Genomic DNA, 57,671 nt, shown 5'->3' with positions numbered 1-57,671 from the left:
CGTATTCCCTGGAAAAATCCCGACCTTCTTTAAATTGCCAGCCTACTGTTTTACCATAATCATGGGTAACCGCAATAGTACCAAACAAGGCTAGCATGTTTGGGTCTTTGCCTTCCCAGTCAAAACCAATCTGGTTAGACCATACCCCTGTTGTAGGACTGGAAGATTCACTCATGTTTTCTACAGCACCTGTTTTAATCAAGTCACTGCGAAGAACATCATAGTGTCCATACAACTCTGGCGTATTCATCATAACCGTGATGAGCCCTTCCCGATCATAACCAATCGGACGGTTTTTCGCATACTGGATCTGACGAAAGACAATAATAGTTCCAATAATGAGACTGACAGACACTGTAAATTGTACCACTACCAATACTTTACGTGGTAAGGATGCCAATCGACCAGCTTTGAAGGTACCTTTCAATACTTTAACAGGTTGGAAAGAAGATAAATAAAAGGCTGGGTAGCTGCCTGAGATCAGACCTGTAAAAGCTGTAAAGGTAAGACAGGCTATCCAGAAAACAGGATTTGTCCAGAGGATACTCATCTCTTTATCTGCTAGTGTATTAAACCAGGGTAGTGTACAAAGTACCAGAAATACCCCAACCAGAAATGCAATTCCTGCAATAACAAGTGATTCGCTGAGAAATTGTCCAATCAATTGTTGTCTGACTGACCCAATTGCTTTTCGAATACCTACTTCTTTAGCTCGTTTTTCACTACGGGCGGTACTTAAGTTCATAAAGTTGATACAGGCCAGTAATAATACAAATGTTCCGATAATACCAAACAACCATACAAACTGAATGCGTCCGCCTATATTTATGCCATTTTTAAACTCAGAATACAAATGCCATTGACTCATAGGATGCAGGAATGCAACAGGCTTGTCATCTTCACCTTTGGCACGATGTGACTGAACAACATTTTTAATTTTTGAATTGATCTTTCCAAAATCTGCTTTATCAGCAATCTGGACAAATAGCTGGAAAGAATTGTTGTTCCATTGGGTTTGTGACTCTTTTACCCAGTTTTGCAGAGTAAGGTATTTTTCCCAGGGAATTAAAAATGAGGTACTGTGTAAGGTTGAGTTATAAGGAAGATCTTCATAGACACCTGTTACTTTTAAAGTCGTTTTATTATCTAGTTTTATGATCTTATTGATAGGGTCAGTATCTCCAAAAAGTGTTTCAGCCAGCGATTGGGTAATAAGGATAGAGGAGGGATCTTTCAATCCATCTAATGTGCCTTGTATCATTTTCAGAGAAAGCATTTTTGGAAGTTCGGGCTCTGTGAACATTCCTTCTTTGGTGAACTTCTTGTCCTCAAAAGCTAGAATATGTTCAAAGTTCCAGGAAGCTAAAGCCAGTGATTTGAAATCATCCCCATACTTAGTGCGTAGCTCTCCTGCTAGCGGAACAGGAATTGCAGCGCTGGTACCTGTAGTGCCACTAAAGGTTTGATTCTGATAGACCTGTGCTAAACGATCATAGTTCGTATGGTACTTGTCATAAGAAAGTTCATCATAAATCCATAACCCTATCAGAATGGCTACTGCCATACCTACAGATAATCCCAGAATATTGATGGATGAATACGCTTTGTTCTTCAAAAGATTTCGAAAGGCAATTTTGATGTAGTTTCGAATCATAGTTTTAATTCGGGTAGTGATAGTGTATACAGAAAGCAGTTTGGTTTTCTGAACACAAACAATGCACCAAATCTTAGGAAGAGCGTTTTTGAGTTAATTTTGCGGTTTTTCAGGAGTGTGTCCTTCTAAAACTGTCCGTTTGTGAACAGATACTGTTCGACCGTGAACAGATTCAAAACTGGAATTAATATGGGAAATAGACGTTGTTTAGGCTGAACTATATATCAGTTTTTCATCTGTCTTTTGGGTTGGTGCAAAAGACAGATGAAAAAATTATCAAAGAGGGTTAAATAAAGAAATCCTTCGTAAGTTCTTCTGGTTTCAAACCTGGAGTAACATTGTAGGATGACAGATCTGTAATTCCTTCAGAAGCCAGAATTTCATCATCAATAAAGAAATTACCTGTGGTTGTTTTATGATCTCTCCTTAGTATATAATACGCTGCATCTGCTAGTATTTCTGGCGTACGACTATGTTTAATCATCTCATCTCCTCCCAGAATGTTGGCTACAGCTGCAGTGGCAATGGCTGTTCGTGGCCATAATGCATTGAAGGCGACTTTGCCTTTAAATTCGCCCGCCATACCCAGTACGCACATACTCATTCCAAATTTAGCCATCGTATAGGCTACATGAGGTGCAAACCATCGGGTTTCCATACTCAGAGGAGGTGAAAGATTCAGCACATGTGGGTTTTCTGCCTTAAGAAGATGAGGCAGACATGTTTGAGAGCATAAGAATGTGCCTCGCGTATTAATCTGATGCATCAGGTCATATCGCTTCATATCTGTTTGCAGAGTACCTGTCAGATTAATGGCACTGGCATTATTAATTAGTATATCAATACCTCCAAATGTTTCCACTGCTTTTTCTACTGCCGTACGCACCTGATCTTCATAACGAATGTCTACTACAAGTGGCAATGCTTTCCCACCTGCTTTTTCCATATCTTCAGCGGCTGTATAAATGGTGCCTGGAAGTTTGGGATGAGGCTCTGTTGTTTTGGCTGCTATTACAATATTAGCACCTTCCTTTGCCAAACGTATTCCAATCGCGTGGCCAATACCCCTGCTGGCACCAGTAATGAAAACGGTTTTTCCTTGAAAAGACATAAGCTTTCTCAATAAGTTAGATCAATGAAGTATATCGTTATGTAGTAATAATGGTCATAGTATATATGCCATCTGTATACACAAGAAGAGAAGAAAAATTAATATAAGGAAGAATATATTGGATTTTTATACGATTGAATCTAACTAAAAACTAGTGGCGAAATTCATAGACAACTAACTTATTGCTATAAAGGTGTGTTGTACTCAGAGAAGGGAAACTTAAATAAAAGAAAAAGATCTATATACAGAAATAAAAAAGTGGAACCTGTAGCGTTCCACTTTTTTATTTTAAGGATTTAATTCCTCACTTTGTATAGATGGCAATAAGCCAAGTGACTGATAGGTAGTAGATAGTCTGTTTAACGTTTGTTCAAAAGAACTGAAATACAAACGTGAACTGTGTGAATATCCGGTATGGCAAATTAGTTGCCAGGTACTTTCGTCTGTCTCAGATTGTGGTGTACAAATTATCCAGAATGGATGTTGAAATAGGGTTAATGAACCTATCTTCTCACAACTGCTTCCCCCCCGGATCGCCCAGGAGCCCTGTGCTTCCGGATCACGCTGAGCGACCAGACCTGCATTGGCAATAAGCTGAAGACAATAGTTTATCTCTAAGATTTGCTCATTCTCTGTATCCATAAATATAAGCTTGTTATTATATATTGATGCCGGTCAAGCCCAATAGGTAAACGATTTTTATGAAGATAAAAAAAGAGAATGACAGTTACAAATGACTTTCACAAATTTGTGTCATGTAATTATCATACTGCGTTTTGAAATTATCCATTTATGCCTGCTGGATACTATAGAGGCCTGTCTGAGTATTTTCTGAATAAAATTGTGTTGAAAAATATTTTTAATTCAGATATCGAGTGCTGGGTTGAGGGACAGGCGGAGGTACCGGAGGAGGCATAGGCGGTGTAACAGGTGGGACTACAGGTGGCGGAATTTCCTGTGGCGGAGTAGTTACAGGAGGTTGGGGCGGCTCTATAGGTTTAGGCGTTTCTGGTTCAGTTGACATTAGGTCCCTTGAGTTAGTTTCCGATGTAAATATTGGACGTGAAAGAATATGTAGCATAAAAAAATAAAGTAATGAGATGAATTTTACTTTTACAGCTAAATAAACATGCCACATTGGCAGAGATCTTTTGAAAGGTATATGAAACCAAAAGAATAAAGAAAAAGTTGGTAATGTCCTCTTTTAGGATGTATTTTCATACACCAATATCTGTTTATCTGTGTCTTACATTTTTGCACAGATGTTCTATTCTGAAAATGGATCAAGTGAGAAATCTTATTTATTGTTACTATGTCAGAAAACAGGATTTCATCCAAGCAATTACAGATCATTATCATTATTGGACTGATGTATCTTTGTGGTCTATGCTTTTACGATTACATTGAGGAAAAACTTCAATGGTTTTCACCATCGGTAAATGCCAGTTATGAAGAAACTATAAATGATCACATCTCTAAGGTTATTGCCCGGAAAATTCCTGAACGCATTGATTTACCTTCTACAAAAGGAACATTTGTCTATAGTGATCTTTTAATCCAGCAAGAAACTCCAAACAAATACAGGATTGTTGTACCTGTTAAGTTTTATAAAGAGAATGATACTCTACAAAGAGAGTGTGTAGTTCAACTGGCGTATAAAGGAGGTGAGTTTGATGAAGATGATTCCTGGGATATAGTTGCTTTTACACTTTTGCGGGATAAGTAGTTTTTACATATTTTTTCTCTCTTAAACGCAAAAGAGAGTATATCCTTTGTTATAAGTTATATACAATATAGTGTATTTTTTGTCTCTCTATACCATTCTACTATAGGTCTAATCCATTTGAAAGCTACTGATTGTATAATGAAGGAAATATGAATGTTTGTAGTTTGTACAGGATTTACAGGAGACTACAGGAAAGTGAGCTTTATAAAAAATGTTACTTTTAATTCAGGCATTTGTTTATATTACTGGTAAGTAGTGTATACACCTTTATTTTTCGCCTAAATAGATACTGAATCCTGTTTTTCATACAGCGGATTGATGATTTACTGCCTTAAACAAGATTTGTTATAGGTACATACTATATCTGTTCTTTAGCCTGAAGTTTCGCTTGTTACAAAATCAATTATAAAGTCAGTACTCATATGTCTTTTTTGATTTTGGATTATTTGAATGTATTTATGGATTTAATAATTATATAAAGACTGTAAAATGATGTGGAAAACTACCAGTGCAGAATGCGGACATGTTTCTGAAATGAGCGAAATGGAACGCGCCAGATATTATTGGACAGCATTTAAGCAGGGCGATCAGAATGCCTATGCTATGCTATATAATATACATGCTGCCTTGCTATTACGCTATGGACGAAAAATCATTCATGACCGGGAAGTTGTAAAAGATTGTTTACACGATTTATTTGTTGAATTGTGGCGCAATAGACAGACAATAGGAAATCCTGAATCTGTTAAAAATTATCTGCTTAAATCCTTACGAACGAAACTATACAAAAAGCTGAAGGGCGATAAGTGGGTTGTGTCAGATGAATGGGAGGAGAATGATGATAGATTGCATGAAATTTCTCCGGAATATGCTATTATCCAGAGTCAATGGGCACTTGAACAAAAGCACTCCATTGATAATGCATTGAAGAAGCTTTCGAAAAGGCAAAGAGAGATCATCTTTCTGTTATTCTATGAAGATATGAGTCCTACTGAAGTCGCAACAGTGATGTCATTAACTATACGTACGATTTATAATACCACCTATAATGCTATTCAGGTTTTAAAGAAAAACATTTCAGTAGTAGAAGTAGCCTATATAGCCATTCTTACCCTGTTTATATAGTCTGTAAAATGAAATTAGACATGAAATAAAATTTTTTTAATTTTTTTTGGTAAAATATAAAGGCGTAAGGCTAATACCTGAAAACAAAATGTCTTTCTGATGGCTAAGCCTTACTCCAACTATACATTAGAAGATCTGATTGATAATCAATCTTTTCGGAAATGGGTGAAAGACCCGGATTCGGATCAGTCTGATTTTTGGCAGGAGTGGTTGTATCAATATCCGGAAAAGGCAGATCTGGTTGCTCAGGCAAGACAGATTCTGACAAATATGGATGAAGATATAGAGGATGATGATATGATAGATGTATGGGATCGAATTACCAAAACAAATAATGAGTATGAGCAGGGACTACAACATATAAATACACCTGTTTCCAATACATTCCCTATTTATTTTCAGTGGGCTGCTGTCATACTGGGGGTTATACTGACCAGCGCTTTGGTTTGGTATGGCTTGCAGGAAGAACAGATACACTATACAACTCATTATGGTGAGATAAAGACAGTTGTACTGCCTGATGGCTCAACTGTTCAGCTAAATTCAAATTCTTCAATTCGATATACAAAGAGGTGGAATAGTACGCAGATTAGAGAAATATGGCTTGAAGGAGAAGCCTTCTTTTCTGTTAGACATACTTCAATACATCAGCGTTTTCTGGTACATACCCCCCAGGTAACAGTAGAAGTACTAGGAACCCAGTTTGATGTAAATACCCGGCGTTCTACAGCCCGAATTGTGCTAAGCGAAGGAAAAATACAGTTAAATGATATTCAGAGACACAATGGTTCACTAGAGATGGCTCCTGGAGAGTTGGTGGAAGTAAATAAAGCCATTGATACATTGATCCGCAGACGAGTTGACCCTGATAATTACACTTCCTGGAAGCAGAATAAGCTAGTTTTTGAAGATATGGTTCTGAGTGAAGTAGCTACTGTACTGGAAGATAACTATGGATTTGAGTTCTATTTTAAGGATCAGGAGATTGCCAATTTTACATTTACTGGTTCTGTGAGCCGGGATAAAGTACCTCTTCTTTTTACCATTCTGGAAAAGACATTTCGTATTCACATCAATCAAAACGGAAATAAGGTGACGGTCAGTAAATGACCAGTTATATATCAGTAAGACTTTGATACCCTGCAGATAAATAGTCAATTAGTCTCTCATTTAATTAATAAAAAACAGACGCTTATGCAACACCTGTTACGACAATCCAGTGTGTGGCTCCTATTGGTACTGACAAGTGCCTCTTTTCTGGAAGTCACTGCTCAGTCACTTTTATTGGCTAGTAACAGCCAGTACCCAATTGCACTACAACAGAAGGAGGAAATGAGACCTCTTGCCAATGTACTGAAAGAATTAGAAGAGAAATATCACGTAACATTTAACTACAGCAGCCAGATTGTTAAAGATCGGCAGGTTCGTGTAAAACTTAACGATGTCAGTGTTCAGGAACTAGACAAAGTATTGTTCCAATTGCTGAAACCTTTGCATCTGGATTTTGAAAAAGTAAAAGACACCAATTATATTCTTTTTGAGAAAAAAGACGCTGTTGGTGATGGACATAATAGATCTGTAACTAATCTGGATGGGAAGGTATTACTTACCCACTCTCCTACGGAAGTACTACATATCAGAGAATCCTTATCTTCCGCTATTCGACCTGTAAATGTAGAATTTACTATTTCGGGTAGAATTACCTCAGATGAAGGAGAAGCTCTACCAGGAGTAAGTGTATCCTTAAAGGGAACACAAGTAGGTACGACTTCAAATGCAGAAGGCCGTTATTCACTTATTGCTCCGGATGCCAATGGAATACTGGTATTTTCATTTATTGGATATACAACAGAAGAAGTTGCTGTGGGTGGGCGATCAGTTGTAGATGTAAAGCTAATACCAGATATTGAGTCATTGAGTGAAGTAGTTGTAGTAGGATATGGAACTGTGAAAAAAAGTGATGTAACAGGTGCCTTATCTTCTGTTTCTGCAAAACAACTGGAAGCTGTACCGGTTCAGAACCTGTCTCAGGCGTTACAGGGACGTGCTGCAGGTGTAGATGTTGCTGCAGGTAGCTTCCGTCCTGGAGATGCACCTACTATTCGTATTCGGGGTAACAGATCCTTAAAAGCTACCAACAATCCTCTATATGTAGTAGATGGTATACCTCTTGCCGAAGGTTCAGGTATCAACGATTTTAACCCATCTGATATTGAGTCTGTAGAAGTACTGAAAGATGCTTCTGCTACTGCTATTTATGGTTCCCGGGGTGCTAATGGGGTAATTCTGGTGACTACCAAAAAAGGAAAACAAGGAAAAGCTAAAGTTGTATACGATGGCTATATAGGTTTCTCAAAACCTTTGGCTCAAATAGATATGATGACAGGATCTCAGTATGCTGAAATGAAACGGGAAGCATATCGTAATAATAGTACTAAGGGATATATTGCACCGTATGCCGATCCGGCTGGTGACTATACTTTATTTCAGCAAGATCCCAATATGTGGTCATCTATAGCACAGGCATATGACTGGGTGGATGAAGAAAATCGTGTACCGGTAATGCGACCTGTTACAGAGGAGGAACGGGCTACGTTTCAACAATATTATCAACAGGATTTAATTCGGTATGCAGGGAATGCTGCTGTGCTTGGAAAGCTGGTAGATCCTTCAACTATAACAGAAATACCCTCTTACCATCCGGAAAGAGTACGTAATACTGACTGGGCTTCACTGGTTTTACGTACAGGTATTAAACAAAATCATGCGCTCAATATCTCCGGAGGCTCTGAAAATTTAACTGTTAAATTTTCTGGCGGTTATTATAAAGAAGATGGTATCCAAAAAAACCAGGGATACACACGCTATTCTGCGGGGTTAGGTTTGGACTATAAAGCAACAAACTTTCTTCGTATTGGGGGTACTATGATGGCGAACCTGGCTGAACAGCAATATGGAGGAGGTAGTTCTTTATATACAAGAGCCATTGGGCAGGTTCCATTGGCTATACCCTATGATGCTAATGGAAATCTAATCAGACAACCTGGTGCAGATCCTTTGTTGTTTAACCCTTTGTTTGATATCCCAAATGCTATTGATAATCGCCGGATTACCCGTCTTTTTGGAAGCTTCTACGCAGACATTACTCTTGCAAAAGGATTACGATTCAGAATGAACTTTGGACCAGATTTCCGCCATAACAGACGGGGTCGTTATTTTGGCTCTCTTACCACAGAACGTAATCAAGGTACCTCTCAGGCATTTTACGACCAGGATCAACGATTTACCTATGTTTTGGAAAACCTGTTGTTTTATGACAAACAGATTAATGATAAACATTCTATTAGTATAACTTTACTACAAAGTGTTCAGAATGAGCGGTCTGAGGCGTCAGCAATCCAAGTGTCTGATTTGCCTTATGATGCTCAATGGTTCTACAATGTAGGATCATCCAATGCTGCCAGCCCGGATGCATACAGTTCTAACCTTACGTTAAGACGATTAATGTCATGGATGGGACGGATAAACTATACGTTGATGAATAAATACCTGTTGACTGTAACAGGTCGCTATGATGGTGCCTCTACACTTGCTGTTGGAAATAAATGGCACTTGTTCCCTTCTTTTGCTTTTGCATGGAAAGCTCATGAAGAATCCTTCCTGAAAAATATAACCATTCTGGATGAACTGAAACTGCGTATTGGGTATGGACGGACCGGAAACTCAGCAGTAAGTCCTTATAGTACATTGGGAGCTCTTGCCAAAACCAGATATGTATGGGGTAATAGCGCTGCATGGGGATATCGTCCCGATCTGATTGCCAATCCTGCTTTGAAATGGGAAGGTACTGCACAAATAGATGCTGGTATTGATTTTAGTTTATGGAATAGTCGTGTAAGTGGTAGTGTTGATTTCTATCGTGCGAACACATCTGACTTGATCATGGATCGGCAGATTCCTACTGCATCTGGTTTTGCTCTGATTCAGGAAAATGTGGGAGCAACACGAAATACAGGAGTAGAGGTTTCTTTATCTACAGTGAATATACAAACAGCAAGTGGCTTTAAATGGTCTACCGATTACATCTTTACAAAAAATAAAGAAGAGATTGTCTCATTGTATGGAGGCAAAAACGATGATATTGGTAACCGTTGGTTTATTGGGCAGCCTGTTACTGTGTTCTATGACTGGAAACCTATTGGTGTATGGCAGTCTAATGAGGTAGATGCCGCTAAGGAATATGGCAGGATTCCCGGCCAAGGAAAGATTGAAGATACCAATGGAGATAAGAAAATCAACTCTGATGACAGACAAATTATTGGTAATACTGTTCCAAAATGGACAGGTAGTTTAGTAAACCACTTCTCATACAAGGGGTTTGATCTTTCTGTTTTCTTATATGCTCGTTATGGACAAATGGTTGCCAGTGGATACTATCGTCCGGCACTGGCTGGTCGCTATCCTGAACCAGCTTTTATTAACTACTGGACACCTAATAACCCTAGCAATGAGTTTCCAAGGCCTAACCAGGACCAGGAAAGAATTGATTATCCAGAGTCTTATCTATATCGGGATGGATCATTCCTGAAAGTTCGTCAAGCTACTTTGTCTTATAATTTTCCAGCTAATTTAATTTCCCGGTTTAAAATAGAAAATTTGAATGTGTATGTGACTGCCTATAATCCATTCCTGTTTACCAAATACAAAGGCGGTGATCCTGAATTCTCAACTCCTGCTACAGATTCAAATGGAAACAGATTAGGGATCAATGATCAGTTATCAGGCAATACCCTGAGCGAAAAAAGCATAATATTTGGTATTCGACTTGGATTCTGATGCGATCGCTATTCCAATTGTAACTCATTAAATAGATAGTTAATACAACCGATCTGAAAATGAAAAAAATAATTATATCTCTTTTGACACTCAGCTTGTGTACTGTATCCTGTAAGGATTATCTGAATGAAAAGCTGATTTCTCAGGTGTCATACGATTATTATAAGAATGAAGCTGGTATTGAAGACTTGGTAGATGCCGCCTATAGCGAACTCCGTTTCCTATTTAATGGAGAGGTAAGTTTTACAATGACTAATTATGGCGTGGATGAATATCATCAGGCATCTGATGGACAGTTTAAACATTGGGATAACTATGGAGCTCAGTTAAATCCTTCTTCTGCAGGACATATTCATGACATGTGGACTGCTTACTATCGGGCTATTAATGAATGCAACTTGGGTATTGAATGGATTCCGGATATTCAGGGTGCAACAGGTATATTGAAAGATGATGCAGGTAAAGCGCAACGAATAGCAGAATTGAAGTTCCTGCGGGCATTTTATTATTTTATGCTTGTACAGCAGTTTGGACAAATACCTATTACGTTACAAGGATCAACTGAAGTACGCTTGGAGTTTTCAAGAGCTTCTGTAGCAGATGTATATAAAGTAATTCTTAATGATATGCGTGCTGCGGAGGAAATATTGCCTGTCTCCCAAACACAGGTTGGACGTGTTACCAAAGGGGCTGTAAGGCATTTTCTAGCTAAGGTATACCTGACTCGTGGAAGTGCTGTAACCGAAAATAGAGGCCAGTTGGAGACAGACATGGACAGTGCTATTTATTATGCCGAACAAGTGATTACTTCCGGAACTTATCAGTTACAGGATAACTATGCTGATCTTTGGAAAATTGAAAATGAAGCCAATAAAGAAGTAATCTTCGCCGCTCAGTTTAATAATAATGCTTTGCTGCTTAATGGTTCCGGCAATCGTACACACTTATATTATCAGATGGTATATGATACCAAACCGGGTATGCAGCGTGATATTAATTATGGACGTCCATTCAGACGCTTGATGCCTACTGATTATGCAATGGATATTTATGACAGAAAGAATGATTCCCGGTTCTACAAAAGCTTTCGTACTGCCTATTTGAGTAATAATTCCAATAGTATTCCCAAATGGACAGAGGCCAATGCTCCTAGTCCGGACTTGGTTGGAAAAGCTAAATTTAAGCTGGGTGATACTGCCATATTTGTGACAATGAATAAAAATGTATCTGATGCTGCAATTGCCAAAAAGCCATATTTATGGATTCCCCGAAATAAATTTTCCCGCCAGGAGTTTTTAACTCTGGTGAAACATATGGATCCTACCCGTCTGGATATCACTACCGAAACTTCAGGAAGAGATGGTGTTTATGCACGGTTGGGAGAAACTTATCTGATTGCAGCAGAGGCATATGGACGTAAAGAAAATTACAGTAAAGCAGTTGAATATATCAATGTGTTGCGTAAACGGGCTGCATACAAGCAGGGTGAAGCTAAACCTTCTCATTTCTGGATAGCAGAAGGTGGAACAATGGGAGATGTAAACAGTACAGAAAGTGCCATTTTGGTAACAGAAGATGCTTTTTCTACCAACAGTGCTTTTGAGCAATATCCTGCTTCTGCAACAACAACGAAGCAACGCTTTATCCATTTTATACTTAATGAGAGGACTCGTGAGCTTCTAGGTGAGTTTCATAGATGGTTTGATCTGGCCAGAACAGAAACGTTCTATGAGAGAGTTAAACAATTTAATCCAGACGCTACCGGTATACAGGAGTTTCATAAGTTAAGACCTATTCCTCAGGAACATATTGATCGGTTGTATAAGAATGGGGCTCCATTGACAGCAGAGGAAAGAAGGGTAGAGCAAAACCCAGGATATTAGTATCTACATAAAATCAGAATTGCTGAAAACGGGTGGACATTGTTCACCCGTTTTCTTTTTATTGGATATTTACAGCGAATAGTTGATGAATCATCCGGTTATGCCACAGAAAACACTATTTTTGCGGACTGAAAGCATTATACCTGATCTGGACATCTATTAAAACTCAGAATGACAAACCATACATCACCTATACAATTACTGACACCTGAATTATGGAAGGAATATGAATTGCTGGATAGCGGAGGTTTTGAAAAACTGGAGCGTTTTGGCAATTATATATTGTCTCGTCCGGAACCGCAGGCTGTATGGGATAAATCACTGACAACCGAAGAATGGGAGAAACGAGCTCTTGCTTTTTTTCGGAAAGAAAAGAATAATCCCGAAAAAGGACAGTGGGAATTGAAACGGGGTATGGTAGAACGTTGGTGGATGAATTATCAGACCCATGAGCTCAAGTTAACATTCAAGCTGGCTTTATCTTCCTTTAAGCATGTAGGCATATTTCCGGAGCAGGCTGTTAACTGGGATTATATTGCAGAAAAAGTGAAATCCTTAAAGAACAATAGTTCGCAAGTATCTGTCCTTAATTTGTTTGCTTATACAGGTGGTGCGTCACTAGCTGCCAAACAGGCTGGTGCTGATGTAACGCATGTAGATTCTGTAAAGCAGGTCATTAGCTGGTCCAGAGAGAATATGGAAGCAAGTAGTCTGGACAATATTCGCTGGATAGTAGAAGATGCTATGAAGTTTGTAAAGCGGGAAGTGCGACGGGGTAATCAGTATCAGGGCATTATTCTGGACCCACCTGCTTATGGACGTGGGGCAGATGGTGAAAAGTGGATACTGGAAGAACAAATCAATGAAATGCTTAAACTCTGCCAGCAGTTACTGGACCCGGAAAAACATTTTTTGATTCTGAATGTCTATTCCCTGGGATTTTCCTCTCTGATTGTTGATAATCTAATTCGGAGTAATTTTGGAACAGTACAAAATCCGGAAATGGGAGAGTTGTATCTGAATGACTCTTTTGATAAAAAGTTGCCTCTGGGCGTTTTTTACCGGTTTGCTACTGTATAATAGTTCTTTTGCTATCAGATAACTCCATTTATGTATACTTGTGCAATGAAATATACTCTACATATAAAATTAGTGAACTGTTTTTTATTGGTGGTTTTATATGTAACTACTATTGCCTGTAGTTCTAAACGGGATGATGAAACATTGCGCTTTTTTCATCTTGGCAATATTGAGATGAAGAAGGGGAATGATGTAGAGGCTATACGATATTACAATGAAGCTGTTCGTTTGGACCCTACCTATCCGGATGCATACAATAACAGAGGTATTGCCTATATTAAATATGGTGATTACCAAAAAGCTATCGCTGATTTTTCCAATGCTCTTCGTTTTGCATCTGATTACCATGAGGCCATGTTTAATCGTGCGCAGGCATATGACAAAGCTGGTCAACTGGACAATAGCCTGGCAGATCTGAATAAGCTTAGTGAGGTCTATAAAGATTCAGCGAAAGTTTTTTTGAGCAGGGGAGGTGTATTAGCTGCAAAGAATGACTTTGTAAAAGCATTGCCTGATTATAATCGGGCTATCCAGTTATCACCCAAACTAACAGAAGCATACGTAAATAGAGGAGTCGTTAACTATAATCTTCACTATTTCCCTGAAGCAGAAGCTGATTTTAAAAAGGCAATCGAACTGGATAATAAACAGGATTTTGCCTATAATAACCTGGCTCAGATATATATACGTAAACAAGACTATAAGCAGGCAAATGAGTTGCTGGAAAAGGCTATTACTCTAAGTCCTCATCAACCTTATTATTTAAATAACAGAGGTTTTGTGAAAATGCAGACAGGCTATATTGAAGAAGGCCTGGCCGATATAAAACAATCAATCCTGGCAAATCCTAAGAATGGATGGGCGTATCGTAATCTGGGTGTCTATTACATTCTGACAAAAAACTATGCTGATGCCTTAACTAATCTGCAGAAAGCTCAACAACTGACCAGCGGTATTGAACTTATTCATTACTACATAGGGCAAGCCTATAACGGACTCGGAAATAAAACGGAAGCTTGTAAAGAATGGGAATTATCAAAGAATCTGGGAGACACAGAGGCAGAGTCCGTTTTAAAAGCGAATTGTAGTTAGGAATTACTGCTTTCTTCCTGTTATATAATCTATTACTTCTGCTACTTCTTTTAGAAGTCCAATCTCAATTTCTTTGGAATTTTTTAGCAAGTCTGGATCAATCAACGCTCTGTAACGTTCTTCTTCGTCTAGTTCAAATATAACAGGGTACCCTGCGATTTCTACCTCAAATTTGTGGCCATAACCTGCTTTGAGCAGTTTTGCTGGAAAAGAAAAGTCCTCTCCTTTGTAGGTAACAGGTAACTCAAAAATTTCGTCCATAGTGGTCTGTATGCTATTGGGTTGTTAAACAAATTATATTTCAGATCTGCAAGATTACACAAAAAACAGAATATGTAACAAGTCTCCGTCCCTGTCGGAGAATATTTTTGCAGATATCGTGCGAAAGTTACGTAAGTGGTTGAGAATGAGTTCTGAGCGTAGTTTTGATATTTTTGGAGGTAGCTTGCAATTTTTGTATTTTTACGATATAGAAATCTATCCACGCTATTATGAAAACTATTTCAGAAACCATTGAAAAGCACCAACATATCTACTATAATCTGATTGATTCTGATATTCGTCTGGATAAAGAAATTTATTTGATGAAGAGGCGGATAGCTAAAATTGCTGTTGATGAAGTCAAATACCAGGCACGTCAACAGTTTCTGGATGCGTATCTGGCTGAGTTGAGAGAACGGGAAGAACTGTTTCAAGCAGAAGACAAGCCCGAAAAATATAAAAAGCGTACGCTGAAACAGCTCCAGCGGGAAATAGACAAAACCCGGGGACGATGGCATGCTAATCGCTGGCGTCTAAGTGTAGTCTATAAACGTAAGAGGAAGGACAATGTTGTCAAACTGCTTCTCAAAGAACTCAAACAAGCTGAGATTAAAGTACGGATTCAACATACTAAACGACTGATTCTACAATTGCAGGAATTAGAACAGGTTGAAAATAAGCTGGTTTATGAATTTGTTCAACGTGAGTTAGATAGAGCGGGTATTACTGTATTTACATCTGTGCATAATGCAGTTGAACAGCCTATAGAAGAAGTAATGAGATTGGAGGAAGATATTGATTCCCGAGTTATTCCTCTAATTCCTTCTAAAAATATCTTAGAGAATAGATTTAGTCACGACCTGGAATCAAAATATTATAAGTTTGGTTAAACACTTTCGTAAAAAAGTATACATATTCTTCCATTAGCTTTTAGTAAGAAGGTTTATATCTGAAAAGATGTTATTTTGACTAATTATTACCCCGTATAAGCCCTATCACAAATTTTGATTTTTATTCTTAGGTTTGTAATCTTTTGATAGGGATGTTTTAGTCATACTAATCTAATTCAAATATAGCTCATGTTATTAGCTGTTGATATTGGCAATTCCGATGTAGTAATAGGTGCTTGGGACATACAGCAATGGAAACAGATATGGAGAGTTCGGTCACTTCCTGGAGAAAATGCATTGTATTATCAAACCCGTTTGCGAAATTATTTTCTGGAAGCTGGCTTTCGGTTCAGCGACTTTGACCGGGTAATAGTAAGCAGTGTAGTGCCAGCATTGACAAGCTTATTTCGCGAATTACTTCAAGCATTGTTTGGATTCAAACCTGTTGTAGTAACGATAGATGCCTTTCCTTCATTACAGGTAAAGATAGATCGCCCGCACGAACTAGGCAGTGATTTATTTGCCAATGCCGTAGCCGTTTATACAAAATATCAGCAAAATTGTATTGTTGTTGATTTTGGAACCGCATTGACCTTTACTACGGTTTCTGCTAAAAGTGAATTGTTGGGTGTGGCAATTGCTCCGGGTTTAAAGACCGCCATGAAAGCACTTTCTGCGAATACTGCTCAATTGCCTGAAATCCCATTGATTTTACCGGCCTCTGCATTAGGAAAGAATACAGTACATGCCATACAGGCAGGTATTTTGTTAGGATACGTAGGATTGGTGGAGACTTTGTTAAATCAAATCAGAAAAGAACTTGGTGGAGAATGTGTAGTGGTGGCTACAGGAGGATTATCATCGATTATTCAACCCTTGCACTTACATTTTACAGAAGTGAATATGAACCTGACACTTGACGGGTTACGGATTATAGGTGAAAGTAAACTGTAAGTTAATAAAGAGTACTATATATTGATACTACTCTTTATAATACAAGCAGATTGCAACCTCGGATATCAGAGTTGTCAAAACGCCCTAATACCTGGAATGTATTGTCAGGATGTACAATCCCAATATCTTTTGTTTCAATAAATGCACAAGAATCTACATTGGCTAAATCTATGATATTGATACCGCCACTTCGTTGATTGGTATTTATAGAGAAGGGATCATTCACATCCCGTATCAGGATACGCATGGTAGGAGGCATTTGAAACACACCAGTTCCGAAAGAATAGGCTTGGGAGAGAAGTTCTGTCATTCCATATTCAGAATGAACATTAGGTAACAGAAATGCCTGTTTCAAAATTTCATGCACTTCTTCCCGCAGAAGTTCTTCCCGTCGTCCTTTCATACCTCCAGTTTCCATTACAACTACCTGACTCCAGTCTCTCCCGCCATAGTGTTCAGCAAGATCTAATAAGGCAAATGTGACACCAATGAGTAGTACTTTTTTGTTCTGTTGAACAAGTGTATCAATTTTTGAGACCAAGTCAGATTGATTGTGTAGAAAGAATCCTGATTCCGAAGAATGGCTTTCCCGAATAAAATGCTCAACCATATATACTAAAGAAGAACCTGTTCGTTCTAGGTAAGATGGAAGCAATGCCAGCACATGAAATTCAGACAGGGAACCATAGAGTTGTTCGAAAATATGCTGTGCAACCTTTTCGTAAAAAGAAGTGTCATATACATAATGACGGCTACGAACCTGACCAGTTGTTCCACTACTTTCAAATAGAACCTCTGGTTGTTGGTCTTGTACAGAAGCAATGGTATGAGATTTGAAAAATTCAATGGGCAAAAAGGGAATCTCATTCAGTGAAGAAATTTTTGCCGGATCAATCTTAAGGAATTCTAAATACTTTCGATAAATTTGATTAGCAGAAGCCTGAAAGTGAAATAACTCCAGTGCCTTCTCTTCGAACTGAAAAGACTCAAAAAGAGATTTTTTAAATGATAGAATAAATTGTTGATTCACTACTGAAAAGGGCTTTCTTCAACCTAACAAAAATATGAGTAAAAATAGTTTAACTACAGCATTTGTATTAACTCTGGCCGTTTTATTTTTTAGTGCCTGTGATGAGATCATTCCAAAGTTTAGCGATACTCCAAAAATCACCTTTGATAAGGTTGATGTAAGGCAAGATCCGAACTCTAGACGTGACACTCTTCGAATCTCTGTAACGTTTCAAGATGGAGATGGTGACCTAGGTCGGGAAACTACTACTGATACTTCAAAGTGGAACTTCTTTTTAACACCCTATAAAAAGTTTAGAGGAGAATTTGTGCCAGTTATACTAGATCCAACGAGTAAGAATGACATTACACGGGGATATGTCCCTGTTTTAAAAGAAGATGGACGTAAAGGCCCTATAGAAGGTACACTAACACGGATAATTTATCCTATTACCCAAGTTGAAGAGTTTCCTCTAACTCCAGAAGACTCAATGAAATTCTTATTTAACGATATTGTAAAGTTTAAAATTCAAATTAAGGATGAAGCTGGTCATTTTAGTAATGAAGTAGAGAGCGGAGAGGTGCAAATCTTGAAACCACGTTAGTATTAAGGTCCTATATACACAAAAAGGTCAGTTTTAACTGACCTTTTTGTGTATATAGGGTGTTCATGCTTATTGATACAAAGCAGGAAAACGTTTAGGATCTACATCGTGCATTATTTCATAAGCCATATCAAATACCATTTCAATATTAGGCTTGGAGAAATAGTCACCGTCAGTTGTGTAAGCTGGACGGTGAGGTTGAGCTGCTATGGTCTTAGGAGCTGAGTCAAGCCAACGATACGCATTTTGACCTACCAGTACCTGATCCATCATAAAGGCAGAAGCTCCCCCAGGTACATCTTCATCTGCAAATATAACCCGGTTGGTTTTCTGAACAGATTGAAGAATAATCTTGTGGATGTCAAATGGCAGTAGAGTTTGCACATCAATGACCTCTACATCAATACCTACTGTATCAAAAAGCTGACGGGCAGCCTCCAATACAATCCGACACATAGCTCCATAGGTAACAATGGTAATATCTGATCCTTTGCGAAGGATTTCCGGTACACCAACAGGCACACAGATCTCATCAATATTTTCAGGCATACGTTCTTTCAGACGATACGCATTCAACGGTTCTACAACCAATGCTGGTTCATCAGATTTGAGTATGGTATTGTAGAATCCGGATGCTTGGGTGAAATTACGTGGTACAATTACATTCAATCCACGCAAGCTACTTAGAATAAGGCTCATAGGAGATCCGGAGTGAAATACCCCTTCCAGTCTGTGACCACGGGTACGAATAATTACAGGTGCTTTTTGTCCACCCTTGGTCCGGTAATGCAAAGATGCCAGGTCATCAGAAAGAGTCTGAATTGCAAAAGGAATATAATCAACATATTGAATCTCAGTGATTGGACGAAGCCCTCGTAGTGCCGCTCCAATACCCTGTCCAATAATAGTTGTTTCACGAATGCCCGTATCTGTTACTCTGAGTTCACCATGTTTTTTCTGCAGACCGGAAAATCCCTGATTTACATCTCCGATCATCCCTACGTCTTCTCCAATGGCAAATACGCGTGAATCACGTGTTAGAATAGCATCAAAACAAGCCCGTATAATCTGCCATCCGTCCATAAGCGGACTGGTTTCTGTATATACTGGTTTTACTTCTGCAATTTTGATTGCTGCTTCATCTGAATGGCTATACAGATGGGAGTTATAACGTTCTGCATTCTCCTGTTCTGTACGTTGCAGCCAGGCTATTAATTGAGTACGGGAAGGTACAAAATCATCTTTAAGTAGTCGTAGTGCCTTCTTAATAGTGGCTGTTGCATCACTGCGGATGGGATTGAGCGTTTTGGCAAGTGATTCCCGTAATGCCAGTATTTCTGCGGCACGTCTGCTTTCATGTGCTGCTTTCTCTAACAGGCGAAGTGCTTCTTCATAATCTGGTTTCATAGAAGCTACAAATGCTTCCCATGTCTCACTTCTGACTTGTTTTAAATATTCTTTTGCCTGATTTTCTATTTCCTGCAATTCATATTCAGATGCAATATCATTGGAAATAATCCATTCCCGCATCTTACGAATACAGTCATATTCTGTTTCCCATGCAAGTCTTTCTTTTGTTTTATATCTTTCGTGTGAGCCTGAAGTAGAGTGACCCTGAGGTTGAGTCATCTCAGCTACGTGTAGCAGAACAGGTACATGTTCTTTACGGGAAAGTTCGGCAGCTGACAGATATGCATCCAACAAAGCAGGATAATCCCAGCCATTTACCCGTATGATTTCCAGACCTGGCTCTGTTTCTGTACGTTGAAAGCCTGACATTAGCTTGCTAATCTCTTCTTTCGTAATCTGATAGGCGTTAGGCACAGAAATACCATATCCATCATCCCAAACAGATACCAGCATAGGGACCTGTAACACCCCTGCTGCATTCATCGTTTCCCAAAATACCCCTTCTGCTGTAGCACCATTGCCAATTGTACCAAAAGCTACCTCATTACCTTGAATAGAGAAATTTGTCAAATGTTGCAGATCCGGATTTTGCCTATAAAGTTTGGACGCATAGGCTAGTCCCAGAAGGCGCGGCATTTGTGCGCCTGTAGGAGATATATCAGAGCTTGAGTTTCGTATTTCAAGTAAATTTTTCCAGCTACCGTCAGCATGGAGAGATCGGGTTGCAAAGTGGCCATTCATCATCCTGCCAGCCGACGACGGTTCCGCCTCAACATCTGTATGGGCGTATAACTGTGCAAAGTATTCATGCCAGGTAAGCTCACCAATTGCTATCATAAAAGTCTGATCGCGATAATAACCTGACCTCCAGTCTCCTTTCTGAAAAGCTCGCGCCATGGTTAATTGCGCGATTTCTTTGCCATCGCCAAAGATGCCGAACTTGGCTTTGCCTGCGAATACTTCTTTTCTACCAAGTAAACTGGCCTGACGACTTTCACACGCAAGACGATAGTCGCGTAGAATGTCTTCTTTTGTTAGTCCTGACACTGATGATAATTCTTTAGTGATCACTTTACAATCCGGTTTTAATTTTGTTGATTAATAATAGTAATGTTGCTCCCTTGGACTGATTTTCTCACTTTGTGGCCTTTCTTTCTGCAATGTGCTTTAAAATGAAGCAGATTGCAGAATTATAGTAAAACAGCAGGTAAGAGTTTGTTTATCAACAGAGAATCTGGATAAATCCAAAGAGAATCGTATTTTGAACAAGCATAAAACCTGCACTTATGCTTCAAAAATAACCAAAAACTAACACCAGTCAAAAAACACTGAATTCCATAAAACCACAACATTACTTACGTAGATCCGTTTCCTAATATAAAAGCCATATATTTGTAAATGATTTAACAGAATTATCCAAATATTTAATCGTATAGGATTATGAAGGTAAAATTTTTAACTTTATTTATTCTCTTTGTTTCTGTTCTGCTAAAAACACAGGCTCAAGGCATTATAAAGTTTGTGAAAGAAGTACATGATTTCAGCACTGTAACAGAAGGCAAAGTTGCTACCCATGATTTTGAGTTCACCAATGATGGCAATGCACCTATTATAATTTCCAATGTAACTGCTTCCTGCGGTTGTACCACTCCATTCTGGACACATGAACCTGTGTTGCCTGGAAAAAAAGGAAAGATATCTGCTTCCTATAATAGTAATGGCCGGCCAGGTGCTTTTACCAAAACGATCACAGTGACCAGTAATGCCAGCAATGCCTCACTGGTATTAACTATCAAAGGAACAGTAGTTCCTAAACCAAAAGCAAGTCCTGAAGAACTAGCCAATTCACCAGTGATGAAACTGGAAACAGAAGGACATAACTTTGGAAAGATTGAGAAAGCACAAACTGTAGTTAAGTCATTTACATTTACTAATACAGGCAAAACAGATTTATACATTAAGAATGTAGCCAGCACATGTGGTTGTGTAACTTTTAAAGGACCAGCTTCAGGTATAAAATCTGGAGAGAAGGGAACTCTGGAATTGCGTTATGCTCCTCGTACACTAAATCAACAAAACGAACGGGTAACTATAACTACAAATGATCTGAATAACCCTACCCGGGTGATTATGCTGCAGGCAACCGTTGTAGAAAGTCTGGCACAACAAAATCTATTACGAGAACAGAAACGTGCTGTTCCTTTCTAGTTGAAAAAGAAATAGTTATGAAAGCCTTGTCAGATAATAGACAAGGTTTTTTTATTTTATGTGGATCTGTTTTATATACGAATTGGATTTTTTTGGCGTTTGAATAGTAGTTTCCTGACATACTATTGTCATACACGCAATAGCCCTAATCTCAGATCCTATAGCAAGTCCTACTTTTACTTTCTGTTATAACTTACCATTAACTATCCAGATGTAGCACGTATACACATTCCAATGTGTGGAATGAATTTGGTTTCACATTAAATGCTACCGTAAGATGAAAACTGCAGTAAATTGCTTGTGGATTGTTGTGCTTATTAGTGTAAGCAGCTGTGCTTCACTTTCTGTTCGTTCTGATTATGATCGTCAGGCAAATTTCAGGCGTTATACTACCTATACCATTGAAAGTCCTCCGGTAATTGGTAATGATCCTATTATGGGAAGTGAACTGAACCGACGTCGTATTGTTGAGGCTGTAGAAAACGAGATGAATGCCCGTGGGTATGTTCGAAATGATGCGGATGCTGACTTGATGGTACGATTTCAGACAGATTCTAAAGACCGCCAGCAGATACAATCCAATATGGCAAGCCCTATGTGGGGATGGTGGGGGCAACCCAACAATATTTCGTCCCGTACCTATGAAGAGAACCGGATCATTATAGGTGTATGGGATAAGCAGAACCGGCAGATGATATGGCAGGGATGGGCCAGCGGGCAGTTCACTGCTCAGCGTAAAGAAAAGAATATGGACGCAGCTATCCGAAATGCCGTATATCGCATTATGGAACAGTATCCGGCAAAAGAAAGACTGGCAATGAACCGTTCCAATCCCAAGTAATTTCTGCGACCAGCCTGTACTAACAGGTTGGTCGCAGAGTTTTTATAACAACCTCTAAACCAATTCCTCTTCCTTTAAGGACAGCAGCACCTGCTTGATTACCTCTTCTACATAATTAATCAGCTCATTTAGCCGATCAATATCCAGTTGTTGGATGTCTCCTTTGCCAAGTGCTTCTATCTCACGAATCTCTTCCCTGAGAGATTGAATACCCATATTATCAATACTGGCTTTCATCTTATGTGCCAATGACCCTATTGCTGTCCAGTTTTCGGATTGCTGATATTCTCTAAGCTGTACGAGTGCTTCTGTAGACGTATCCTGAAAAATGTTAACCATCTTTTGGACAAAACTTTGATCTCCTCTGCTAAACTCTTTTAAAATAGAAAGATTATAGAGCTTCTGATAAGGAGTTTGTGTTATATTGAGAAAGTTCTCTTTTTTTAGATTTTCATATTTTTTGTCTAGCCAGGAGGCGCAACAGAGTATAAATGTTTTTTCCTCAAAAGGTTTTGACATATAGTCATTCATTCCCAGACTTAAACATTTTTCCTTTTCACCTTTAATTGCATTAGATGTCAGGGCAATAATAGGTAAGGTTTTCTGAAGCGATTTCCGGATATATTCTGTTGCCTCGTATCCATTCATTTCCGGCATCTGAATATCCATTAATATAAGATCAAAGTTGTGCAAACCACATATTCTTACTGCTTCAGCACCATTTATAGCTTCTGTAACTATAGCTCCATAGTTAGTTAGAATTGTTGTCGCCAGAAAACGATTAAATTCATTGTCTTCCACAAGTAGTATTTTACTGCCTTTTAGTATATACTGGTCATTTTGGGGAATATCATTTTTTACTATATCTGAGGAGTTACCTATATCAAAACCCAATGTAAAGGTCATGTTAGTTCCTTTATCTTTCTCACTGATTACTTCCATAGAGCCCCCCATTAGTTCAATAAGGCGTTTACTGATACTAAGTCCCAACCCTGTGCCTCCAAATTTCCGGGTGATGCTATTATCTGCTTGGGTAAAGCTATCAAAGATATGCGCCATCTTTTCCATATCAATTCCGATCCCGGTATCCGTTACCTTAAATTCGATAACCTGCATCTGAGGTGTTTCAAATTTTACGTCAGCATGGATATCAATATGTCCTTCATTGGTAAACTTTACTGCATTTCCTACCAGATTTAAGAAAATCTGATTTAATCGATAAGGATCACCACGTAAGACAGCTGCTACTTTGGGATGGATGTGAATTTTAAGCAATAATCCTTTTTCTTCAGCTTTATAGGATAATACTTCTACTACTTGCCGGAGAGTTTCCTGGATCTCAAAACCAACATGTTCCACTTGCATCTTACCTGCTTCAATTTTGGAAAAGTCCAGAATGTCGTTGATGATAACAAGCAGGTTTTCAGCCGATGTCGTAATGGCTTTCAGAAAGGAAATCTGTTGTTCGTTCAAAGATGTTTTATGCAAGAGTCGGCTCATACCCAGAATCGCATTCATTGGAGTACGAATCTCATGACTCATATTGGCCAGAAAGATCTCTTTGGCTCTGGAAGATTCTTCTGCTTTGCTTATTGCTTCCCGCAGATCGGCTTCCATTCTTTTTTGCTTGGTGATGTCCAGAAAAATGCCTGTTGTTCCAACAACTTGTTTCTGACTATCATACAAAGGACCTCCACTTCCAAGTAACCACAAAGGCTCTCCTTCTTTGGTATGTACCTCCATTTCGTAGATGTCAGAGACTCCTGTCAGTCTTTTTGTCCGAATCTCCTCTTCCTTCTCTTTTGTAAGTCCTGGTGCAAGTATATGACCGGCATGTTTTCCAGTTACTTCTTCCTGGGTATAACCAAGCATATTGCAAAAGCTCAGATTAGAGTATTGGATAATGGCATTAATATCTACTTCCATCAGACCCAGATTCATGTTCTCAATGATCTGACGATATTTTTCCTCACTACGCTGCAACAGGAATTGATTTTTTTTACGCTCTGTAATGTCTTCGTATTTCCATAAGTGACCTACATAGTCGAATCCATCAAAAATGGGAATAAAGTCGCGTTCAAAGAATCGTCCATCAGCCATTGCTACCTCTTCATGTAATACCACTTGTCGATCTTGAAGAAGTTGATCTACACGGAGAGCAAAACCTTCCGGGTCTTTGAAAAGATGTTTGGATTGCTGAGCAGAATTACTACAATCTGCTCCTACTAGCTGTTCGGCTGCGATAGGTATATTGAAATAATCACAATATAACTGATTGGTAAGTACTATTTTTCGATTATTATCTTCTACCAGAATACCACTACGTATATTGGTTATCAGAGTAGTAAGGCGATTGGCGGTATTATTTAATTCCTGCTCTACTTTCTTTCGGGTAGTAATATCTCTGCCATAAATATTGATATAGTTCTCCTTAAAAATCGGAACACATACAAATGAGTAATACGCATTTTGGGTCTTAACTTCTATTTCAACATTGGTTTGTTGAGCTTCTACGAGTTCTGCTATTTTCTGAAGAAAGGTGTCAAAGTTAAGTTTATGGGTATACATTGTGATTTCCTGCCCAATTTTCGTAATGGCTTCATTACAAAAAAGAAGCTTTCCTACAAATGAGATACGGAAGACAGGATCGGGTTTTTCAAGAACAAGATTGGCATAGGATTGTAAATGCAGGGTTCGCTTATCTACTTTTTCCTCCATAAGACGATCTACTTCTTTCAATTGTTCCTGAAAGAGTTTTAAAAAGTAATTTTTACCCTCCAGCTCCTTTTCCAGCCCTTTCTTTTCCCGTTTTGCCTTTTCCAGTTGCTGTTCAAGTGCTACAATCTTCTTTTGTAATTCTACCTCTGGGTTCATGTATATACCTGTAATAGTTGAATTCTTTTGTCAATAGTAAAAAGAGGTAGGTTGTTTTTGCGGAATGGTTAGTAAGAATTAGGATTAAAGTCTGAATTGTATCAGGAGACAGGTTCTTTTAAGTGTTCCAACTCCTGATGCAATTCTTGATTTATCTGCACAATGACTTCTTCAAAGTGACTCATCAGATAATCCAGTCGTTCCAGATTGTAGTTTCTGTGGCTGATTTGTTCAATCTCTCTGATTTCATCTCTCAAAGAGCTAATGCCCATATTTTCAATATTGGGTTTGAGTTGATGTGCCAGTGAATAGAATCTATCAAATTCACGATTTTTATGATAGCTTTTAAACTTGTTTACTGCTTCGCTGCTGGAATTAATAAAAAGCTGAATCATTTTGCAGACAAAGTTTTTATCCCCCCGGCTAATTAGTTGTAGCTGAGACAAATCGTATAGTTTTTCCCGTGTTTTCAATGTCTCAGCAACTTTTATATCCATGGTAGATTGTTTCTTGAAAAGCCATACAGAACATCTGTGAATGAGATCCTTTTCTTCAAATGGCTTAGATAGATAATCATTCATTCCGACTTCCAGACATCTTTCTTTTTCCCCTTTGATTGCATTGGCTGTCAAAGCGATGATAGGAGTCTGTTTGTTGAGATGACTACGGATATAAGAAGTTGCTTCAAATCCATTCATCTCGGGCATTTGTATATCCATCAGAATCAGATCAAAATCTTTTTTCTGGACTTTCTGCACAGCATCTAACCCATTGACAGCTTCTGTAACGATAGCTCCCTGATTACTCAGTACTGTAATTGCCAGCATCCTGTTGAATTCATTATCTTCTACAAGCAGGATCTGACGATCTGGTAACATATTTTCTGCTTCTTCTAATTTCTCTTCCTGTTCTAATGTCTCACTGTTGCCAATCTCAAAGGCTAATGTAAATGTCATGGTAGTTCCTTTCCCTTTCTCACTGAAGACTGATATACTGCCACCCATTAATTCAATAAGGCGTTTACAAATGCTGAGACCCAACCCTGTACCTCCAAATTTCCGGGTAACACTATTGTCTTCCTGGGTAAAGCTTTTGAATATGTCAGACTGTTTTTCTTTCTCGATACCAATACCTGTGTCACTGACAATAAATTCTATGCACTGACTACTTTCAGTTTCTGCTAAAAGTCGCGTTTCTATCTTGACAGAACCCTGATGTGTAAATTTCACAGCATTACCCGCCAGATTAAGTAATATCTGATTGAGTCGATAAGGATCACCTTTTAAGGCTTTGCTGATACGGTTATCAATATGTGTTTTGATGTGCAACCCTTTTTCCTCCGCTTTGTATACTATAATATCTGAAACCTGCTTCAGAATATCTTTGACAGTGAAGTCCACATGTTCCATCTGCATCTTACCTGCTTCAATTTTGGAAAAGTCCAGAATGTCGTTGATGATAACAAGCAGGTTTTCAGCCGATGTCGTAATGGCTTTCAGAAAGGAAATCTGTTGTTCGTTCAAAGATGTTTTATGCAAGAGTCGGCTCATACCCAGAATCGCATTCATTGGAGTACGAATCTCATGACTCATATTAGCCAGAAAGATCTCTTTGGCCTTTACTGACGCCTGTGCCTTACTGATCGCATCACGTAAGTCTTTTTCCATCTGCTTCTGATCTGTAATATCCAGATGTATCCCTATCGTACCGATGAAATTTTTATTGTCATCAAACAATGGAGCCCCACTGATCAATAACCATACATCATTTCCTTCTTTGTTCTTGATACAAATTTCATAGGCGTCCGAAATAGCTTTGCGTCTTCTGCTCTGAATCCTTTCCAGATTCTGTCCTATTTCGCCAAGTCTGTTGTCTCTGAAAAATATTTCTGTTGTTTTCTTTCCAATAAGTTCTTTGGATGTATAGCCAGTCATTAAACAGAAACTTTGGTTGGCATACGCGATTCTTTCCTGTAGGTCTACCTCTATCAGGCCAAGATTCATGTTTTCAATAATGTTTCTGTACTTTTCTTCGCTTTGTTCCAGTAATGCCTGATTTTTTTTTCGTATTGTAATATCCTGGAACTTCCATAAAGAACCCAGGTATTCTTTGTTATCCAGAATAGGTATGTAGTCTCTTTCAATAACACGGCCATCTTTGGTTTCCATTTCTATATCCAGAATTACCTGTCGTTCTTCGATAAGTTTACCTACCTGGTTCTGAATTACCTTAAAATCATCAAATTGTCGCTGGATGAGTTTTCTCATCTTCCAGGCATCCATACCAATCAGTTGATTTGGAGAGAGGGGGATATCAAAGTAATCGCAGAACATCTGATTGACTAACAAAACACTATCTGTTTCGTCTACAACCAGTATAGCACTCTGAATACTGGAGATAATAGTGGTCAGGCGACTAGCAGTTGCCTTGAGTGTATGTTCAATATTTTTCTGAGAGGTGATACTTCGGCCATAAATGTTTATGTAGCCTTCTTCTTTAAGCGGAACACAGGTAAATGAAAAATAATGATTACCTGTTTCTGCCTCTATCTCTTTTTGGGTATATGTATCGCATACATTTAAGGCTATATATTCCCAGAACTGATCAAACGGATAGCGTTCTTCACCAACCTGTAAATCTGATGCAATTTTGTTTATTGCTTCGTTGCAGAATATGATTTTACCGTCAAAGTCTATTCGTAGTACAGGTTCGGGGTTTTCCAGCGGCATCCTGGCCAATGATTTCATTTCCTGAGTTCGCTTTGCTACCTGATCCTCCAGTAGTTTATTTACATTTTTCAGACGCTCGTTCAGCACATACAAAGAATAGCTTTTTTCCTCTAGTTCTGCTTCAGCTTTTTTACGAGCTTCTCTTTCTTGTGCCAGTAAGCGTTTAAGCTCCAGTATATCGTCTGGTATTGTTGTCATTGTTGTATTCTGTTAACAAACTCGACTTTGAACACAGTATGTATAGTATTTTAAATCCGGTTTAAGATAAGTTTGTATGGATTCATCATGATATGGGATAATAACGCAACAATACGTGAGTGTATACATTGTTAAAGAGATAAAATCAACCCTATATATTGTGAAGAGAGGTTTTCTCTTGAATTTAATACTACTATCTATTGAATGATAAGGATCTGTAATGGTTGGTTTAAGTTGACCCAGTTGCTGGGTGGCTTTATTTGTTTAAAGTGAAAAGTATTTGACATACAGAGAGTTGTATTCAAAGATAGTAGAAGTGATGGTGTCAGAAAAGACATAGCTATTTATTAACTATCGTTTGTAATAGAATTGCAGTTTTTAATCAGACTAGTATGTTATATCAACTAGAGAAAGAGGTATTATAAAGACTAATGGCATATTTATAGTTGCAACAGCTATATGAGAAGTAGGTAATGAAATATAGAGGTTTGGAATTTATAAATGTTTTTTCCGCCTTCCAATAGCACGTAAAAACGATATAATACGTAAATCTATCAAATGGTTTAGTATCCTATATAGTAAATACCTATGATTTACTCTGAAACTTAAGCTGGTTTTACTGCGAAGGGGAAGTGAGTATATTTTTTATTCCAGATGTCTTATCAACTGATTCTCAAAAGAAAACGGAGAATATTTCTTCTGGAAATTACAGATAGTCTACATTGTAGCTTTCTGATTATCAGTTACATGAAATTTAGGTAAATACTCGCTTTAAATTGCTTAAACAGTTGTTTTTCTTATAGTTGTCTTTTCGTTAATACTTTGTTTAAGCAATAATACCTACTGGAAACCTATAGTTTTTCACCATTAAAATACATAGCTTTTATTCTGCCATATTTTGCAAAGGTTCCCATTTTTTTCCATTCTATCTTTGTCAAAAGCTAAAGGAAATCATATCATTCTTATAAATCGATTAGCTACGTGTAAGCTTATGAAAAAGACAATCCTTGTTGTTGATGATGAACCATCTATCCGACTGATTCTGGAACATTATCTGGGACTGAACTTTCAGGTCTTTGCAAAAAATAATGGAAGTGAGGCATTGGATTGGCTCCAGGCAGGAAATAAGACAGATGCAATTATCGCCGATTATTCAATGCCATTAATGGACGGGTTAGAGTTTGTTGGTAAAATTCGCTCACTTAGTGAGTATAAGGATATTCCTTTGATTATGTTATCAGGAAAGGATGAGACAAAGGAAAAAATAAAGTGTTTGAAAGCAGGTGCAGATGACTATATGATAAAGCCATTTAACCCTGAAGAATTAGAGGTGCGGATAGCCAATATTTTAAGAAGAGTAGGGTAGTATATAATACGTTTCCTTTATGAAAGAAATAACATATTCAGTGCCATCAGATTATCTTCTGGAAAAAGAAAAAATACTGGCTACCCAGCGGGAAATTGCCGAACAACGTCAACAGGAACTGGAGGCAATACGGGAAGTTACCAAAATCAAGTGGGATAAACGCCTTTTTGATATTTTCTTTTCTGCACTGGCATTGATTTGTTTACTGCCTTTATTTGCGATAATAGCTATTCTTATTAAGGTAGGGTCTAAAGGACCTGTATTCTATTACTCTTACAGAGTAGGTACAGGATATAAAATATTTAAGTTCTGGAAATTTCGTTCCATGCGCACAGATGCTGACCAGTTGCTGGATTCTCTAAAAGGTCAGAACCAGTATGCCAGTGCTGTTAAAACTACAACACCAGTGGCTACCGTCTGTGCAGAATGCGATAAAATTGGAAAGCCTTGTTCTGCATTGTTAATAGACGAGAAAGGAACGCTGATGTGTGAAAACAGCTACAAGGAAATGAAAAAGCAACAGGTAAAACCGGCCTTTCTAAAAATCAAAGATGATCCGAGAATTACCAAAGTAGGTAAGTTTATTCGAAATACCAGTATTGATGAACTTCCACAACTATACAATGTGCTGACAGGAGATATGTCTATTGTAGGCAATCGTCCTTTACCTTTGTATGAAGCAGAAAAACTTACTACAGATCAGTTTGCCACACGTTTCAATGCTCCTGCAGGCATTACAGGATTATGGCAGGTGAGTAAACGGGGCAAAGGAAATATGTCAGAGGAAGAACGAATTGCTCTTGATAACAACTATGCTCAAAATCACTCGTTGAAACGGGATCTGGGAATTCTATTACGTACAATCCCTGCTCTGTTTCAGAAAGAGAGTGTCTAACTATACACTATAAATTCAACGACATTTCCGCAGTTTTATCTATGCTGGTTTTACTGGCATATTGTGAATCCATTGTTTTTATAAAATGAAAAAGCTTTTGCTTCTACTGTTTCTGAATACTATCACTCTTTCTGTACTATATGGACAAAGTACAGGGACAGAGTATGTAGCAGATTCTGTATGGCAGCAGAAATTGTTTGAATCACCTGATAAAATCTTACCTGTGTTGATTCAGGCTGCATTGCAACATGCACCTGAAGTAGAAATTGAGCTGGCTGAAAAGGAGATTGTTACTCAGGATGCCATCATTGTACGAAAAGCGTTGTTAAGTGGTGTTTCTCTGGTCTCCGCCTATAATTATGGAACGGCGGGCAATCTTTCTGTGACAGAATCTACTATCAATAATCCGGTGAATTCTTTTACAACAGCTAAGTCATCCCGCTATACTGTTGGAGTCAATCTTTCTCTTCCATTGGATAAGGTATTTACCAGAGGAAATCAGTTAAAGAAAAAACAAATAGAACTTCACCAGACTGAATTAAATCAGAAAATAAAGGAGAATGATATCCGTAAGGAAGTGATTGGCTTATATCAGGAGCTGGTATTAACCAATCGCATACTGTTACTCTCCAACGAATCTGTGAATTCTATGCAGATTCATAAAAAGATGGCAGAGAAAGAATTTGTAGAAGGTGAAATTCCAGTTTCTGAAATAGTCAGAGTAAGCGAAATGTATACAAAAGCTGCTGTTAGTAATGAAGAAGTAAAAAGTAAGCTAAAATCTATGTATCTGTTGCTTGAGCAGCGGGTGGGTGTAAAACTGAGTGAACTGCTGATTGGAAAATGAGTCTGATTGATCTTATACGGTTACTGGTTAGAAACTGGTTGATGTTGACAGTTATCCCTGTGATACTGGCAGGAACCATCTTTTACCTGACCCGTCATGAAACAAAGATCTACTCTTCAGAGACAACAGTCTATACAGGTATTGCGTCTGGGTATACACTTCAGGGAAATGCTCAGGCCGACTTTTTTGCAACCAGCAATGCGTTTGATAACCTTTTAAATCTGATTAACTCCCGTCAGACACGTGAAGAGGTTGCTGTGCGGCTTCTGGCTAGTCACTTGATGCTGAAAAAACATGATCCTGATCTGCTCAGTTGGAAGTCTTACTCCAAATTACATGAGTTGATCAGTGATTCTCTTACCCGAATCATTGTAGCGGATACAAAAGAAAAGACCATCACTAATATCTATGGTCTGTTGAGGCGGGATGCTCAAAATGCCGTGTATCTGCTCATAAATGGAGATAAGCCGAATTATTCTATTACGGCTCTCTCTAAAATGACAGCTATACGTTTGAATTCCAGCGATCTGGTGAAAATTCAATATGAATCTGAAGACGCTGCTATGTGTAAGAACTCTCTGGAAATACTGACAGAAGTATTTATCCGTAAAAAGAGAGAGCTTCGGGAAGGTCAAACAGAGTCTGTCATCAAATATTTTGAAGAGGAGGTCGCCAAAGCACAAATGAAATTGGGCGAGGCAGAACAAAAATTTCTGGCATTTAACAAGAATAACAATATCATCAACTACTACGAGCAAACTAAATATATATCGGCGGAGAAGGAGGAGTTGTATGATAAGTATAACGGTTTGGAGATGGACTATGCTGGTTCCTTCTCTGTGATGGGAATGATTGAGCAGAAGCTGCAAAACCGGACAGGTGTCAGTCTGAATGCTCAGGAGATTATGTCTTATCGTAGTCAGTTAAGCAAGATATCCACTGAACTGGCTAAAATGGAACTTTATTCCAAAGATAACAATGATCAGCAGGCACAAACGCAGATAGAAGACCTGAGAAAACAGGCAGATAATGTGTCCCAACAGATCAAAACTAGTGTAGATAACCTTTTTAAAAATACACACACTGTTCAGGGATTACCTAGTAAAGATTTGCTGGATGACTGGGTCAAGAATGCCATTATAGCAGAAGAAACAAAATCGCGTTTGTCTGTTATGGATAAACGTAAACAGGAGTTTCAGCAGGTATATGAACAAATGGCTCCATTGGGAGCGACATTGAAGAGAATAGAGAGAGAAATAGATATAGCAGAAAAGGAATATTTGTCTCTGTTACATGGCCTCAATCTGAGCCGATTAATGCAACAAAGTAATGAACTTGCCTCCAATCTCAAAATTATGGATGCGCCCTATTTGCCTGTAAAGTCAAAGGGGTCTAAGCGGATGATTTTGGTAATTGCTGGTGGGTTTGGTGGATTTGTGATTATTGCAGCTTGTTTGATTGCTATGGAAATGGCAGACAAAAATCTCAAAAAGTTATCGTTAGCTGCAAAGCGTATAGGATTGGCTATGTTTGGAATATATCCACTCCTGATGAAGGGATCTACATGGAATAAGTTTTTGACTCGGGTTGAAGAACTGCTTGTTCAGCAACTTTTACTAAAGAAAGGTCAGTCCAATACAAAATCTGTATATACAGTCGCAATCATAAGTACCCAGAATGGAGAAGGAAAGACGACGATTGCTCGGTCTCTGGCCTATAAACTCAATCAAATGCAGCAACCTTCAGTGGTTGTTTTGCCAAATAACCACAAAGAGAGCCTAACAGATCATACAGAATCGGATTGTTTCTATAATGTGTTTTCCAATTTGAGTACAGCCCAATCCTGGACAGAGATGACCAAAGGTAAAGTAACGGATGGATTCTTGTTGCTAGAAATCCCTGCCTTACTTGAAAATACCTATCCGGTGGCTTTACTGAAAGAAGTAGATTTAATTCTACTGGTTGCTAGAGCAAACCGTAACTGGCGACCAGCTGATAAGCTGGTACTTGAACAATTACAACAATTGACTGCAACACCTATTGAAATAATAGTGAATGGTGTGAATCCGGAACATACCGAAGAATGGATTGGAGAAGTACCTAAAACACGTAGCAAACTGCGCCGCTGGACCAAAAGAATGATGAAAATGGAGTTTAAAAAGAAGATAGGTTTTGCAGTCCGGAAAAAGTCTGATAAGGGCATGTAGTTCATTTTACTAAGCAGGAACGGATATGAATATAGCTACTATAGTTAAAAATAAGCATCTCCAGTCATTGGCAGGAAATCTGTTACCTGCTCTTTTAGGGTTGCTTTCTTTTATGCTTTTAGCACGTGGTCTCTCTAAAAGTGATTTTGGTAGTTGGGCTCTATATCTTTCCTCTTTTACTTTACTGGAAATGATTAAGTCAGGTGGTGTTCAAACTGCTTTGGTAATGAGAATTTCCGGAAAAGAAGAGTCTGAGAAGAATAAGACTATTGGAGCTGCCTGGAAACTGATTACCCTCATATCTCTGACTGCAGGATCCTTATTATTTATAGCTTCATTCTTCAGACATGCTGACTGGAATCAAGGTTTAGTATCTTTCCTGTATTGGTATCCATTGGTTGGGTTTATTACTATTCCATTTAATCTGAGTCAAGCTATCCTGCAGTCTGAACATCGTTTTGATAGATTACTGCTTCTGCGTTTCATAAATAGCATTGGATTGCTGGTTATTTCAGGGGTTGTATTTTTCTATCATATTTCTCTGCAGGATGTGATTGTAGGGCATGCTTTGCTGCAATTAGTATGCTGTACCTTTCTGATTGTTTCTGGTTGGGCTAAATTATATACTATTTCATTGGCGTCCTGGAGACGTGTAAAAGAATTATTCCGGTTGGGAAAATATTCTTTTGGTACACTTGCAGCTACAAACATGCTTAAAAGTGCAGATACCTTTTTGATTGGTGCCTTTATGGGCCCAGCTGCTGTAGGTATCTATTCTATTCCTTTGAGACTGGTTGAAGTGTTAGAGATTCCCTTACGTAGTGCTGTAGGTACTGCCTTTCCTCGCTTTTCGAGTTTGTACAATCTGGGTGATAAACAAGAGATGAGGGTGCTGTTTTATCAATATGCAGGAGTAGTCTCATGGTTATTTATCCCAGTATTAGTAGGTTGTTTTGTGATGGCGGATCATCTGGTAGTATGGTTGGGTGGTGATGCCTATGCCTCTTCAGCAGGGATCTTCCGTGTTTTTCTGTGTTATGGGTTATTTCTACCTATGGATCGTTTCTCCGGAGTATTACTGGATGCATTGCAAAAACCTGCGCTGAATCTGACCAAAGTGCTGGCAATGGCCATCTTCAATATTTTGGGTGATATAGTGGCCTTGTATTTTTTTCATGATCTGCATGTAGTTGCATTTGTATCTGTGTGTAATGCAGCTATTGGAATACTCCTGGGTTTTTATTTAAGTCGCAGATTTATATATGTCCGCATTAGCGATACAATATGTCGTGGATGGGTGATTATTAAAGGTGCAGTGTTGAAGTATATTCAGCCTGTACAAAAGGAGGGACCTGCATGGCACAAATAAATGCATTCTCTTCAGAAAAGCCCTGGATCGTCAGATATATATGGCCAATATGTATACTGGCAGCAATTGCGCTTGGCTGGCTAACAGTTCGCAAGGGAATCGTTATTCCAGGGTTACTCATTGCACTGCCTTTTGCCATTGCCTTTTTTATTGGATTGTTTTTACAACCGCGTATTGCTCTCATAACCTATATCATCTATTGTTTTGTGATTATGGGAGTCATACGACATGTGAAAGGACCGCCATTTGGTTTGGGAATGGAAGCTTTATTGCTGCTGGGTTGGTTGGCCATTCTGTTTTACCAGACAGATCGATTTCCCATGTCCAAGACAAAAAATGATTTGTGCAAAATGGGAACAGCCTGGATGATCATCAATATTCTGGAAATTGGCAATCCGGCAGGAGCTAGTATAGTAGGATGGTTTTATGAAATGCGTTCTTCTGCCCTAGCCTGGTATATGATTGTTCCGTTGGCGTTTATGGTGTTTGATAAACCCAGGGATCTCAATCTATTTCTGATGTTGGTGCTTGGCTTTTCAACTTTAGGGGCTTTGTATGGAATAAAACAATTGTATCTGGGAGTAGATGAAATGGAACATTTATGGTTGGAAGCAGGTGCAAAAAAAACACATTTGCTTTTTGGCAAATTACGTGTATTCTCATTTTATAGTGAAGCTGCTCAGTTTGGGGCTTCTCAAGCACATGTGGCTGTGATTTCTCTTGTGCTTGCATTGGGACCCTATAAACTATGGAAGAAGGCTTTGTTTGGAATAATGGGATTGCTTATTCTCTATGGAATGCTCATCTCTGGTACACGAGGGGCGATGTTTGTATTGGCAGGAGGGATTTTTACCTATCTGTTTTTAAGTGGACAAACTCGTATCCTGATTCTGGGAATGATTGTCGCAATGATTGCTTTTGGTATACTAAAGTATACAACAATAGGAAATAATAATTCTGATATTGTTCGTATGCGGACCTCACTCGATCCCAATGATCCTTCACTACAAGTCCGTTTTAAAAATCAGCAGATATTAAGAGATTACATGAGTTCCCGGCCTTTTGGAGGAGGTGTAGGTGTAATAGGTATGTGGGGAGTGACATATAATGCAGACAAGTTTCTTTCCACGATCCCCCCTGATAGTTTGTATGTCAAGGTCTGGGCTATGTATGGTATTGTAGGGTTTCTCATCTGGTTTGGAATCATGTTATACATATTAGGCAAGTGTTGTGGAATAGTTTGGATGACTGAAGATAAGGCATTAAAACAAAAGCTGGCTGCACTGACTGCTGGTTTTGCGGGAGTATTACTGGCCAGTTATGGAAATGAAGTATTGAATCAGATGCCCTCCGGAATGATTGTGTACTTATCATGGGTCTTTGTTTTTCTGGGACCTCAATGGGAGTTGGAAAAATGTCAGCTTTCAACTGCATCTTTAGCTATATAAGTCAAACCATAATTACATAGACGAAAAGTAGGGAGTTTTCCCGAATGTAAATAGTATTCAAACAGTGTCTGATCAAAAGGTTGATATGGAAAGACCGTTGGTTTCTATTGTAAGTGTAATCTATAATCAGGTTGAGATTACCTGTGCGATGCTTACTTCTTTGCGAAAGCTGACTTATCCGAATATAGAAGTATTTGTTGTGGATAATGATTCTCCATTAGAAGATTCCTCTGTGATTAAAAAACGATTTCCAGAAGTACATCTTATTGAGTCTGAAGAGAACCTTGGATTTGCAGGAGGTAATAATCTGGCTGTAAGACAAGCCAAAGGCAAATATGTATTATTTCTCAACAACGATACGGAAGTAGATGCCGGATTTCTGGAACCTTTGGTTGAATTATTTGAGAATAATCCCACGGCTGGGGTGGCGTCTCCAAAGATTATTTATTATGGTACGGAAGGCATTATTCAATATGCCGGTTGCACTGGTATCAATCACTGGACAGGGAGAGGTAGTGCTATTGGCAGCAAAGAGAAAGATCAAGGGCAATACAATGATCTTCGGTTAACAGATCTGGCAAATGGTGCAGCTATGATGGTTCCCATGGAAGTAATTCATAAAGCCGGATTAATGCCAGAACAATACTTTCTCTACTATGAAGAGCATGATTGGTGCGAGATGATCAAGCGGGCAGGATATTCCTGTCATTATGTGGGTACTTCAACGATTTATCATAAAGAATCTATGTCAGTAGGGAAGGGATCTGTATTAAAAACGTACTATCTCAACAGAAACCGCCTGCTATTTATGCGAAGAAATCTGAAAGGGTGGCAGCAATGGGTAAGTATCCTGTTTTTTCTTCTGGTAGCTATTCCCAAAAATACTTTGATGTTCGGTTTGCAACGGCAATGGAAACATGTAGATGCCTTATGGCGGGGGGTAAGATGGCATCTGAGCCGACAAAATATTCATCAGAATATATTTATCACACGATAGATATGTGTCCCCTTATAATCCGCAATAATCTGACAGAAATTGAAAGTAGTGAATGCAATGATTTACCTGTGACAGTAAACCAGCCTTTTGTATGTATGCAATAACAAATGTAAAAACAGTACTTAGCCAGCGTGCTGCTTTGATTCGTGAACAACATCCAGGTCAGTCTGGCCTGCAACTGATGTTGCGTATGGGATTGGATTTGTTTGCTGGTATTGGCAAGATGCTAGCTGCCCGCTATTATCTGCGGGGATGCCAGATAGGAAAAATGGTGTCTGTAAAAGGAAAACCTATGTTCAAAAATGAAGGACATGTTAGTATTGGTAATCAGGTACGTATATGGTCGGTTATTCAGCAGGCAAAAATCTTTGTAGGAAAAGGAGCTACGTTATCTATTGGTGATAATTCAAGAGTAAACGGTGTACATATTTCTGCCAGTGAACGAATTGAAATTGGTAAGAATGTTCGCATGGCTCCCTATACCATTATTATGGATGACGATTTTCATGATCCATCCAATCATTTCTCATCTGGTAAAAAAGCCCCTATCATTATTGAAGACGATGTTTGGATTGCAACCAGAGCGATCATTCTAAAAGGTGTAACAATCGGGCGAGGGTCTGTGATTGCGGCAGGTGCTGTGGTCAGCAAGGATGTAGAGCCTTATACAGTAGTAGCAGGAGTACCTGCAAAACCTATAAAAAAAATAAAACCATGAGTATACTGGAAACTGTGATTCAGGTAATATTGTATGTTACAGCTGGCTATCTGGCATTTCATACTGTATATCTACTGTTTTTCGCTGTAGCTGGACATTTTTATAAGGAAGGCATAAAAGCCAACAAGCCCATTTATAAAAACAGGCCTATTTGTGTATTGATACCTGCCTATAAAGAAGATGCTGTTATTCTTGAGACAGCCCAGAAAGCTTTAAAGCATAACTATGCAGGTGACTTCAGGGTTGTTGTCATTGCTGATCAGTTACAGGCATTTACTCTTCAGACATTGCGTAGTTTAGGTGCAGAAGTGATAGAGGTACATTTCGAGAAAAGCACTAAGGGAAAAGCACTCCGATATGCTATAGACCTGTTGCCTGAACATATTTATCCCATTGCTGTGATACTGGATGCAGACAATATTATGAGTGATGGATTTCTGAATCAGGTGGATATTGCATTTGATAATGGATATCGGGTGGTTCAGGGACATCGGACTGCCAAAAATGTGGATACATCTTTTGCCTTACTGGATGCCTGCAATGAGGAGGTCAATAATCATATATTCCGTAAGGGACACCGTGCGGTAGGATTATCCTCTGCTCTGATTGGTTCAGGAATGGCTTTTGAGTTTACCTATCTTAAGAAGCTGCTTGCTGATATTGGTGAAACTGCTGGTGAAGATAAAGAGCTTGATATAAGAGTGCTACGTGACAAGGTGACCATTCACTATCTGGAAACAGGATGGGTGTATGATGAGAAAGTATCAAGTGCCCAGGTCTTTACTAAACAACGCACACGCTGGATTGCCACCCAGATTGATTTCGTTGGAGGACACTTATCAGCTGGTTTGTATCAACTTCTGTTTAATGGAAATGTTGCCTTCTTTGATAAGATAGTACAGTCCCTGTTGCTACCTCGGGTATTGCTTATGGGTATTTTAACGGGAATTACTTTCCTGAGTATATTCTTACCCTGGGGACCTTCATTTCTATTCTGGTTTTCACTACTTATTCTTACTGGAAGTGCTTTACTGATTGCACTTCCTAAGAGATTCTATAACAAACAACTCTGGCACGCCTTAGGCAATCTGCCAGTTGCTCTGAAAGCAATGAGTATTGCCTTGATTCGCAGCCGGAAAGCTGGTAATACATTTATTCATACTCCTCATACATCAACATCTAACGCTAAACTGTAACAACTATGCCTTGGGATATTATTGCTATACCTGCTATTCTGGCACTTGTATTTGGATTTTTGAATGGGAAGAAAGTGAAAGAGAAACTAGCTGCTCAGCCCGTAAAAAAGGGACGATATGGAAAATAAAGATATTGTTATGCTGGTCCAGCAAAGCTGGGATCTGGAGATAGGGAGTAATGCCCGAAATCTTGCTATGGAGTTTGCCAGGAAAAACAGGGTATTGTATGTGAATCCTCCTCTGGATATCAAGACTGTGTTGAAGGGAAGAAAAGATCCTAAAGTGCGTCAGAGATTAAAATCTGTCTGGAATGTAGCACCATCTTTACAGCAGGTAGATACAAATATATGGATCTATACACCTGATTGTATTTGTTTATCAATCAATTGGTTGACTTCAAAGTCGTTGTTTCGTCGGTTGAATGGATACAATAACAGATTACTGGCAAAATCCGTTTGGAAAGCTATCTGTCAGTTAGAATTTTCCGGATTTACTTTATTTAACGATAGCCAAATGTTTTTAGGGTTGAATCAGAAAGAACTGATACATCCTGAGAAATATATTTACTATGTACGGGATTATCTGATTACACAAGATTATTTTAAAAAACATGGTACCTGGAGCGAAGCAGAACTGATGCAAAAAGCAGATCTGGTAGTAGCTAACTCTGCTTATCTGGCAGACTATGCGCGTAAAAGTAATCCCCAAAGTTATGATATAGGTCAGGGATGTGAACTGGACGCATTTGATCCTGCTGTTAAACATTCCGTTCCTATTGAATTAACCAACTTGCCAAGACCTATTATTGGATATACTGGATTTCTTACTGCTGCCCGGCTGGATATAACCTTGCTTGAAAGTCTTGCTGATGCCCGACCTGACTGGAGTTTTGTGTTGGTAGGGCCGGAAGACCAGGTTTTTAAAGATTCCAGGCTTCATCAGAAGAAAAATGTCTACTTCACAGGAACTAAGCCACCATCTCAGTTGCCTGCTTATTTACAACATCTGGATGTTTGTATCAATCCGCAACTGGTAAATGAACTTACTATAGGCAATTATCCCCGTAAGATAGACGAGTATCTGGGAATGGGTAAACCTGTTGTTGCCACCAGTACACGTGCTATGGAGATGTTTGCAGACTATGTATACCTGGCAAAAAGTTCAGGTGAATATATTGTTTTACTTGAAAAAGCACTGGCCGAAGACAATCATGCACAGGCATTAGCCCGAACGGCATTTGCGAAAGGACATACATGGGACGCATCTGCCCAGGCAATGTACGATGCATTGAAGCCTTCATTATTAAAACAAAAAGAGCCTGTCTATGAGCCTTAAAACACAGACCTATTATCCTGGTCTGGATGCTATTCGCGGAGTACTTATTATTCTGGTAGTGCTTTCTCATTGCCTCTCTCCTGGTACGCCAGTATTTATTCTGTACTCTTTCCATATGCCTCTTTTTCTGGGTATAGGCGGATTTCTTATTAAACGGGACTATATCAGAAATACAAGTACATTCCAGATTTTGCACAAGTATCTATATCGGATGATTATACCCTGGATACTGGCAGTAGGTATTTATTATCTGTGGCGCAGGTTATTGAATATTTCGGTTGATCCACAACATGAGATCCTATATCCATACTATCATTTATGGTTTGTACCTGCCTTATTATGTATGGTATTAACTGTAAAGTTATTTGAATACTGGAATGTTCCTTACAACGTTGTTTTGGGTGCAAGTATGCTTCTTTGTCTGGGATGGTATATCCTCTATAGAGAACATCCTGACAATGCAATCTATCCCTGGTTATATTATCTGGGGGATAAACGTATCTATGGCTATTTTGGATTTTTTTATCTTGGATATATATTAAGGGCGTATCCGGATTTAGTTCCAAAGGTTAAAATACACTATGTATTGCTTGTTGCAGGGGTCTCTTTATTTTTATTGATAGTTTCTATTTATTTTCCTGTTAACCGACTGGTTTCTTTTTTGCCTTATTGGGTATTAAATATAGGTCTGATTTATTGGGCAATAGTATATGCTTCGGAACAGACACTAACTAAAAATTCATTCATTCTCTTTTGTAACAAGCAGTCACTGGCTATTTATCTATATCATTATTCAGTAATTCTGCTTGCCAGTTCATTTCTGACCATTAAAGGACCTCTTACAGTCGCTCTCTTTTTAATTACAGTAGTTGCCACTTACCTGACAGTCTATCTGACTTCGTCTTTGCCTTTCGTTAATAAATATTTCTTTGGGTATACAAAGGCCTGATTATGAATACACCTTTACGGATTGGTATCGAGGCCCAACGGCTTTTTCGTGCCCGAAAACATGGTATGGATATCTATGCACTGGAGCTAATAAAAGCTCTACAGAAAATAGATACAATAAATCAGTATTACATTTTTGCCCAACCGGGCGAAGATGAACAATGCATAGATGAGACTAAGAACTTTCATATCATAACCCAGAAGACCTTATCTTATCCTCTTTGGGAACAATGGACTTTACCAGATCTGGCAAAAAAGTATTCTTTAGATCTATTGCATTGCACGGCTAATACAGCCCCTCTGATATTAAAAACCAAATTGTTACTGACATTGCATGATGTGATATTCATGCAAAAGGATCCTCAGATTAAGGGAAAGAAGGGTAATTCCTATCAACATTTTGGAAATATGTATAGAAAGTGGGTCGTTCCTTCTGTTGCCAGAAAAGCGGACGCGCTGCTTACTGTATCCAACTTTCAGAAACATGAGATTGCACGGGTGCTTAATGTATCTGAACAAAAAATTCAGGTGACCTATAATGGAGTAGCTCCACATTTCTTTGAAGAACTGGACGAACGTTATCTGGCACAGATTCGACACAAATACCATTTGCCGGAAAAGTTTTTCTTTTTTCTGGGTAATACGGAACCCCGAAAGAATCTTACAGGCGTATTAAAGTCCTTCTATATTTTTCAGCAACAGAATCCCAATCTGGCTTCATTAGTCATTAAAGGCATAGATGAAGCTTATCTGATGCAGAAATTGACAGAAGAGGGCATACAGGATATTCGAAAATATATACATCTGGTTTCCTATTTAACATCAGAGGAACTGGCTGCTCTGTATCATCTGTCAGATTGTTTTCTGTTTCCTTCTTTTAGTGAAGGATTTGGTATTCCTATTATTGAAGCTATGGCTTGTGGTACTCCTGTGATAACCTCACAAACAACCTCTATGCCTGAAATTAGTGGAGGAGCTACATTACTAATTAATCCCGCAGATGCAGGAGAGATGGCGGTGGCCATGAAACAGATGCTATGTAATACAGCTCTGGCTGAACGATTCCGAAAAGCTGGTAAGAGTCGGGCTACTTCATTTTCATGGAAAGATACTGCACTCTCTACACTGGCCACTTATGAAAAAATAGCTGGTCGAATCTCTACCTCTCACTCAAATGTATATGCAAGTTATTGAAATCCTGTTCTGGATCTGTGTAAGTATAGTATTCTATACCTTTATAGGCTATGCCCTGCTGGTTGGTATATGGGCAAAGGTTACTAAATTATGGACAAAGAAAAATTTTGACCAATCATATGAGCCGGAAGTGACATTGGTTATTCCTGCTTACAATGAGGCAGATATTCTTGCACAAAAGATAGAAAATTGCCTGGAACTTGATTATCCGGCTGAGAAGCTTCAACTGATTGTGATTACAGATGGTTCGAATGACCATTCGGCCTCTATCCTGGAAAAATATCCTCGGGTACTGCATGTACACGAAGCTGCCCGTAAAGGTAAAGCTGCTGCAGAGAATCGGGTAATGCATTTTGTAAAACACCCACTGGTAATTTTTACAGATAGTAATACGCGTCTTAACAAAGAAGCTGTACGGGAAATTATCAAACACTACCAAGATCCTAAGGTAGGAGCAGTATCCGGAGAAAAGAAAGTACAGCAGGATCAATCCGCAGCTGGAAATGGAGAAGGACTTTATTGGAAATATGAGTCTTTTTTGAAACGGTGTGATTCGGATATTTATAGCCTGATGGGTGCTGCTGGTGAATTGGTTTCTTTTCGTAAAGAACTATTTGCTCCTCTGGAAGAGGATAGTATTCTGGATGACTTTGTCCAATCTTTGAGAATTGTAGAGAAAGGATATAAGGTAGTGTATGAACCTAAGGCATTTGCTTCCGAATTACCTTCTGAATCATTGAAAGATGAGATGAAACGTAAAATTCGCATTTGTGCAGGAGGATGGCAATCTATGTCTCGGCTTACAAGCCTGCTGAATATATTTAAGCATCCGATAGTAACATTTCTTTATGTTTCACACCGGGTATTACGCTGGAGTTTGACGCCATTGATTCTGGCTATCTTGTTGCCTGTAAGTGCCTATTTGTCTTTCCAGTTAGGGGGATTCTATACCTTGTTCACAATTTCTCAAATTCTGTTCTATGCAATGGCATACATTGGCTGGTATGCTGATGGCCGTGGCAGGAAAATAAAATTGCTTCTGATTCCGCTGTATTTCAGCATGATGAATGTTGCAGTATTTTTTGGTTTTTTGCGTTTTGTCCGTCAGTCGCAGCCTGCGGCCTGGGAAAAAGCAAAAAGATCTGCTTATGCCTGATGTTTCAAGCCTTCTAAAACAAAACAATTATTAAGCATTTGTATGCCTGTTCAATCCGTTTTTTACAAGTCATGCTTTGGCATTGCATTAATTACCTCTCTTGTTGCCTGTGTCCGGGATCCAGGACTAGAACCAGGAGATTTGCAAGAGCCGATACAGTTGCAAATACCCGAAAATTTTAATCATAGTACTACTGCCAATGTTTCACTGGCACTTACATTGAAAGATAACCAGAATAACGCACTTTCCAGTGTACGTGTTTCCGTTGCGTCAACTGACGCTCCTGATAAAATTTTGTTTACAGGAGCGACTGATGTAAATGGCAGCCTGACTACCGATATGACATTGCCATCTTATATTGAAAAACTAGTAGTTTATACACACTATATAGGTTTGCCTAATCAAATAGTATTACCTGTACAAAGCACAGTCAATGCTGTATTGGGTGGAAGTGATCCGATAACCTATGAAACAATGGAAGCTAGTTCTTCACGCACTGCCTATACATCAGGTGCCAGAACACAGGCTATTACCTATTCTTATCTGGGGACATGGAACAGTCAGGGAGTACCCAACTATAAAGAAACAACCAATGATGTAGTCAGTTCGGAGTTAATGTCCTGGATAAATGCTTCATTGCCAGAACAAAAGCCTGTGCCAACATATCACCCTGACTATGTGGATGCTAACACAAAAACAAACATGGATGTATTAGCTACTTCAGACGTGTGGGTTACTTTCGTGCATGAAGGAGCTGGCTGGACAAATAGTCTTGGATTTTATACGTATCCTACAGGAAGTGCTCCTGCATCTGTCAATGATATTACCAATATCAAGATTATTTATCCCAATGTCTCTTATGCTGGAAGTGGCGGTGGACTAAAAACTGGAATGAAAGTAAAAATTGGCCGTTTTGAACCAGGAACCAGTATTGGTTTTGTATTGGTTGCCCAAGGCTGGAATGGCAGTGGCATTGGAAATGGCAATTATAAACTATTCTCCAATACAAATCTAAATCCGGAATCAAACACAAGCCTGCAAAAACACAATGTATTGCTGTATGATTCAAAATACAAGATAACTATTCTGGGATTTGAAGATTGGCGTAGAGATGATGTATCTGGTTGTGATAATGATTTTAATGATGCTGTTTTCTATATTTCTTCTAATCCGGTTGATGGCCTGAATGTTAAAGACTTTCTACCTGTAGATAAACCTATAGATACAGATAAAGATGGTATCAATGATACCTATGATGATTTTCCAAATGATGCTACTAAAGCCTTTGTGAATTATTATCCGGCAAAGGGAGTACGCGGTACTCTGGCATTTGAAGATATGTGGCCTACAGTAGGAGATTATGATATGAATGATTTGGTTGTTCAGTATTACCATACAACCATTGCTAATGCACAGAATAAAGTAATTCAACTTAAGACAGATATTGTGCCAGGTGCAGTTGGCGCTACTTTTAAAAACGGTTTTGGTTTTGAAATGCCTGTAGCTCAGTCAAAAATCAAATCGGTATCAGGCTCTCGACTTACAGAAAATATCGTTACACTGACATCAAATGGCTTGGAGGCAAATCAGACTAAGAGTGTTGTGATTGCATTTGATAATGCATTCTCTTTATATTCATCTGGATCAGGACAATATGAGAACGTTGTTTCTAACACCAGTGTAAATACTCCGGATACGGTGAAACTGACTATTGATTTTGCAACACCTGTAACATCAACTGAATTGGGAGATATGACCTTTAATCCCTTTTTGATTGCCAATGCAACAAGAGGCAGAGAAATACACTTAGCTGGATATTCAAATACAAAGCTGGCGAATCCAACTTATTTTGGAACACATCAGGATAATACGAATGCAGCTACTGGTAAATACTATAAAACAGCGGGTAATTTACCATGGGCAATTAGCTTTGTTCAACCATTTGATTACCCATCTGAAGGGAAGCCATTGACAAGTGCCTATGTGAATTACGCTGCATGGGCTAAATCAGGTGGAACATTGTATAAAGACTGGTATCTGAATAAATCAGGATACAGAAATACAGGTAGTATCTATACAAAGAAGTAAATCTGCATTCATTTAGTAGTATAATCTGACAAAGGTTGTTATATCAGATCCTCCTGAGATAACAACCTTTGTTGCTTTTTGAACGGATCTCTGCAGTTGTTTTCTGTTTTATGAAAAAAAATAATTATTGTATGTTGTTGATTTACAGTGTGTAAGCGTTGGTGTGAAATCTTTTTTCAGGAATTGCCTACAAAAATAAAATCCAACTATTTGTAGGCAGACGTATGTATGAACAGACTATATGATGAAAGCTGTGTATTATATAAATATCACACAATCAGGCATATATAATGTTTTTTTTAACCAAACCAACCTGAGTAAAGCTATGTCCAAAATCATCATTCCTGAAATACAGGAAAGCCACATGCAAACAAAGGGTATGCTTACGCCTATGGGCAGAGGTTCTTTTTTAAAGTACCTGGGTGCATCTGCGGCACTGACAGCTCTTGTCCTCACCGGATGTAAAGACGATGACGACGATATGACCATTCAAGGAGTAAACCTGGGCAGTGGAGATACTGGAATTTTAAATTATGCCTATGCATTGGAGCAGCTGGAAGCTGCATTCTATTCCCAAGTGATTAGTTCCAAATATTCTGGTATGAGTTCTGCAGAACAGGAAATTCTGACAGAAATTCGTGATCATGAATTAGTGCATCGTGACTTTTTTAAGGCCGCTCTGGGATCTAATGCTATTGGAAGCCTGCAGGTAGACTTTAGTTCTATTGACTTTAGTTCACGTACAGCTGTATTAGGTGCTGCCAAAGTATTTGAAGATTTAGGAGTATCCGCTTATAATGGAGCTGGTAAGCTACTCCAGAGTGCAGATTTTTTGCTGATAGCTGGAAAAATAGTTTCTGTGGAAGCACGTCATGCTGCTGCAATCCGGGATCTGTTAAATCCTAATTCGGCCGACTTTGCCGGAGATGACATTGTAACAGCATCCAATGGGTTGGACGCCGCCAAAGCACCGTCTGATGTATTAACGGCTGCAAAGTCTTACATCAAGAATACAATCAATGCAAGTAATCTTCCTCAAAGCTAAACTTACAGACAACCATGAATTTATTCAAAATTATTAAAGACATAGAGAAAGTCGATGCAGAAGTATATGATCGGCTGGATTCCCGACGTGGCATGTTTAAAAGTGTAGGAAAGTGGGGTGGGCGTATAGCTGCTGCTTCTGTACCGTTTATGTTGGGGGGTATGTTGAAAAAAGCTTACGGACAGACTTCCAATAATTCTGCTATTATTGAAATACTAAATTATGCCTTAACACTGGAATACCTGGAAAATGAGTTTTATGCAATGGGGCTTGCTGCCAGTGGGTTGATTCCTGCCGATAGAAAGGCGATTTTCCAACAGATAGGAAAGCATGAAGCTGCTCACGTTACCTTTTTGACAACTGCTATTCAGAGTTTACAAGGTACACCTGCTACTAAGCCAACATTCGATTTTACCGCAGATGGTACCTATTCTGATGTTTTCTCAAATTATCAGACTTTTCTGGCATTGTCACAGGCTTTTGAAGATACAGGAGTACGTGCTTATAAAGGTCAGGCTGGCAATCTTATTTCCAATAATGATGTATTAACAGCTGCCTTACAGATTCATTCGGTAGAAGCCCGCCATGCTGCAATGGTACGCAGACTTCGTGCACAGAAAGGATGGATAAATGGGAAAGATAGTGGAGGCACAGTAGATGCCATCTATACAGGAGAAGACAATACTACACAAGGTGGAGTAAATTTAACAACATTGGGATATTCAGCTGCTGCTATAAGTCAGGCTTTTGATGAACCATTGACAAAAGATCAAGTGCTTCCTGTTGCCTCATTGTTTATTAAAAGCTAAATGCTAAAGAATTGCCTGAATTGCAATACTGGTTACAGTGTATAGTAAAAGCCAAAAAAGCATCTGTTTCAGATGCTTTTTTGTTTAGTAAGGGAATATATTTTTAAAGTTGCACATAGGCAACGAAATTATTTTGCAGGAATATCACTCCCTGACTGGTAATGATAAAGCTGCGGCTTTCTTCAGATGCAGGGAGCATATCTATTACTCCCATTGAATGAAAATCAGAAGCTCCTGTTTCCAACTGATGTGTTTGTGTAAAGCCCTCATAGGCAACAGTTAGTGTAATAGTTTGATGTGCAGGCACAGATGCTTCATAAACTCCCAGAGTATTAGTTTCTACTTGACTAGATCCATTCGGCCAATTCAGTTTTACAATAGCATTTTCCATAGGAATGCTTTGCATACTTACTACCCCTGATACGATAGATTGAGTCCCCGTCAAATCAAATACCCCAAGGCTAATGGTAGTATTAGAGTCTTTGGTCGTGAAAAGTTTGGTTACTTTCATGCCAGATTCTGTTTGTACTGTCATTGCTATTATAGAGTTTGGCGCGAATGTTGTCTGTATGTAAGTGCCTTTCATTAGTTTAAATACCACTCCCTGAATAGGGTCTCCGGCTTTGGTTTTAAATGATGCACGCAGGGCACAGGAACTATCCTGAGAAGTTACTGTTTGATGAGCTTTATCTGAAAGAAAGTTTAATTCAGGAACAACCAGAATTCCTTCTGTTTCAGGATTATTTGTAATAAATGGAATTGAAAGAGACGCCTTGTATAGCATAACAGGAATGCCAACTTCGGAAATTCCTAATCCCTTATTATCCTGTATAGATGCCGTGATTGTAGTTATATTGATCGCTGATTTTGGTGAGTCTGCATTCAAAAGCATTGTGTTTTTTCGGCAACTACCCATTACAATACCTGCTGTAGTCAGCAGGATTAATGGTGTAATTCTTTGAGAAATGGAAAAGAGCATTTTCATAGTTGTAGTGTAGTGTATTTGTCAATTATTAATTCTGTTGTAATGCAGGAGTTTGTAATCAACTTGACGCTACAAAATTCAGCATAAACCAGATGCCACACCATCCTGACGGATTATGATTTTTTTCTCCTCATTTATGAGGAGAAGATTCTAAATAAAGTGTTTATGCCTGGTTTCGTTAGCTAAGAATTATTAATACAAAAGTGCTTTAAAGACATATAGTAGAAGTTGGTAATTACCAAGATCTTCTCTTATGACATCATGAGAGCAAAAGATGTAATTAATCCGTCATAGTGCCGAATAAATTGTATTGTTATATATTATTTGAATTAAAGAGTATATATTTACCGTTAAATACTATTTTGGTGGTAAAAATAGATTGCAAATTATTACCATCAAAATTATTTTTACTGGTAATGTAAGTATATGGAAAAAACAATTGAAACAATTGCTCTACATGGAGGAATACTTTGTCTGGACTTTGTAAATACAGTATATGCTTGGATACCTGAACGGAAGGGTGAGTTTCTCTATGGGTTTGATGATCTGGTTCGTTTTGCAAAGCGTCACACTATTATTTCAGAAGAAGAACAACCTCTGGTGTTGGAGAGGGAGAAGGGGAGACAAGCTATTTATGATAAAGCCGTTGTATTACGAGATCTTATTTATGAACTGTTTAGCCAATATATAACCGAAAGAAAGGTTTCTGAATCTGTTTTGGGAAAATTTAATCATTTTTTGACAGAGGCTCGTACTCATTTACGACTAGAATATACAGAAACAGGTTTTCAACAGATTTTGGCTGTCCAAAATAAGGAAAATGAGAAAATCTTATGGACTATTATACTTTCAGTTGCAGATACCCTAATCTCTGACAAACTATCACGTATCAAGCGTTGTGGTTCGTGTGGGTGGTTGTTTCTGGATACAAGTAAAAACAGTAGTCGACGGTGGTGTGATATGCAGGTGTGTGGCAGCCAGATTAAAGCTAAAAACTACTATCATCGTATGAAAGATAAACAGATGTAAGCCATAGATTTTATTTCCTATCACAATTAGATACATTCCTCAATCAGCTTCCAATAGGTAAAAAGTGTAAGACCTGGTGTCTTTTTCTGTTGACTTACTTGGTAAACGCACTACAGATAAGGAATCTTCAAAGTGCTTCCAGTCTTACCATTTCTCCTCATTTATGAGGAGAAATGGTATCCTTATATTATAGTATTTTCATTCTCAGCATTGTACGATTCAAAAGTATTATCAAACTTGTATAAAAATTAAAGTAATCATGATGCGAATCATTGTTTGTATAGGTCTAATTATAGGAGCATTTTCAGTACTTGCAGGACAGGTGGTTAATCAACCGGCTGACAGTTTGAGGAAGCAACTGTTGGTAGCCCGTGAAGATACAAATAAGGTATTGCTATATATAGCATTGGGCCAACAGTATGAGGATAGTAAAGTAGATTCTGCAATCCATTTTTTTCGAAAAGCAGGTGAACTCAGTGAGAAAATAAAGTTTGTAAAAGGAACACTGAAATATCTGGCTAACTATACCAATGTATTAAATAGGCAGGGCAAATACGCCGAATCGCTAAGACTTAATCAGAAGGCAGTTGCTATTGCACAAAAAAACAATCTGAAACTGGAAACAGCCAAGGCTTACGCAAACCTTGCTGCTAGTTACCAATATCAGGATGAAATTGAAAAAAGTCTTGACTATTATCTAAAAGCTAGTTCTATTTTCGAAGATCTAAAATTTGATACAGGGTTATATGTTATGTACGCCAACCTGTGCGCATTATATGGCGATAATCTCCATCAATATGAAAATGCACTCTTGTATGCAGATAAAGCTATTGTCCTTGCCAGAAAGCAGAATAATAAGCTTGGTATTGCTTCTGTACAGATTAATAAAAGTACAGTATTAAATAGGCAGCGAAAATTTGATGAAGCGTTAAAAGCGTTGGAAGAAGGATACGCTATTGGAAAAGAACAGAAAAATTTATATCTGCAATTGGTTTCGCTTTCAATAATGGGCGATATGCACTTAAAACGAAGACAATACACCAAAATTATTCCTGTTGCTGAAGAAATGTTGAAGCTGGCTAAGGAAATGGGAGATGTTGAAGGACAATCTCTTGCATTAGGTGGATTAGCCTCTGCTTATCTTCATGCCAAGGAATACCAAAAGGCAAAGCAATATGCTGTAAAGTCGCTGGAGTTGAGTCGGAATAATAATATGAGAGACATCTGGATGAAGAAAGCATGGTTACTTGCTGACATTGAATTGGCCTTAGGTAATGTGAAAGCCTATGAAGATCTTTCAGCAGAAGCCGATTCTTTGGATGAAGTAGTTCTGAATGAAAAGATGCGAAAGAATATCCAGGAGCTGGAGGCAAAATATGAAGCAACAAAGAAAGAAAACCGAATCAAACAATTGCAGAAAGAGAAGGAAATTCAGATTTTAAGTATTCGCCAAAAGAATATTCTCAACTATGTATTTATTGGGGCTATTAGTATACTACTTGTCCTAGGATTCTTATTTTACAGAAATACCCGTACTCAAAAAATAATATCTCAACAAACTGAAAAATTGCAGGAACAACGTATTCGGGAATTAGAGCAAGCACAACAGTTGCTGGCTGTAAACTCGATGCTTCAAGGTCAGGAGGCAGAACGTAGTCGTCTGGCCAAAGATCTGCATGATGGATTGGGGGGAATGTTATCCAGTATTAAACTATCTCTCAGTGATATGAAAGGAGACATGATTCTTTCGGAACAGAATGCAGCCAGCTTCTCCAGAGCTGTTGAGCAACTGGACGATACAATTCGAGAACTGCGACGCGTGGCGCACAGCATGATGCCAGAAGCGTTGGTACGTTTTGGACTGGTACGTGCCTTACAGGGATTCTGCAATGATTTAGGTAGATCCGCACATTTATCAATTGACTTACAGACTATAGGTTTGGAAGATCGACTCGATTCCAGTACTGAAATCATTGTGTATCGGATTGTACAGGAATTATTAAACAATATTGTAAAACATGCCAGTGCAACAGAAGTACTCGTACAAATTGCACGAGCAGAAAACGATCTGAATCTGACTGTAGAAGATAATGGCAAAGGCTTTGATACTTCAGGATCTTATCAGGGAATTGGATTGTCCAATATCCGGTCACGGGTAGAATATCTGAATGGAAATCTGGAAATTCAGTCTTCTCCGGGAACTGGTACTTCTGTGAATATTGATTTTACATTGAAATCATAATTTTGATGTACATTCACCTCCTTAAATCAGAGAAGTTCATTCAACTCACTACAACTCATGGAAAAAATCAAGGTCTTTCTGATTGACGATCATCCAATGATTATTGAAGGACTGAAAAGTTCACTCAGTAATACAGACACAGTAGATGTGGTTGGTGCTGCAATCAATGCGTTTGAAGGTATAACCTTTCTGAAGAATAATCAGGTTGAGGTTGTTTTACTGGACATCAATCTGCCGGACATTAATGGAGTAGAAGTATGCGGAAAAATCAGAAATGAATTTCCTGATGTCAGAATTATTGCCCTGACCACTTTCAATCAGTATGATTACATTAGTGAAATGATGCAAAGTGGAGCATCCGGATATGTACTTAAAAATGCTACGCGGGATGAATTGGTAGAAGCTATCCATGCTGTCAAAGCCAATAAGAAATACTTCAGTGCAGAGGTGACAGAGACATTGTTGCAACGTTCCGGTGATACTGCCAATAAAATTCCTAAACTGACGCGACGGGAAAAGGAAATTCTTGCATTGGTAGCACAGGGGTTAACCAATCAGGAAATTGCAGATAAGCTTTTTATCAGCATACTAACAGTAATAAGTCACCGAAAAAACCTGCTTACCAAATTTGAAGTAACCAATACGGCTGCTCTGATAAGTTTTGCCATGAAGCATCAGTTATTATAGAAACTGTTTAATAGCTTGTTTATCAGATATTTTTAACTATTCTCAGGTTAGAGGATAAAAAAAATGCTCATAAAACTATGAGCATTTTTTTGTAACACCACACTCAATTAAACAGTACAGTAACTATTTAAGATTTTACATAGATCGTATGGGTAAGTGTGTACCCATTCGTCGTATCTCCACTTAACGTGGCAAGTTCGTTGTCCAGGCTATCACTAAAGATATTGTCTGATGCATTGGATGTGTCTGCTTGTCCATGAGCTGTATAATAGGTTGTTTTATATACGGCAGATGAAATGTCTTCCGGAAAGGCAATTTGTGTCACAAGCAATGAGGTTCCACTGCTGTTATAGATATGTACATGAATATGAGGCGCTCTGCCACTGTACCAGCCAGGATAGATACTGGTAAAGGCTGCTAATCCATTAGCATCAGTTGTTTGGCGTCCTCTCAGAAAGTGAACAGAGGTATAATTAGTACTTTGCATACTGGTACCACCATACTCAGAATAGTTACCAGCTGTATCACAATGCCAGATGTCAACTATTGCATTCTCAAGTTCTGCACAGTTATTATTAACATTTTTGATATAAATATTTACAGTAAGAGGTAAACCTGTTTTGCCGTCTGTTATGTCCTTACGTACATAACTGGATGGAGATTTTGTTGGAAATGGTCCTTCTGTCTCGTTGTCTGTGACTGTACAGGTGGTCGTATCTGTAGAGTCAGTAACAGTGCCTGGAGTTACCTCATCTTCTTTCTTGCATTGAGAAAACATCGTAAAGATGCCTGCCAGTGCAAGAGATTTCTTCAAAAATTCTTTACGTTCCATAAGTCTAAAATTGAATTGCCTTCAACTACCGATTTTGGAGATAAGACAATCAACTTTGAGCTTTATTTACGAAAAGATAAAAAATGAGGTAGAATGGAAAAATGTTGAGACGAATGACAGAATTATGGGTACATAATTCTATGCTGGAATATCAGGCTGCTGCTATGAAGTAGCTGTCTCTTACCTGACGAAAGACAACTATTTCATAGCATAGGTTGTAATACTATTTATTCAGTTGTATCATTTTCATGACCTTCTTCAATCCACTCTAACTGAACCTGTACAATCTGATTCTGTTTCATCTGCACAACCGTAATCTTGTAATTATCTATGATAAGAGTTTCTTCCTGTGCTGGTAAGCGTTCCAGTTTGGAAATAATCAGTCCACCAATACTTTCATATTCTTTGCTTTCTGGAAGAGCTTCCGGTATAAATTCATTGACATCACTAACAGAAGTATTACCTGCTACTAGGTAAACATTGTTGCCTGTATGTTCTACTATTGGCGTTTCTATATCATATTCATCCTGAATATCTCCAACCAATTCTTCGACAATATCTTCCATGGAGATAATACCATTGGTACCACCGTATTCATTCAATACCACAACCAGATGAACATGTTGACGCTGAAGGTCGCTAAGCAGATCACCAACCTTCTTGGATTCTGGTACAAAGATAGCGGGTCGTAACAGGCTACGAATGCTTACCTGCGGATCTTTGCGCATGGCAATCAAGAGATCTTTTATATTTAGAACTCCTATGATATTATCAATCGTTTCTTCATATACAGGAATCCGGGAGTAACCTTCATCAATGATCTTTTCAATTTCTTCGGCATCTGCATCAATATTTAAAGCACTGATCTGGGTACGGGGCACCATAATCTGGCGTGCGGTACGATCTGAGAAGTCGAATGCATTGCGGATGATTTCATAGTTTGTTTTTTCGACCAGTCCTGTTTCTGTTCCCTGTTCAACCAGATACAATAGTTCTTCCGGGCTGTGTACTTCCTGTTCTGCTGCAGGTTCAATCCCAAATAAACGTATAATGAAATTGGCAAGGCCATTTAGTAACCAGATGATAGGGCGTCCTACAACAAAGAATCCATATAAGGGATAGGCAACAGCCAGGGTAGTGGCTTCAGATCGTTGGATAGCCAGAGATTTTGGAGCCAATTCTCCAAATACTATATGTAGAATAGTGATAAGTGTGAAAGATGTTGGCACTGCAATGCTATGAGCCATAGCTGGATTAACCTGAATATGAAGCAAATCAAAACATGCAATTACAATTTCTGCTACCACACTTTCTCCTACCCAACCAAGGGCCAGACTAGCTATAGTAATTCCTAGTTGAGTAGCTGAGAGATACGAGTCCATCTGGCTTATTATTTTCTTTGCCATTAAGGCTGTCTTACTACCTGATTCGGCCAGCACTTCAATGCGGGATGATCTGACTTTTACAATGGCAAATTCAGCAGCAACAAAAAATCCATTTAATAGGACTAAAAATAATGTTAAGAGTATATCAAGAAGCACAATATGTAGAATTAAGTGAACAAATATGCATCAAAAAGTTGATAGCATGGTATAAAAAATAAGTATGCTGACCGAAAAATGAAGCAGTGCTAAGCGGTGATGCATGAAAAGTACAAAGAATCTGCCTTTGCCCAAAGGGAGTTTGATTAAAAAAAGAAAAAGCGATTCTGTAGAAGGATTATAATTTGTAGGTAATCCGAATAGAAATCTGGGATAAGAAATATTTCTACTCAATAGGAGACGAAAGTCTTTACTAAATCATTGTGTTATTGTAAAAAATAACACAATGCACTAACTAAAAGAGCAATACCAATACGGACGGAGGCCTGAACATACAGATGAGAAGGTGTTTTCATGATAGTTTTGTAGTAAATAATCATAAATTAGTAGGATTTATTGCCAAAAAGTAATCTTGAGAAATGGTTTTTTTAGATCAAAAGAAGTTGTTCTTACATAGGATATTAATAAGGTATTGGGCTGTGTTTTATACGATGATCGGAAAAGAATATTACATAAGTCAGAAAATGCTTTTTTTCTTGTTGCTACTCTTCTGTCTGTATAGTTCCTTTGTATCACTAAAATATAAAAGCAGCCGAAAGGTAGCTTTCTTGAGCATCAAGCTCCAAAGCCCGGTGGGAGTGCCGGGCTTTCGTTATTATAGGGGTTTGTAAATGCAAAATCCGTTTGATAGAATATCTCATATACCCAGTACTATTTTTAGTTTCCCATAACCAGTACGACTCACAGGAATTTTAGCCCCGGATTTAAGTATCGCTGTATATGTATCTTTTTGATAGGGATCAATGCGGGTAATTTGCTGTACCTGTACAATATAAGAGCGGTGTATACGTACAAACTGCTGGCTATCCAGCACATTTTCAAAGTGTTGCATTGTTTGGCTTTTTAGAAAAACCCCTGCATGGGTATGAATCTTCACATAATCATCATCTGCTTCCAGATATAATACCTCATGAGTAGGTATAATACGAATGTTATTACCCGTTTTTACAACCAGACGATCTTGCTGATTGGGAAGCTGCGAAGCTGTTTCGAGTAATGCTGATGTACCTTGTATTTTTTCCGGAGTAGCAGGCTGCTCGATCCATCTTTGCAGCGCTTTATCAAAACGTTCTTTGGAAAATGGTTTTAGCAGATAATCTATAGCATGGGCATCAAAAGCTTTGATGGCATAGGAATCAAATGCTGTTGTGAAAATAATAGAAGGTGGTTGATCCACTAGTTCCAGCATCTCAAATCCATTGATTTTAGGCATTTGGATGTCGAGAAATACCAGGTCAGGTCGGTGTTGCTGAATGGCTTTTATACCTTCAAATCCATCATTACATTCCTGAACAACTTCAATCTGTGGATAGTCCTGCAGATATTCCAGAATGATCATGCGGGCTAAAGGTTCATCATCTATAATAATGGCACGTTTCATGGTTGAGGAATGCGAATAAGAGTTGTAAATATATTTTGTGTAGTGTGTGTCTGTAGAAGATCATTTCGAGCAAATAATAAATACAGCCGACGTTTTATACTACTAAGGCCAAATCCAGTACCTGATCTGGGTGGTGTCGTTTCCGGATCGAATGGATTTTTTACTTCAATTTCGAGAATGTTATCTATTACACTAGCTTTTATGGTAATGGTTACAGTTCCAATGACATCATATAATCCGAATTTTATTGCATTTTCTACAATAGGTTGTAATAAGAGTGGAGGCAACTGTAACGCTGAACATTCTGGAATACATTCTATTTCTGTGTTGAGTCTGTGGCCAAACCGTACTTTTTCAATAGAGAGATACAATTGCAGATGTTGTAATTCTTCTGCCAGACTAACCCATTGATTCTCTTCTTTTTTTAATGTACCTCTTAAAAAGTCTGAAAGTTGATAAATCATCTGGCGAGCTTCTCCCGGCCGACTGCCTATCAACGCACTAATCGAATTCAGACTGTTAAACAGAAAATGAGGCTGTAGTTGCTGTCGCAGTTTGAATAATTCTGCTTCCCGAGCTAGTGTTTCTGTATCTGCTTTGCGTTTGTCTTCCTCCATTCGTTCCTGTAGTGATTGCCATAATACATTTACAAAAGTCATCCAGCAAATAATAAGAAATGCTACTCCTGAACGAAGAGGAAGTGTTTGAGAAACGAAAGTCAGATAGTCTGAACGATTATCGAGCAAATAAACAAGTAGATGATGGTTTATTACTAATGCAATGCTTGTATAGATCAAGCATATGCTCAACA

General features: G+C 38.5%; 46 protein-coding genes (2 of these 46 only partly in view). 32 read left to right on the top strand and 14 right to left on the bottom strand.

Annotation, left to right across the window (positions count from 1 at the left end; genetic code table 11):
* The 4 genes from QNI22_RS12490 to QNI22_RS12475 form a co-directional block, all read right to left on the bottom strand.
* On the bottom strand, positions 1–1,654 hold the 5' portion of the coding sequence (locus QNI22_RS12490; RefSeq protein ID WP_314510963.1) for an ABC transporter permease. The gene continues 728 nt to the left of window position 1, outside the view; the window shows 1,654 of its 2,382 coding nt (coding positions 1–1,654); its start codon is at positions 1,652–1,654; the stop codon falls past the left edge of the window.
* Positions 1,655–1,940: 286 nt separating this feature from the next.
* The gene (locus QNI22_RS12485) at positions 1,941–2,765 is read right to left on the bottom strand and encodes an SDR family oxidoreductase (protein WP_314510962.1); all 825 of its coding nucleotides are present in this window, start codon (positions 2,763–2,765) and stop codon (positions 1,941–1,943) included.
* A gap of 288 nt (positions 2,766–3,053) precedes the next feature.
* Positions 3,054–3,407 carry a hypothetical protein gene (locus QNI22_RS12480; protein ID WP_313976006.1) on the bottom strand — a complete coding sequence of 118 codons (354 nt, stop codon included), beginning with the start codon at positions 3,405–3,407 and terminating at the stop codon, positions 3,054–3,056.
* A 217-nt stretch (positions 3,408–3,624) separates the two neighbouring features.
* Positions 3,625–3,789 (bottom strand): hypothetical protein, encoded by a 165-nt coding sequence (locus QNI22_RS12475; protein ID WP_314510961.1) that lies wholly within the window; start codon positions 3,787–3,789, stop codon positions 3,625–3,627.
* A gap of 288 nt (positions 3,790–4,077) precedes the next feature.
* On the opposite strand from QNI22_RS12475, the gene QNI22_RS12470 reads away from it, so the two are divergent.
* The 7 genes from QNI22_RS12470 to QNI22_RS12440 all read left to right on the top strand — a co-directional run bounded on the left by QNI22_RS12470 (position 4,078) and on the right by QNI22_RS12440 (position 14,507).
* Positions 4,078–4,491: a hypothetical protein gene (locus QNI22_RS12470; RefSeq protein WP_314510960.1), complete on the top strand. Its 414-nt coding sequence runs from the start codon at positions 4,078–4,080 to the stop codon at positions 4,489–4,491.
* Between the two features lie 489 nt (positions 4,492–4,980).
* A complete protein-coding gene (locus tag QNI22_RS12465; RefSeq protein WP_314510959.1) occupies positions 4,981–5,616 on the top strand; it encodes an RNA polymerase sigma factor in 636 nt (211 codons plus the stop codon).
* A 99-nt stretch (positions 5,617–5,715) separates the two neighbouring features.
* Entirely contained in the window at positions 5,716–6,726 is a 1,011-nt protein-coding gene (locus tag QNI22_RS12460; protein ID WP_314510958.1) for a FecR family protein, read from the top strand.
* An 84-nt stretch (positions 6,727–6,810) separates the two neighbouring features.
* Positions 6,811–10,452, top strand: coding sequence for a SusC/RagA family TonB-linked outer membrane protein (locus QNI22_RS12455; RefSeq protein ID WP_314510957.1), 3,642 nt, complete (start codon positions 6,811–6,813; stop codon positions 10,450–10,452).
* 59 nt (positions 10,453–10,511) lie between these two features.
* The gene (locus tag QNI22_RS12450) at positions 10,512–12,335 is read left to right on the top strand and encodes a RagB/SusD family nutrient uptake outer membrane protein (protein ID WP_314510956.1); all 1,824 of its coding nucleotides are present in this window, start codon (positions 10,512–10,514) and stop codon (positions 12,333–12,335) included.
* Between the two features lie 171 nt (positions 12,336–12,506).
* On the top strand, positions 12,507–13,415 hold the full coding sequence (locus QNI22_RS12445; RefSeq protein ID WP_314510955.1) for a class I SAM-dependent methyltransferase: 909 nt from the start codon (positions 12,507–12,509) through the stop codon (positions 13,413–13,415).
* A 45-nt stretch (positions 13,416–13,460) separates the two neighbouring features.
* On the top strand, positions 13,461–14,507 hold the full coding sequence (locus QNI22_RS12440) for a tetratricopeptide repeat protein (RefSeq protein ID WP_314510954.1): 1,047 nt from the start codon (positions 13,461–13,463) through the stop codon (positions 14,505–14,507).
* 3 nt (positions 14,508–14,510) lie between these two features.
* Here QNI22_RS12440 and QNI22_RS12435 read toward each other — a convergent pair whose 3' ends face one another.
* A complete protein-coding gene (locus QNI22_RS12435) occupies positions 14,511–14,768 on the bottom strand; it encodes a hypothetical protein (RefSeq protein ID WP_314510953.1) in 258 nt (85 codons plus the stop codon).
* 230 nt (positions 14,769–14,998) lie between these two features.
* On the opposite strand from QNI22_RS12435, the gene QNI22_RS12430 reads away from it, so the two are divergent.
* Both QNI22_RS12430 and QNI22_RS12425 read left to right on the top strand, forming a co-directional pair.
* Entirely contained in the window at positions 14,999–15,658 is a 660-nt protein-coding gene (locus QNI22_RS12430) for a hypothetical protein (protein WP_314510952.1), read from the top strand.
* 189 nt (positions 15,659–15,847) lie between these two features.
* Positions 15,848–16,612: a type III pantothenate kinase gene (locus QNI22_RS12425; RefSeq protein WP_314510951.1), complete on the top strand. Its 765-nt coding sequence runs from the start codon at positions 15,848–15,850 to the stop codon at positions 16,610–16,612.
* Between the two features lie 34 nt (positions 16,613–16,646).
* On the opposite strand, the gene QNI22_RS12420 is transcribed toward QNI22_RS12425, so the two are convergent.
* Positions 16,647–17,642 carry a LuxE/PaaK family acyltransferase gene (locus QNI22_RS12420; protein WP_314510950.1) on the bottom strand — a complete coding sequence of 332 codons (996 nt, stop codon included), beginning with the start codon at positions 17,640–17,642 and terminating at the stop codon, positions 16,647–16,649.
* Between the two features lie 34 nt (positions 17,643–17,676).
* Here QNI22_RS12420 and QNI22_RS12415 point away from each other — a divergent pair, with 34 nt between their 5' ends.
* Complete coding sequence (locus QNI22_RS12415; protein ID WP_314510949.1) at positions 17,677–18,225, top strand: hypothetical protein; 549 nt, start codon at positions 17,677–17,679, stop codon at positions 18,223–18,225.
* A gap of 69 nt (positions 18,226–18,294) precedes the next feature.
* On the opposite strand, the gene QNI22_RS12410 is transcribed toward QNI22_RS12415, so the two are convergent.
* Positions 18,295–20,706, bottom strand: coding sequence for an alpha-ketoacid dehydrogenase subunit alpha/beta (locus QNI22_RS12410; protein ID WP_314510948.1), 2,412 nt, complete (start codon positions 20,704–20,706; stop codon positions 18,295–18,297).
* A 369-nt stretch (positions 20,707–21,075) separates the two neighbouring features.
* On the opposite strand from QNI22_RS12410, the gene QNI22_RS12405 reads away from it, so the two are divergent.
* Positions 21,076–21,843, top strand: coding sequence for a DUF1573 domain-containing protein (locus QNI22_RS12405; protein ID WP_314510947.1), 768 nt, complete (start codon positions 21,076–21,078; stop codon positions 21,841–21,843).
* 277 nt (positions 21,844–22,120) lie between these two features.
* Positions 22,121–22,684, top strand: a complete 564-nt coding sequence (locus QNI22_RS12400) for a DUF4136 domain-containing protein (protein ID WP_314510946.1) — start codon at positions 22,121–22,123, stop codon at positions 22,682–22,684.
* Positions 22,685–22,738: 54 nt separating this feature from the next.
* On the opposite strand, the gene QNI22_RS12395 is transcribed toward QNI22_RS12400, so the two are convergent.
* Positions 22,739–25,558, bottom strand: coding sequence for an ATP-binding protein (locus tag QNI22_RS12395; RefSeq protein WP_314510945.1), 2,820 nt, complete (start codon positions 25,556–25,558; stop codon positions 22,739–22,741).
* 101 nt (positions 25,559–25,659) lie between these two features.
* On the bottom strand, positions 25,660–28,485 hold the full coding sequence (locus QNI22_RS12390; RefSeq protein ID WP_314510944.1) for a PAS domain S-box protein: 2,826 nt from the start codon (positions 28,483–28,485) through the stop codon (positions 25,660–25,662).
* Between the two features lie 991 nt (positions 28,486–29,476).
* Here QNI22_RS12390 and QNI22_RS12385 point away from each other — a divergent pair.
* The 17 genes from QNI22_RS12385 (at position 29,477) to QNI22_RS12305 (ending at position 48,103) form a co-directional block, all read left to right on the top strand.
* Entirely contained in the window at positions 29,477–29,851 is a 375-nt protein-coding gene (locus QNI22_RS12385; protein ID WP_314510943.1) for a response regulator transcription factor, read from the top strand.
* A 19-nt stretch (positions 29,852–29,870) separates the two neighbouring features.
* Positions 29,871–30,746, top strand: a complete 876-nt coding sequence (locus QNI22_RS12380) for a sugar transferase (RefSeq protein ID WP_314510942.1) — start codon at positions 29,871–29,873, stop codon at positions 30,744–30,746.
* A gap of 85 nt (positions 30,747–30,831) precedes the next feature.
* Positions 30,832–31,593 (top strand): TolC family protein, encoded by a 762-nt coding sequence (locus QNI22_RS12375; RefSeq protein ID WP_314510941.1) that lies wholly within the window; start codon positions 30,832–30,834, stop codon positions 31,591–31,593.
* Complete coding sequence (locus QNI22_RS12370; protein ID WP_314510940.1) at positions 31,590–33,800, top strand: GumC family protein; 2,211 nt, start codon at positions 31,590–31,592, stop codon at positions 33,798–33,800. The genes QNI22_RS12375 and QNI22_RS12370 overlap by 4 nt, the downstream gene beginning before the upstream one ends.
* Positions 33,801–33,825: 25 nt before the next feature.
* The gene (locus tag QNI22_RS12365) at positions 33,826–35,169 is read left to right on the top strand and encodes an oligosaccharide flippase family protein (protein ID WP_314510939.1); all 1,344 of its coding nucleotides are present in this window, start codon (positions 33,826–33,828) and stop codon (positions 35,167–35,169) included.
* On the top strand, positions 35,157–36,617 hold the full coding sequence (locus QNI22_RS12360; protein ID WP_314510938.1) for an O-antigen ligase family protein: 1,461 nt from the start codon (positions 35,157–35,159) through the stop codon (positions 36,615–36,617). Before QNI22_RS12365 ends, QNI22_RS12360 begins: the two co-directional genes overlap by 13 nt.
* A 64-nt stretch (positions 36,618–36,681) precedes the next feature.
* Positions 36,682–37,614, top strand: coding sequence for a glycosyltransferase family 2 protein (locus QNI22_RS12355; RefSeq protein WP_314510937.1), 933 nt, complete (start codon positions 36,682–36,684; stop codon positions 37,612–37,614).
* Between the two features lie 91 nt (positions 37,615–37,705).
* Entirely contained in the window at positions 37,706–38,332 is a 627-nt protein-coding gene (locus QNI22_RS12350) for an acyltransferase (protein ID WP_314510936.1), read from the top strand.
* On the top strand, positions 38,329–39,528 hold the full coding sequence (locus QNI22_RS12345) for a glycosyltransferase family 2 protein (protein WP_314510935.1): 1,200 nt from the start codon (positions 38,329–38,331) through the stop codon (positions 39,526–39,528). Before QNI22_RS12350 ends, QNI22_RS12345 begins: the two co-directional genes overlap by 4 nt.
* Positions 39,529–39,533: 5 nt before the next feature.
* Positions 39,534–39,656: a hypothetical protein gene (locus QNI22_RS12340; protein ID WP_314031354.1), complete on the top strand. Its 123-nt coding sequence runs from the start codon at positions 39,534–39,536 to the stop codon at positions 39,654–39,656.
* On the top strand, positions 39,646–40,863 hold the full coding sequence (locus tag QNI22_RS12335) for a glycosyltransferase (protein ID WP_314510934.1): 1,218 nt from the start codon (positions 39,646–39,648) through the stop codon (positions 40,861–40,863). Before QNI22_RS12340 ends, QNI22_RS12335 begins: the two co-directional genes overlap by 11 nt.
* Entirely contained in the window at positions 40,853–41,812 is a 960-nt protein-coding gene (locus tag QNI22_RS12330) for an acyltransferase family protein (RefSeq protein ID WP_314510933.1), read from the top strand. Before QNI22_RS12335 ends, QNI22_RS12330 begins: the two co-directional genes overlap by 11 nt.
* 2 nt (positions 41,813–41,814) lie before the next feature.
* Positions 41,815–43,005 carry a glycosyltransferase family 4 protein gene (locus tag QNI22_RS12325; protein WP_314510932.1) on the top strand — a complete coding sequence of 397 codons (1,191 nt, stop codon included), beginning with the start codon at positions 41,815–41,817 and terminating at the stop codon, positions 43,003–43,005.
* Complete coding sequence (locus QNI22_RS12320) at positions 42,992–44,161, top strand: glycosyltransferase family 2 protein (RefSeq protein WP_314510931.1); 1,170 nt, start codon at positions 42,992–42,994, stop codon at positions 44,159–44,161. Before QNI22_RS12325 ends, QNI22_RS12320 begins: the two co-directional genes overlap by 14 nt.
* Before the next feature lie 42 nt (positions 44,162–44,203).
* Positions 44,204–46,249: an LruC domain-containing protein gene (locus tag QNI22_RS12315; RefSeq protein ID WP_314510930.1), complete on the top strand. Its 2,046-nt coding sequence runs from the start codon at positions 44,204–44,206 to the stop codon at positions 46,247–46,249.
* Between the two features lie 325 nt (positions 46,250–46,574).
* Positions 46,575–47,294 carry a ferritin-like domain-containing protein gene (locus QNI22_RS12310; protein WP_419836228.1) on the top strand — a complete coding sequence of 240 codons (720 nt, stop codon included), beginning with the start codon at positions 46,575–46,577 and terminating at the stop codon, positions 47,292–47,294.
* 14 nt (positions 47,295–47,308) lie between these two features.
* On the top strand, positions 47,309–48,103 hold the full coding sequence (locus QNI22_RS12305; RefSeq protein WP_314510929.1) for a ferritin-like domain-containing protein: 795 nt from the start codon (positions 47,309–47,311) through the stop codon (positions 48,101–48,103).
* 103 nt (positions 48,104–48,206) lie between these two features.
* Here the strand turns inward: QNI22_RS12305 and QNI22_RS12300 are convergent, their stop codons facing one another.
* Entirely contained in the window at positions 48,207–49,088 is an 882-nt protein-coding gene (locus tag QNI22_RS12300; protein ID WP_314510928.1) for a hypothetical protein, read from the bottom strand.
* Between the two features lie 426 nt (positions 49,089–49,514).
* On the opposite strand from QNI22_RS12300, the gene QNI22_RS12295 reads away from it, so the two are divergent.
* The 3 genes from QNI22_RS12295 (at position 49,515) to QNI22_RS12285 (ending at position 53,046) form a co-directional block, all read left to right on the top strand.
* Positions 49,515–50,117, top strand: coding sequence for a CGNR zinc finger domain-containing protein (locus tag QNI22_RS12295; RefSeq protein WP_314510927.1), 603 nt, complete (start codon positions 49,515–49,517; stop codon positions 50,115–50,117).
* 259 nt (positions 50,118–50,376) lie between these two features.
* On the top strand, positions 50,377–52,359 hold the full coding sequence (locus tag QNI22_RS12290; protein ID WP_314510926.1) for a tetratricopeptide repeat-containing sensor histidine kinase: 1,983 nt from the start codon (positions 50,377–50,379) through the stop codon (positions 52,357–52,359).
* Between the two features lie 57 nt (positions 52,360–52,416).
* Positions 52,417–53,046 carry a response regulator gene (locus tag QNI22_RS12285; protein ID WP_314510925.1) on the top strand — a complete coding sequence of 210 codons (630 nt, stop codon included), beginning with the start codon at positions 52,417–52,419 and terminating at the stop codon, positions 53,044–53,046.
* A 127-nt stretch (positions 53,047–53,173) separates the two neighbouring features.
* Here the strand turns inward: QNI22_RS12285 and QNI22_RS12280 are convergent, their stop codons facing one another.
* From QNI22_RS12280 to QNI22_RS12265, 4 genes are all read right to left on the bottom strand, one after another.
* Complete coding sequence (locus QNI22_RS12280; protein WP_314510924.1) at positions 53,174–53,878, bottom strand: dioxygenase family protein; 705 nt, start codon at positions 53,876–53,878, stop codon at positions 53,174–53,176.
* A gap of 227 nt (positions 53,879–54,105) precedes the next feature.
* Positions 54,106–55,419 carry a hemolysin family protein gene (locus tag QNI22_RS12275; protein WP_314510923.1) on the bottom strand — a complete coding sequence of 438 codons (1,314 nt, stop codon included), beginning with the start codon at positions 55,417–55,419 and terminating at the stop codon, positions 54,106–54,108.
* Positions 55,420–56,116: 697 nt separating this feature from the next.
* Positions 56,117–56,860 (bottom strand): LytR/AlgR family response regulator transcription factor, encoded by a 744-nt coding sequence (locus tag QNI22_RS12270; protein ID WP_314510922.1) that lies wholly within the window; start codon positions 56,858–56,860, stop codon positions 56,117–56,119.
* Positions 56,857–57,671: the 3' portion of a sensor histidine kinase gene (locus tag QNI22_RS12265; RefSeq protein WP_314510921.1), read on the bottom strand. It continues 223 nt past the right edge of the window; only the last 815 of its 1,038 coding nucleotides appear in the window; its start codon lies beyond the right edge, outside the window; it ends in the stop codon at positions 56,857–56,859. The genes QNI22_RS12270 and QNI22_RS12265 overlap by 4 nt, the downstream gene beginning before the upstream one ends.

This window comes from Xanthocytophaga agilis (assembly GCF_030068605.1).
Classification (GTDB): domain Bacteria; phylum Bacteroidota; class Bacteroidia; order Cytophagales; family 172606-1; genus Xanthocytophaga; species Xanthocytophaga agilis.
The sequence above is the reverse complement of the archived record's forward strand: the minus strand, read 5'-3'. Positions and strand labels throughout refer to the sequence as shown.

Excerpts from the sequence above, each read along its gene's own strand:
- QNI22_RS12390 (WP_314510944.1), bottom strand. The coding sequence starts at position 28,485 with ATGACAACAATACCAGACGATATACTGGAGCTTAAACGCTTACTGGCA.
- QNI22_RS12350 (WP_314510936.1), top strand. The coding sequence starts at position 37,706 with ATGTATGCAATAACAAATGTAAAAACAGTACTTAGCCAGCGTGCTGCT.
- QNI22_RS12440 (WP_314510954.1), top strand. The coding sequence starts at position 13,461 with ATGAAATATACTCTACATATAAAATTAGTGAACTGTTTTTTATTGGTG.
- QNI22_RS12300 (WP_314510928.1), bottom strand. The coding sequence starts at position 49,088 with ATGAAAATGCTCTTTTCCATTTCTCAAAGAATTACACCATTAATCCTG.
- QNI22_RS12305 (WP_314510929.1), top strand. The coding sequence starts at position 47,309 with ATGAATTTATTCAAAATTATTAAAGACATAGAGAAAGTCGATGCAGAA.
- QNI22_RS12290 (WP_314510926.1), top strand. The coding sequence starts at position 50,377 with ATGATGCGAATCATTGTTTGTATAGGTCTAATTATAGGAGCATTTTCA.
- QNI22_RS12270 (WP_314510922.1), bottom strand. The coding sequence starts at position 56,860 with ATGAAACGTGCCATTATTATAGATGATGAACCTTTAGCCCGCATGATC.
- QNI22_RS12415 (WP_314510949.1), top strand. The coding sequence starts at position 17,677 with ATGAGTAAAAATAGTTTAACTACAGCATTTGTATTAACTCTGGCCGTT.
- QNI22_RS12380 (WP_314510942.1), top strand. The coding sequence starts at position 29,871 with ATGAAAGAAATAACATATTCAGTGCCATCAGATTATCTTCTGGAAAAA.
- QNI22_RS12330 (WP_314510933.1), top strand. The coding sequence starts at position 40,853 with ATGAGCCTTAAAACACAGACCTATTATCCTGGTCTGGATGCTATTCGC.
- QNI22_RS12450 (WP_314510956.1), top strand. The coding sequence starts at position 10,512 with ATGAAAAAAATAATTATATCTCTTTTGACACTCAGCTTGTGTACTGTA.
- QNI22_RS12340 (WP_314031354.1), top strand. The coding sequence starts at position 39,534 with ATGCCTTGGGATATTATTGCTATACCTGCTATTCTGGCACTTGTATTT.
- QNI22_RS12375 (WP_314510941.1), top strand. The coding sequence starts at position 30,832 with ATGAAAAAGCTTTTGCTTCTACTGTTTCTGAATACTATCACTCTTTCT.
- QNI22_RS12325 (WP_314510932.1), top strand. The coding sequence starts at position 41,815 with ATGAATACACCTTTACGGATTGGTATCGAGGCCCAACGGCTTTTTCGT.
- QNI22_RS12285 (WP_314510925.1), top strand. The coding sequence starts at position 52,417 with ATGGAAAAAATCAAGGTCTTTCTGATTGACGATCATCCAATGATTATT.
- QNI22_RS12465 (WP_314510959.1), top strand. The coding sequence starts at position 4,981 with ATGATGTGGAAAACTACCAGTGCAGAATGCGGACATGTTTCTGAAATG.
- QNI22_RS12400 (WP_314510946.1), top strand. The coding sequence starts at position 22,121 with ATGAAAACTGCAGTAAATTGCTTGTGGATTGTTGTGCTTATTAGTGTA.
- QNI22_RS12460 (WP_314510958.1), top strand. The coding sequence starts at position 5,716 with ATGGCTAAGCCTTACTCCAACTATACATTAGAAGATCTGATTGATAAT.
- QNI22_RS12480 (WP_313976006.1), bottom strand. The coding sequence starts at position 3,407 with ATGGATACAGAGAATGAGCAAATCTTAGAGATAAACTATTGTCTTCAG.
- QNI22_RS12335 (WP_314510934.1), top strand. The coding sequence starts at position 39,646 with ATGGAAAATAAAGATATTGTTATGCTGGTCCAGCAAAGCTGGGATCTG.
- QNI22_RS12280 (WP_314510924.1), bottom strand. The coding sequence starts at position 53,878 with ATGGAACGTAAAGAATTTTTGAAGAAATCTCTTGCACTGGCAGGCATC.
- QNI22_RS12320 (WP_314510931.1), top strand. The coding sequence starts at position 42,992 with ATGCAAGTTATTGAAATCCTGTTCTGGATCTGTGTAAGTATAGTATTC.
- QNI22_RS12430 (WP_314510952.1), top strand. The coding sequence starts at position 14,999 with ATGAAAACTATTTCAGAAACCATTGAAAAGCACCAACATATCTACTAT.
- QNI22_RS12475 (WP_314510961.1), bottom strand. The coding sequence starts at position 3,789 with ATGTCAACTGAACCAGAAACGCCTAAACCTATAGAGCCGCCCCAACCT.
- QNI22_RS12485 (WP_314510962.1), bottom strand. The coding sequence starts at position 2,765 with ATGTCTTTTCAAGGAAAAACCGTTTTCATTACTGGTGCCAGCAGGGGT.
- QNI22_RS12345 (WP_314510935.1), top strand. The coding sequence starts at position 38,329 with ATGAGTATACTGGAAACTGTGATTCAGGTAATATTGTATGTTACAGCT.
- QNI22_RS12360 (WP_314510938.1), top strand. The coding sequence starts at position 35,157 with ATGGCACAAATAAATGCATTCTCTTCAGAAAAGCCCTGGATCGTCAGA.
- QNI22_RS12455 (WP_314510957.1), top strand. The coding sequence starts at position 6,811 with ATGCAACACCTGTTACGACAATCCAGTGTGTGGCTCCTATTGGTACTG.
- QNI22_RS12435 (WP_314510953.1), bottom strand. The coding sequence starts at position 14,768 with ATGGACGAAATTTTTGAGTTACCTGTTACCTACAAAGGAGAGGACTTT.
- QNI22_RS12470 (WP_314510960.1), top strand. The coding sequence starts at position 4,078 with ATGTCAGAAAACAGGATTTCATCCAAGCAATTACAGATCATTATCATT.
- QNI22_RS12370 (WP_314510940.1), top strand. The coding sequence starts at position 31,590 with ATGAGTCTGATTGATCTTATACGGTTACTGGTTAGAAACTGGTTGATG.
- QNI22_RS12315 (WP_314510930.1), top strand. The coding sequence starts at position 44,204 with ATGCCTGTTCAATCCGTTTTTTACAAGTCATGCTTTGGCATTGCATTA.
- QNI22_RS12385 (WP_314510943.1), top strand. The coding sequence starts at position 29,477 with ATGAAAAAGACAATCCTTGTTGTTGATGATGAACCATCTATCCGACTG.
- QNI22_RS12310 (WP_419836228.1), top strand. The coding sequence starts at position 46,575 with ATGTCCAAAATCATCATTCCTGAAATACAGGAAAGCCACATGCAAACA.
- QNI22_RS12395 (WP_314510945.1), bottom strand. The coding sequence starts at position 25,558 with ATGAACCCAGAGGTAGAATTACAAAAGAAGATTGTAGCACTTGAACAG.
- QNI22_RS12295 (WP_314510927.1), top strand. The coding sequence starts at position 49,515 with ATGGAAAAAACAATTGAAACAATTGCTCTACATGGAGGAATACTTTGT.
- QNI22_RS12365 (WP_314510939.1), top strand. The coding sequence starts at position 33,826 with ATGAATATAGCTACTATAGTTAAAAATAAGCATCTCCAGTCATTGGCA.
- QNI22_RS12405 (WP_314510947.1), top strand. The coding sequence starts at position 21,076 with ATGAAGGTAAAATTTTTAACTTTATTTATTCTCTTTGTTTCTGTTCTG.
- QNI22_RS12425 (WP_314510951.1), top strand. The coding sequence starts at position 15,848 with ATGTTATTAGCTGTTGATATTGGCAATTCCGATGTAGTAATAGGTGCT.
- QNI22_RS12445 (WP_314510955.1), top strand. The coding sequence starts at position 12,507 with ATGACAAACCATACATCACCTATACAATTACTGACACCTGAATTATGG.